This window comes from Rummeliibacillus sp. G93 (assembly GCF_023515935.1).
GTDB classification, from domain to species: domain Bacteria; phylum Bacillota; class Bacilli; order Bacillales_A; family Planococcaceae; genus Rummeliibacillus; species Rummeliibacillus stabekisii.
In genome coordinates this window covers 574,958-632,628 of record NZ_CP097314.1, presented here as the reverse complement: position 1 = coordinate 632,628, position 57,671 = coordinate 574,958, and the positions used below count along the sequence as shown (strand labels likewise).

Sequence of the window (57,671 nt, the reverse complement as noted above, 5' to 3'; positions counted from 1 at the left end):
TTGATCTTCATCAACTTTACCGTCTGAATTTAGCTCAAAACCTACACCTTCATCATCTGAAGAAACAGATGATTTCGCGGCCTGTTCATTCGCTTCTGTATTTTGTTTCGTATCGGAAATACCGTGATTAATCGCGTTATTTTGAGATGTATAATCACTATCTTTGGTCGACCCTGTATTGCTACTCGCTTTTTCATCATTGTTGCCACATGCAGCTAGCATCAACGCACATACACCGACTAGCGCTATCTTTCGTAAAAACATGGATGAGGCCCTCCTACTTTGTATTCAGCAAACATATTGACGTCAAAAGAATTAATATGTTTCATTTCAAACAATATCAGTATAATCCAGTTAAGAAAGCGTGTCATCTTCTTTTAACTCCCTTAACTTCCTCGGTATCCATCTTAACACGGTATAAATAGTAAAAAGCTAGAGTAGCGGGTCGAACTCCGCTATACTCTAGCTTTTTAAATTTCTTATCTTACTTCGACCCAGCCGTTTTTAATTGCTGTAACCACTGCTTGCGTACGGTCGTTTACATTCATTTTTTGAAGAATGCTTGATACATGGTTTTTAACTGTTTTCTCTGAGATGAATAATGTTTCACCAATTGCTCTATTGCTTTGACCATCTGTTAAAAGTTGTAGCACTTCACATTCACGCTTTGTAAGCAAGTGGAATGGACGACGAATTTCTGTTTGATGGAATGAACCTTTGTTTTCGCGTTCGCTTAAACGACGGTATTCCGCTACTAAGTTTCTTGTTACTTTTGGATGCAAGTAGGAGCCGCCAGCAGCTACGATTTTAATCGCATCAACAATTTCATCCGCATCCATTTCTTTAAGCATATAACCTAATGCACCTGATTTTAATGCATGCGATACATATGACTCGTCATCATGGATGGACAAAATCATCACTTTAGCATTAGGGTGTCCTTCAATAAGCTCAGCTGTTGCTTCGACGCCATTTTTTTGTGGCATATTAATATCCATCAAGACAACATCTGGTTGATACTCTTCATATAGTTGGATAAGATCCGTACCATCGTCGCCTTCTGCAACGACTTCAAATGAATCTTCAAAGTCCAATATACGTTTAACCCCTTCGCGGAATAATTGATGATCATCAATAATAATAATTTTTGTCATGAAAACTTCCTCCTAAATTGCACCTAAATTCTCTATTTTGTTTTAATTGGTATTTTAAACATGATGCGCGTTCCTTGTTTTTCTACAGAATCTAAATTCATTTCGCCACCTAGCAAATCGACACGTTCCTTCATTCCAATCAAGCCAAAAGAATTCTGTTTTGTAGTTTGTGGATCAAATCCAATGCCATCATCTTTAATGGAGATATTGATAAAGTCTTTACAACTCTCTAGTTTAACCCACACCTGATGTGATTTTCCATGTTGGATGGCATTATTTACACACTCTTGCACCAAACGGAAAATGGCTACTTCGTATTTTGAATCAAGCCGGGTCTGTTCTCCAATGCTTTGGAAATAAACCTTCGTTCCTTGATGATACTCTTCTACAGAACTTAGGTATTTTCTCAAGGTCGGTACGATTCCTAAGTCATCTAGAGCCATAGGCCGTAAATCATAAATAATACGTCTTACCTCATGCAAGGCATCCCGCACCATACCCTTTAGTTCTACTATTTCCAGCAAAGCTTTTTCAATACCTCGTTCTTGATATGTACGATTAATTATATCAGTGCGTAGCAATACATTAGCAAGCATTTGTGCGGGACCATCATGAATTTCTCTTGAAATCCGTTTTCTTTCTTCTTCAGTGGCTTCAATAATTTTCATGGTGTAGTCTTCACGCATCTTCGCATTTTCTAATGCCGGGCGAATGCTCTTCAAATCAACGGTCAAATAATTTAACACAACGTTGACTTGGCTCACTAAATGATCCGCCCGTTCAATTGTATCGAGTAGAGAGCGCATTCTTCTTTCTAAGTCATCTCTCTTATCACGCAATAACCTTTCTTCCGCTTGAAGAATCGAGTAACGAATCTGAATCTTATTTGCTTGGTCATAGGCTTTTTGAATCTCTGCTTCACTATAAATGTTGAAATTCTTAGAAACTTCCGCTAAACGAACTCTCGACAATCGTGACTTTTTCTCTAGCACATCATTTTCCAGAATTACTTCCTTTATTTTAGAACGAACTTGTTCCAGCTCGAGTTTCATTTCATCAAATGTTTTGCGACTCTGTTCACTGATAGTGAAGATGTCATTCTTTGATTCGTCGATGGTTTTAATCATTCGGTTGAAGATTAAATCCAACGATTCTAAGTCGAATTTATCGTTTAACATTTACATCATCCTTATTTTTTGTGCTACATTTAAATCAATACTTCGCCTGTTTGCTGGCTTATATATCTTTCCTACTGTATTCACATCATTATTATATCACGTGTCAGACTTAAGACTATTAAATTATGATGACAAACAGATGTCTAAGGCTTCACGAAATAGGACCTATATAAAGAGGAGTGTAACATGAGAAAAAATTATTTAACAATAAAAAGCGCTGGTTCCAATGAAATCGTAATATCAAAATCAAGATTTATCTCTAATTGTAAACGGGTGGAAAATGAGGAAGAAGCATTAGACTTTATTCAATCAATTAAAAAAGAGCATCATTCTGCAAATCACAACTGCTCTGCATATATAATCGGTGAGAATAACCAATACCAAAAAGCAAATGATGATGGGGAACCTAGTGGAACTGCCGGTGTACCTATATTAGAAGTTATCAAAAAACAAAACCTGCAGGATACAGTCATTGTCATCACCCGCTACTTCGGTGGCATAAAATTAGGTGCAGGCGGTTTAGTACGAGCGTATGGTAAGGCAGCGTCTGCTGGTATTGAGGCTAGCGGAGTCGTAGAACGAAAGTTACATAATGTTATGAAAGCAGCAATTGACTATACCTGGCTCGGAAAACTAGAAAATGAAATTCGAAATTCTTCTTATTTAATTAAAGAGATTGCTTACGCAGATAATGTAGAATTTTACGTATATGTTCCTGAAGAACAAGAAGCAGAGTTTAGCGAATGGTTAACAAACATGACTAATGGGCAAGTAATGATTACATGTGTTGACAAAGTATTTCGTGAATTCGACAAAATATAATGAAATTTTAATTTTACCTTTACATTTTCACATAGTATAATGAAGTTCGCTATATGTGCTAAAAGAAACTTCTTTCTTTTGAATAGCGTCAAATAATTATCTACACTTAGTATTCCTAAATTTAGAGGAGATTATATATGACAAATTCTAGAATACAGGCAAAAAAAGAGAAAAGAGTGAAAAAGACGCCTAAGAAGAAAAAGTCGCGTCTCGCTTTAAAAGTCTTTTTAATTGTCATTGCATTAATGCTCGTTTCTGGCGGTGCCTATGCATACTATTTATACAAACAAGGCGAGAAGGCTGCCAACAAAGCATATGATAATGAAAACCAACGTGAAAAATCTGATTTGCGTACTGAAAAAGTAGAACCGTTGAAAGACAATATCTCAATCCTATTTGTTGGGATTGATGACAGCGAAAAACGAGAACAAGGCACTGATCATTCCCGCTCAGATGCATTAATGCTTGCCACTTTAAATAACAAAGATAAATCAGTAAAATTACTAAGCATTCCGCGTGACTCTTATGTATATATTCCCTATGTAGGCTACCAAGATAAAATCACGCACGCCCACGCTTATGGCGGTACACAAGCTACAATCGATACTGTTGAAAACTTGTTGAATGTACCAGTGGATTACTATTATCGATTGAACTTTGATGCGTTTATTCAGATTGTAGATGCATTAGGCGGTATCGAAGTGAAAGTACCGTATGCCCTACATGAGTTAGACGAAAATGATAAACGGACAGTTAACTTAAAACCTGGAAAGCAAGTCCTAAATGGTAGTGAAGCATTAGCACTTGCACGTACACGCCATCAGGACAGCGACATACAGCGCGGCGAACGCCAACAAATGATTTTAAAAGCCATAATTAAAAAAGCTTCTTCCGTTTCATCATTCACAAAATATGATAACATCCTTGCAGCAATCGGTAACAATATGAAAACCAATATGACGTTCGGCGAAATGAAGTCCCTTGCGGCCTATGTGAAAAACGGGATGCCAAAAGTTAAGTCGCTTTCATTAAAAGGTAACGATGATATGTCTACAGGTGTTTACTACTATAAACTTGACGAAAATGGTTTAGCTGAAACACGCCAAGTTTTGCAAAAACAACTAGGAATTAGTGACAGTGATTTAAACAAATCAAATCAACAAACTGACAACAACACTAATCAACAAAATACTAATAATCAGCAGAACAATACTAATCAACAAAACACGAATAACCAACAGCAAAACACAAACCAACAAAATAATAATACTGGAAACAACAATGCTGGCTACCAATCTGGATCCACTAACAACTATAGTGGCAGTTACAATTCCGGCGGTAATCAATAAAGTCGCTTCATTGGCTAATAAATAAAAAACACCCCAAACGTTAGAATCAAATCTAGCTTTGGGGTGTTTTTTGGTCTTTCACAATAATTTTTTTAATTCAAATTAGTATTGCGCAATAATTGTTTCGTTTTAAGAAGCACTTTCTGCGCGCTTGGTTCCCTCGCTTTGTCACTACGTTCATGCAGGACTTTCAGATCACGCATATATTAGGAGATATCGTATCTACTACACTAGTTATAATAGTCCATCTATTTTGAGTTTAATAAGAACTGAGTCATCCTTCCTCTCTTATAAAACTTCACTTTGTCGTTCATCTCCTTTATCTATTTATTAACTAAAAAAAGACGTGAAAGATATATATCTTTCACGTCTTTTAATTAGAATTTTAAACAATCACTATTTATTTACGTCTTACTAGATTTAAAAGTGGTCGGTAATTTTGTCCAGCTAGTCCAATCGCTTCAACAAATAATTCAATGGCTATCAAGATCACCGTGATTAACAAAATAGCTCCCCATACTGTAGCCATCGAGAATGTAACTGCTGCTACTCCGAACATCGCTGCAATACCGTAAATTAACAGTACTGTTTGGCGATGAGTAAATCCAAGACTCATCAAACGGTGATGCAAATGGGATTTGTCAGGACTAAATGGCGGTTGTTTATTTAATAAACGGCGCACAATAGCAAAGAACGTATCTGAAATTGGCACGCCTAACATTACGATCGGAATAACCAAAGAGATAAACGTAACATTTTTAAAACCTAGTAATGATAAGACGGCAATCATAAAGCCAAGGAACAGCGCGCCTGTATCACCCATAAAAATTTTAGCTGGATGGAAATTATAAAATAAGAAACCACAAGTACTTGCAGCAAGAATTAAAGCAATCACAAGTACAAAACCATTACTCATAATAAACGCCATACCAGCAAGTGTAACTAAAGCAATCGTAGAAACACCAGCAGCAAGGCCATCCAATCCATCTATTAAGTTAATTGCATTTGTAATAGCTAATATCCAAAGTATCGTTAATGGAATACTAAAGTATCCAAAGTCTAATTTTCCGTTAAAAGGCAAGTTGATAAAATCAATTTGAACGCCGCCAAAGAAGATGACGATTAATGCTGCTGCCAATTGGCCAAGCAGTTTTGCTTTTGGCGTAATTTCAAGCATATCATCAAGAGCCCCAGTTATAACAATCACAAAGCCGCCAAGCAAAATAGCAACTATCGATACAGACTTATCCATAGGATGTGCCACAGCAATCCCTATTAGAAAGGCTATAAAAATGGCTAAACCGCCAAGTCGCGGCATTACACTGCTGTGTACTTTGCGATGGTTTGGTTTATCAACAGCGCCAATGCGGTATGCGAGTTTCTTAACGAACGGAGTCAAGAGTATTGAAGCAACAAAAGCTACAATTAATGCTAGGTAAGTCATATTACCCGTCCTCCTTACGAACTCTACATCATTTTATATGAAATATGCGTCCCAATAACGCAGTGATATACTATTTCTCATTAAGTACAAAGACTATTATAACACGAAATTAGCAAAATAGCAGTCTCTTTCAAGGAATTCATTGGGCAACTCACATTCACAAATGTACTTCTTCCCCAATTCTATTCTTTATACACATAGACAAAATGCAGTCGCTCTACTTATTTCTAATCTTCACTATATATTAATTGGGATACTCTAAAATTACAAGACGTATTTAAGAACAAATTGTTCCAATTATTGTTCTTCATTTTACCAGACTATTGATCTCTTTAAAATAGAACTGTTAATAGTAAATAAATACATTTAAAAAGCCTTAAGATTTTAATGTATTCGACAAATTATAAAAATATTCATCTTTTTATCACAAAATAGTGTTTTTTTCGATATTTTTTTATGTTACTCTAATCAATAGCTTTTGAAATTTTAATTAGAATTTTCAGATATTAAATAAATTCACTCACTATTCTAATTAAAAAATGATATACGGCAAAACACAGGCCAATGAAAAACACTAAAACACTTCTTAGATTTTTCAGTGCCTAAGTACAAAGGAGTTTTTCTATGGAAATTCAAAAACTGTCACTTGGAGAAAAAATTTCGGTAGGTTTTATGCTATTTGCCCTTTTCCTTGGTGCAGGCAACATTATTTTCCCGCCATTGCTAGGACAACAATCAGGCGAACATTTTGTTTTAGCCATTATAGGATTTTTAATCACAGGTGTGGGTTTGCCTTTACTAGGCGTTATTACAGTTGCTAAATCAGGTGGCGAATTACAGGATATGGCTTCTAAAGTAAGTCCATTATTTGGAATCATCTTCACAGCAATTGTTTATCTAGCTATCGGTCCTTTCTTCGCCATGCCGCGTACCGGAACCGTTTCATACGAATTAGGGGTAAAACCTTATTTATCAGAACATACCGCTTCTATGAGCTGGCCACTAATTATTTTTACAATACTCTTCTTCTTAATTACCGTGTTTTTTGCATTGAATCCAAGCAAGCTTATTGACCGAGTAGGAAAAATTCTAACACCAGCACTTCTGATTGTAATCGCGGCTCTTGCCGTAAAAGCTGTTGTAACCCCAATGGATGGAGCTGGAAAAGCGATTGGTAAATATGTCTCAAATCCATTCGGCGAAGGTTTTGTACAGGGCTATTTAACAATGGACTTTCTTGCAGCACTAATTTTCGGTATTGTAATCATCGAAGCATTGAAGGGTAAAAATATTACGCATAAACCAACTGTTGTGAAAACAACTGTTTTTGCAGCCTTTATTGCAGCAGCTGGGCTTGCGCTCGTTTATATAGCTCTTGGTTATATAGGTTCTTCCAGCTACCAATCAATTGGCCAATTTAAAGAAGGTGCAGATATTATTACAAAGTCTGCCTACATTCTATATGGACAATTCGGTAACATTTTATTAACTGCGGTGATTTTGCTGGCATGTCTGACAACTTCGATCGGATTAATGACAGCCTCATCAGAGTTTTTCTATAAATTGTTCCCATCGATTTCATATAAAACATGGGTTTGGATTTTCGCAATCTTCTCTACTGTTGTATCAAACATAGGTCTAGCACAACTAATTGCAGTTTCAACACCAGTTCTATTAGCTATTTATCCGCTAGCAATTGTTTTGATGATATTAACATTGGTATCTAAATGGTTCAATGACGCACGCTCTGTATACATTACTGCACTAATCTTTACTGCCCTCATTAGTATTTACGATGGTCTTAAAGGTGCAAATATTAAATGGCCAGGCTATGAGGCATTTTTGAAAGAAATTCCACTCTATACAACAGGAATTGGTTGGCTCATTCCCGCTTTAATTGGTGCAGTGATTGGCTGGATCATTTCTCTTTTCCTAAAAAGAAAATAATATATTATTATTTAAGCGATTAGAGCGAATCTCTAATCGCTTTTTATTGTGCTTTCATTTAATAGGATAAAACAATATTTTAAACCTTCCCTTTAACCAGTCATAGTCAATCATTTACCTTCTATATAATTATTAATTTTGATTAAATTTACAACTATAAAAAAACGCTTTCAAAAATTTTATAAAAGACTCAACTTTTTAAGAACAAAAGCTTGAATTCATCTCATAGTGTGATATATTTAATACGCTATTGAGATATATTCATAAATTAGACACAAAGGATTGAGGGTGTAACAAAAATGGAGTGGTATGAATTAGTCGCTTCGATTATTTTAATTTTATTGGCAATCTTTGTCGTTGTTCTAGGGATCGCATTATTATTCCTACAAATAATGGACAAAAAACAAAAACAACATGCCATCTTGCGAAATTTCCCGGTTCTTGGCAGGGTCCGCTATATTACAGAAAAAGTCGGTCCTGAGCTTCGACAATATCTATTCGACGGAGACAATGAAGGGAAACCTTTTAGTCGAGAAGACTTCTTACATGTCGTATTACCTGGGAAATACTTGAGTAATGTCATCGGATTTGGTTCAAAAAGAAATTTTGAAGAACCAGGATATTATATTCGTAATGCCACATTTACTAAACAAGTAGAAGAAATGCGCGTAGACCAAACACAAACAGTTGAAACACAAAAATATGTAATTGATTCAGATAGCCTAATTAGCCGTAAAGAGCATACTGAAAAAATTGTCGCTAAACCATGGTTATTGCCTGATGAAGACGCCGTTGTCATCGGACCTAATTGCCGTGAGCCTTTCCATGTGAAGAGCTTGGTTGGCCAATCAGCGATGAGTTATGGTGCTTTAGGGAAAAATGCAATTAGCGCTTTATCAAAAGGGATCGGCTTAGCCAAAGGTTCTTGGATGAACACTGGTGAAGGGGGCGTTTCCGATCACCATTTAGCGGGTGGTTCTGACCTAATCGCACAAATTGGTTCTGGTTTATTTGGCTTCCGTACACTTGAAGGCGACTTCAGTTTTGAATTATTAAAAGAAAAAGCAGCTATACCACAAGTAAAAGCATTTGAACTAAAATTGGCTCAAGGTGCAAAAACACGAGGCGGCCACGTCGAAGGCGATAAAGTAACCGAAGAGATTGCCCGTATCCGTAACGTAGTACCTGGTAAAACAATCAACAGTCCAAACCGTTTCCGCCAATTCGATGATTTCCCATCATTATTCGACTTTATCGAACAAATTCGTGAGGTAGGCGGACTTCCAGTCGGCATTAAAGTGGTTATCGGCAGTCCAGATGATGCAGACAACCTTGCTTCATATATGAAAGAGTCTGGCAAAGGCCCTGACTTCATTACAATCGATGGTGCTGAAGGCGGTACTGGTGCTACTTATCAAGATTTAGCTGATAGTGTGGGGCTTCCATTGCACAGCGGTCTTGTCCTTTTACATGACGCACTTGTAAAACATGGTGTTCGAGACCGTGTCAAAATCATAGCTTCCGGTAAAATTATCACTTCAGATCGTGCAGCAGTCATCCTTGGCCTTGGCGCAGATTTAATCAATGTAGCACGTGGATTTATGATTTCAGTAGGCTGCATTATGGCACAACGTTGTCACACAAATGAATGCCCTGCAGGAGTAGCTACAACAGATCCAAAACTACAAAATGGTTTAATCGTTGATGAGAAGAAGTTCCGTGTTACTAACTATATTTTAACAATGCGGGAAGGCCTTTACCGAGTAGCAGCTGCTGCCGGCTTGGATTCTCCTACTAAATTTAATAGCGAACATATTGTCTATAAAGATGAACATGGCCGTGTATATAAAGTAGAAAACCTTAATCCTAAATTTTAATTTAAATAGAAATAGCTCCCCTGCTCTTTAGCAGGATGGTGAATATATGCGAGTATAAGAGCGATTCCTTCGTTCTTATACTCGTTTTTTTCGTATAAATTCATTCGATTGTTTCAACTGATACAAATCTACCTCACTACCATCTACTAGAGCTTACATGCTTAACCATCTTAATATAAGACAATTTATATATATTTATACCTGACAAACTTAAAATTAAAGTAAAAAGGCAACTTCAGTTGAAAACCCAACAAAAGTTGCCTTTTTTATTTAGAAAGCAAGGTAGGTTATTCTGGTACCCAGCCTATTTTAATCTAACTCTTTTAATGCAATTCGTTCCACTGCTTTCGCAACAGAGCTGTGGACATTCGGATCTAGTGGGTGTGGCACTAAATCGCCATTATGTGTAGCATCCACGATTGCATTCGCTGCAGCCAGCAACATCGGATAAGTAATGCTTTTTGCATTGGCATTTAGAGCACCGCGGAAGATACCTGGGAACCCAAGAACATTGTTTACAAGCCGACCATCAGCCGCATAGGCCGCACCTGCTTGTAATGCTTCCTCTGGTGTGATTTCAGGGTATGGATTGGACAACGCCAATATGATTTGCCCTTTTCTCACCATGCTTGGTTTAATAAGACCTTTGACACCAGTTGTCGCAATCACAATATCACATTTTTGCATGAGCTCTTCTAAAGAATTCATGACTGTACCACCGAAACTGCGTAAGCGGTCACAAGAACTTTCTTGTAAATCACTACCGCATACTTCTTTCACGCCATACTCAATCAACATACGAGAAATGGCAAGTCCTGCAGCTCCAAGACCTACTTGTCCAACAACTGCTTGCTTCAAGTCAACGCCTGCATAACGGCTAGCAGACAAAACTGCAGCTAATGTTACAACCGCAGTACCATGTTGGTCGTCATGCATAACAGGTATATTTAAATCTTTCTTTAAGCGTTCTTCAATTTCAAAGCAATGAGGTGAACCAATATCCTCTAGAAGAATCCCGCCAAACCCTTGTGAAATATGTTTTACTGTTTCAACAACTTCATCAGGATCACTCGTATCAAGTAGTATTGGTATACCGCTAATTCCTGCAAATTGGTCAAACAGCACAGACTTGCCTTCCATGACAGGCATCCCAGCTACAGATCCTATATTACCAAGCCCTAAAATAGCAGTACCATCTGTGACAATCGCTACTGTATTACCAATGCTTGTAAAGTAATTTGCTTTCTCAGGTGAGCGCTCAATTTCTTGGCAGACACTTGCCACGCCAGGTGTATAAATACGTCGAAGATCACTAAGTGAACGAACATCAATCTTCCTGGACATATGTATTTTTCCACCTTCATGAGCCTTCATTACATCGTCGGAAACAGCGCGGACAGTAATATCTTCTAAGCCATTTAACGCACCCACAATGGCATCCAATTGTTCTCCACTATCGCATGTACAAGATACATCACGAATTGTAGATAACGTGCCAATCTTTAGCGTCTTAATATCGCCGATATCGCCACCTTGGTCGCCGATCGCTTTTGCAACTTTAGCGAAATTCCCTGGTTTTGATGGTGTTTCTACTATTAGACTACGTATAATATTTTGTATTGCCATATATTTCCCTCCACCTTACACTATTATGACTATTTTGTGACGATTAGAAATACATTCTACCCCTTTCGTCTTTAAAGGTAAATATACTCCCTATAAACTTACAAGATTTCTGTTCAAAATAAACGGAGTAGAGGTTCTTTCATTTTGCTAAAAGAAAATTAATTCAATTAGAAATTAATTGTATAGAAGTTGTAGTACTTAGTTATACTGGAAATATAATCATCCAACTCCCATAGCATATTTCGATTTGAAATATAAATTCATGTGAAAAAACCTTCCCCCAAGAGAACCGCTTCCCCCTTAGCGGTTCTTTTACTATTTAATCCGACTTATTTCCCGAGGAATAACCTTTATTTTTATTTATTCCCCTTGTATTGATTACTAAATCTTCTCTTTTACACAGTAATTCTATTTTATTTTAAAGTAATCATCTTATTTTTGCACTAAATTATGAAAAATTTGTCGAAAATGCAAACATGCCTATTTTCAGATGGAGCAGTTACATTTATACTAGTAAAAGTATAAGTAAATTCAGTCAAAAGTTACAAAATTCATTGTGAAAATATGAGGTGTGGTAATGAGCATTAAAAAGATGATTCGTCTGACAATCATAATTACAGCTATTTTAGTTATTCTAAACGGATTAAGTTTAGGCTATCTGGCAAAAAGTATATCCAATCAAAACAAAATTGAAAGAATTAACCGAGAAGATAGTTCAATTGCTCTTTCATTGATGAAGAATACTGAAACAAAGTCTTCTAATATTCGTACATACGCAGAATCTGGCTCTAGCCGTTTCTTACAAGCTTATGAGCGTGAGGTCCAATCCTCACTAAACGCTGATGAGACTTTAAAAAAATTAAAGAGCAATCAACTTCCAGAAGATATTATTGCTCTTGCCGAATATGCGATTACACAATCAGAACAACTTAAACCACTAGAAGAAAAAGCAATCTCATTAGCAAAATCCGAGGAATTCGTCCAGGCTAAAGATATACTTTATGGAACTGAATATAGTTTATTAAAAGATAATATCAGCAGCTCTATTGATTCTTTTGACAAATCATTAAAAAAATTAACAGCAAAACAAGTAACAAAAGCTAAAACGCAGGTAAAAGTGAGCATTATCACAATGGCTGGCCTTCTAGCGCTATTTATGATTTATATTGCAGTAGTTCTATCTTATTTTTCTCATAAAATGAAACCTATATACTCACTAAAGAATTTTGTTTTAGAAGTAGCGAATGGCAATTTAACAATTGAACCAATTCACCATGGACAAGAAGATGAAATTGATGAACTTTCGGAAGCATTTAATGGTATGTACCAAAATTTAAGAGACATGATCCATACATTAACTCAAACGAGTGAACATCTAGCAGCTTCTTCCGAAGAATTGTACGCGAGTACTGAGCAAACCAATAATACAACTAAAATTGTAAGCCAAAAAATTGATCAGCTTGCACTTGATTCTGCGATGCAAACTGACTACTTAACAAATGGAACAAATTCAGTGAATGTTGTTGCTAGCCAAATTAGCGCTGTAGCCGAATCAGCTGCTTCCGCTGCTAAATCAGCTGCAAACTCATCAGACAAAACGGTATTTGGCGGAAAGCATCTAAAGAATACGGTCAAACAAATAAAAGAGATCAAAGCAGAAGTGGCAGAAACCCAAACTTCTTTATTAGAGCTCGCGAATAGTTCAAAGAGAATTAACAGCATGCTTTCTACGATTACTGAAATTTCGGAGCAGACGAATCTGTTAGCACTTAACGCAGCAATAGAAGCGGCTCGTGCCGGGGAGCATGGTAAAGGTTTTGCGGTAGTGGCCGGGGAAGTTCGAAAGCTTGCAGAGGAATCGGCACGTTCAGCGAATGAAATACGTGAAACAACCGAAAATATCGAAAAGTATATGCATAAAACAGTACAGCAAATGGAACAAGTCAATTTAAAGGCTGATGATGGTTTCAACAGTATTCAAACAACAGGTAAAGCATTCCAGGAGATTTATACAATGTCTATTAATCTTTCTAATGAAATACAAGAAGTATCGACTATTACCGAAGAAATGGCAGCAGCCTCTCAGGAAACTGCAGCTTCCCTTGAAAATGTAAATGCTATTTCACAAGAAACAAATTCAAAAACTCAAGAGATTGCTAACCTGAGTGAGGAGCAATATGCAATTGTTGAAGAAATTACAGCCTCAGCAGAAGAGTTGAGCCAGTTAGCTGAAACATTAAACAAACAAATACAAGTCTTTCAAATGTAAAGAAAAAGCGCAAATTGCGCTTTTTTTATTTTCACCTACTTATTTAATGGTCCTTTAGTATCTACCTCTCCTACATATATTTTAAAAATATTTCAATCTATCTATCAAAACTCCCTTTTTTCGTCAGTTGATTGTATTAAATCCCATTTTTCTCTACAATACAGTTAATAAAATATACTCATAAGATCCAACCCAAAAGGAGTGACCTATATGAAAAAAGCAATCGTTTCTGCTCTAGCTGTATGTGCTACCACTTTTGTAATACATGACCAAGATGCGAAAGCAAGTACTAATACATACAAGGTAAAAAGTGGTGATTCACTATATGTCATAGCAAAAAAGAAAAATACGACAATCACCAAACTTAAAAAACTGAACCATCTGACTTCAGATCTTATTTATGTAGGACAAACCTTAAAAACCTCAGGCACAACGAGCAACAGTGCGAGCAAGAAAACCTCTGCTCCGAAAAAAAGTACAACAAGTAAAAGTACAACTGTTACCAAAAAGTCTGGTACGTACAAAGTAAAACCAGGCGATTATATCGCAAAAATTGCAGCCAATCATGGTATTACATTATCAGCCTTAATGAAAGCTAATGGCCTAAAAAATGATCTTATTTTTGCTGGCCAAACATTGAAGATACCTGGCTCAAGTACTACAGTCACTCATGTTTCTTCTAACAAGAATAATTCTCCAAAGCCAATGACAAGCAAAAAAGCAACGACCTATACTGTCAAATCAGGTGATTATGTAGGAAAGATTGCTGCAGCTTTTAACGTATCCATTGCGTCAATTGAAAAAAATAATAACATAAAAAACCATGTTATTTATGTTGGTCAAAAGTTAAAAATTAATGGGTCTTCAACAAAACCAACAAGCAATAACACGAAACCAGCGACACCGAGTAAGACTCCAACAGCGCCTTCGAACGCAAAAAAATATACAGTGGTGTCAGGTGATACGCTTTCGGTAATAGCCCACAAATTTGGTATAACAATCACACAGCTAAAATCTTGGAATGGATTAACTTCAGATATGATCCGCGTTGGGCAAGTCCTCGCAGTAAAAAATAGCGGAACAACAGTCCAACAAGATAAAGAGAATACAACAGGTGTGTCTAATCCAACACCTGGACAAGCGTCATCTACAGTATTAAAAAATGCTATTAATATTGGGCTTTCTATGAAAGGAACACCTTATGTATGGGGTGGTTCTTCGCCAAGCGGCTTTGATTGCAGCGGTTTTATTTACTATGTATTTAAACAAGCTGGTTATAATAACATCAGCCGCACAAGCGCTGCTAGCTACGAAGCGCGTTCTTACTATGTTTCCAGTCCGAAACCTGGCGATCTAGTATTCTTTAAAAATACGTACAAGACTGGTATCTCGCATTTAGGTATTTATATTGGGAATGGCCAATTCGTCCATGCCGGCGGTGATTATGTACAGGTATCTTCGGTAAATGAATCTTATTGGAAGAGCCACTTTGATAGCTATAAACGATTTTATGATTTATAAGTTATAAATTTTCCCTATAATACTAACTTTTAAACCTTATCTAATATTTTTGGATAAGGTTTTTTTACATTAAGAAAGCTTGATATATCAACGTTTTTGTCGAACTGTAATCATTATGCTCTACTTTTGTTACAAGACTGTAATATAACTGTAAACGAAATAGCATTGTTAATTTATCAGATTTTTTATAAAGTTATACTTGTAAAAAACGAAATAAAACATAACATTTGAACTATAACGATTGAACTTAAATAACTACGAAATATAAAAAAACTTACTAGAATAGTTGGAGGACCTTTCATGAAAAAGAGAACTTTCTTAACGGCTATCGCATCAGGCGCATTAGCATTAACAATTGGATTTGGCCAAGCAAAAGCAGCAGAACAACATAATACAGCAACTACTACAGAACATACATCTATTACAATGGTTTCAAGCTCACAAGCTGTTAAAATCAGCGGCAAATACCATGTTACTGCAAATTCCTTAACATTACGTAAGTCACCTTCTCTAACTGCAGGAAAGTTAGGTTACTTCAAAAAAAATAAAACTGTAAATGCAAGCTACAAAAAAGTTGTGTCAGGTAGAACATGGTTAAAAGTTAGTGCACAAGGCAAAACAGGCTGGATGTCTGCAGCTTACTTAAAAGCTGGCGCTGGCGTTAAAACAACTTCTTCTAGTACAAATCAAAGTGATATTGTAAATACAGCTAAAAACTACTTGGGTGTTCCTTATGTTTATGGTGGAACCACTCCATCTGGTTTTGACTGCAGTGGTTTTACACGCTACGTTTTAGGCAAACATGGTATTACTTTACCACGTACAAGTCGTCAGCAACGTACTGCCCTACCATATACAAGCAATCCACAACCAGGAGATTTAGTATTCTTTAATGTAGGTGGCGGTGCTATAACACATGTGGCAATTTATGCAGGCAATGGCATGATTGTTCATGCAGCAGGCAGCCATGTACAATACCAAACAATGAGCACTTATTGGAAAAATTACATTCATAGCTACGGTAGCATTCGCTAACTGAATGTTATAAGTAGTGCCCGTTAGAATAATATATCGTACGTTAAAAAAGCTCAGCTAACGTAGCTGAGCTTTTTCATTAGGATGCAGTTTGATAAGTTTCTTCTTCACTTGCAGGTTCAGTTGACTTTGGTTCTACAACTGATTTGTTTTCCTTAACGCTTTTCGTTTGTACGGCTGGTGTTTCTTCATCATCAGTATCTTGCTCTGGTGTCTCCAACTCTTCTGCAGATGCTCCATCGTCTTGAGTACTGTTGATCGTAATTTCTTTAAATTGATAATCCGCATAGTCGTCGATAACAATTTTATAGATTATTTTTTCTTTTAATTGATGCTCTTGCTTATTTTTATCTACATAAGTGAATGTAGAGTCAACTTCGGCAGTCGCATAATCGTCTGTGATTTGAATATTGCCGATTGAATGTTTTAAATCTTTATACTTTCTACCATCAGCTGTGTATGTTTCTAACATCTTAGATGCAGCATTTTGCGCTGTGCTTCCTGGAAGAATATAGGACTCATATGAAGGTCTTTTAACAGGGTCTTTAATAGCAAGTGGTACAAGATCATAGAAGCTATCGATATAATCTTTTATCAAGTCTTTCCCTAGATATGCTTCATCTCTGTGATCATTATCAAAATCTTGATCGTTATCAATATCGATCTCTACATCTTTGTTTGACCACCCTGTAATTAAATTCATTATTTGTTTAATTGGTATAGCGTAACCTATTTCAGGTTGGTCTGTTAAAATAATCGAATTAATACCAATTACGTTACCTGTTTCTGCATTAATCAGCGGGCCACCGCTAGAACCGGGATGCAAACGAGCTGTCATTTCATATAGACCGCTATATGTGTATTCATCCGTAAACTCTGCGCCAATGTTTGTGATTTTTCCTTCAGTTGAAGTGCCGCCCTTATTATTCGGGCTACCAATTGCAATAACAGGCGTGTTAAGTCTTGCTGGTGCTGTATCTAAAACGAGCGGGTCTTTCCCTTCCAGTTCTGGTACACGTATAAGTGCAACGTCTGTCTTTTTTGAAATTCCAATTACCTGACCTTGAAACTCTTGGCCATGCTCATTTGAAACTAAAACATAAGAAGCATCCTTCGCCACATGGGCATTCGTGATAATGTCTCCTTTTTTGTTAAATAGGAACCCAGAACCTTGCTGCAAATCTGTCACGATCGTATAGACTTGCGTTTTAGCGTTTGCAATAATTGCAGAGGTATCATTTTTAGGCATAACAACATTTGTTTCTTCTTTGGTCGTCGTTGGTTGGCCAGTTGCAGGAATATCATTAGTCACACTGCCCTCTTGACGGCTAGCTGTCACCTTATCCTCTTGATCCTTTTTTGGTTCTTCTTTCTTTTTTGTCTCTTCCTTTTTAGGCTTATTGATTTTCTCTACTTTTTTAATATGTTCATTTTCATTAGCTGACTTTTCATTTTTGGTTAGGAGCATAAACGCACCCAAGATAATGGCTGCCATTAAAACAATGGATACAGCTATTCTTTTGATGGATGCTTTCTTTGGCTGATACCGTCGATTTTTAGTCATCACACATCCACTTCCTATCATTATTTAATTGTCAATACTATAGACGAATGAGCCTATATGAAAGTTTCAAAATTTTATCAATTCGGCTTTCTAGATTCAATTTCACAAAGATTATCATAGCATAAATTCCAGAGAATAGAATGAGAAAATAGATTTTTTTCGAAGGTATTTCTACTTATTTGTTTTACCCTATTTTCAGCACTATATGCACTCCTCACTTTCTTTTCCATAGGTCTCCTTTATAATGTCTACTCGGTTTATTTAAAGTTTCCATTCCGTAGTATATAATGAGGGAAAAAGTGTTATGGAAGGTAAGTTGAATGAAAAAGATAAATATATTGGGCATTCCTTTTGTAGATACTACCAAAAAAGAGTTTGTAAGCCATGTTTTGACCTTGGCAACCAGCAACAAGGAACCCATTTCAATCGTAACAGCGAATCCCGAAATTGTTATGCTAACAAAAGAAAATGCACAATATGAACAATACGTACAGCGATCGACCTATGTAGTCGCAGACGGTATAGGCGTTGTCATCGGTTCTAAAATATTAGGTACTCCATTGCGGGAACGGATACCAGGCTATGAATTAGTACACGCATTTATGAAAAATGCTGATATTAATAAAAATCGATTCTTCTTTTATGGCGGCAAGCCTGGTGTAGCAGAAGCAGCGGCTAAAAAGGCAATCGCCCTCTACCCCCATATTAATATTGTGGGGACTGCTGATGGCTATGGTGACAGTGACGCAGTAGCCACTCAGGCAGCGTCCTTAAAGCCTGATTTTATTTTTATTGCTACGGGAGCTCCCAAACAAGAAGAATGGATAGCTAGTCACCGCCATCAATTCGAGCACTGTGTCATGATGGGCGTAGGCGGCAGTTTGGACGTGTTATCAGGCAATGTTCGCCGTGCGCCACAACTCTTTATCAAGCTTAATCTTGAATGGTTCTATCGCCTAATCACACAACCCACCCGTATAAAACGTATGATGAAGATACCTCTTTTTCTGCTTAAGGTGTTGCAATCAAAATAACAATTTGCCGATTCTATTAAATTGAATCGGCTTTTTTATATTCCCAATTTCCATTCAAAAATCCAATAGCAATTTATTAATAATAATTCGCTCTTATAATTTATATTGATTTATTGTATACAATTGTATACAATAATTTTATATTCCGATTGTATACAATTGTATACAGAAAGAGGTGTGATATGAGACCAAATGAGGAAAGAGGCGGCCGACATCGTCATCATGGCGGCGGCCATCATACAAAGGGTCCTAAAACATTTAGGCGCGGCAGAGCAATAGCGTTTTTAGAGATACTTCAGCTAAAACGTATGACTATCAAACAGCAACTAGACGAACCCGAATTTGAAACTATTAAGCCAGTCTTAATCGGTGAGTTAAAGGCACTCGACATGGTTATCAACGAATTTATACAGCTATTTGATTTAGAAGAAAGTGATGAAATGGTAACCACTGAAAATCCTTCTATAGAAGCCTCAGAAACGATAGGAGATCTAGCAGATGAAACTAATCAATGAATACATCGATAGCCTCTTCGCTCCAACAGATACAGATTTAGAGGACGTGCTGACATCAATTGAAGAAAACGGAATGCGTTCTATCTCCGTATCACCCGGCTCTGGTAAGCTTCTTACAATGCTGGTGTCTTTATCACAAGCTAAAGAAGTACTAGAAATTGGAGCACTTGGCGGCTATAGCGGCATATGCTTGGCAAGAGGATTTGGCAGCGAAGGTTATTTAACATCACTCGAATTAGAGGAAAACTATGCTACCCTCGCTCATCAAAATTTAACCAAAGCAGGCTTTGGTAATCAAGTTACCTACTTGACTGGTCCAGCACTAGAAAGCCTCCAAATTCTAAAAGAAAATAATAAACAATATGATTTTTTCTTTATAGATGCAGACAAACTAAATTACATCAACTATTTAAACGCTTGTATCGAACTTGCCAAAGATGGTGCTATTATTGTCACAGACAATGTCTTAGCTGGCGGGAGTGTTGCAGATTCAAACTCACAGCCTAAACGTTATAGTGAGTTCATGAAAGAGTTCAATAAAACAGTCGCAGAACACTCTCAGTTGCAATCTGTATTAATACCGATCGGCGACGGAATGACGGTTTCACGCGTTATAAAGTAGTTATACAACATGCTGACTGCTAGCAAATGCTATATGCTTTGTGAGCAGTTTTTTCAATTTCTAATCCTGCTTATCCGACTACCCCACCCCTCAACCTAGAAATATTTTCCCTTGCATGATACTGTATTCAATGAATAATAACGAGGAGGAATTCTTTCACTTTGATTTCATTTATCCTAACACTAAAACGACTGCTAGAAGCTTTGTATAAATCATCAAAACATCCTTTATTTTTATCGCTTATTACTACCCTATTTTTCATCATTCTGTCAGGCGTGTTATTTTATACACAAAAAGAAGGCTGGGCCGTTCTAGACGCCATCTATTTCTGCGTTGTGAGCATTATTCCAACCGGCATCGATACCAACCTTTCCCCTGAAACAGCGATAGGAAAAGTATTCACTATGTTCTATCTTATCGTTGGAACAGGCACAATGCTCCTAACACTCATACTTTTGGCCAAATCGACCATCAATAATGATGATGATTTTAAGAAAACCTTTAAAAGTGGAAAGTGGAAACGCGAAGGACAAGAGGAAGAAAAATAATTCATTTCTTCCCAGTTGCATTGGAGAAGAATAAGTCAAGATAATGCTAGGGCATTTTTGAATTTCGCCTAAATCATGAAATCTGAATTAAGAAAATAAAAGTGCTATACTATTGGTGTAAATAAATATTGCCGACTTAGTTTAATGGCAAAACGGTGGTCTCGTAATCCACTGATAGGAGTTCGATTCTCTTAGTCGGCATATTAAAAAACCGACAACTAACATAAATCTTAATTTGAATTTGCACTATCTTTCAATTGATAATCCAATAAGACTCTTAGATAGCCTATTACGTCTATTCTGTTTCCATAAAAATAAAAGCCATCCATAATTGGATGGCTTTATTTCTTATTCTATAACGGCAATCATGCCCTCTTCATCATCAATTTCTAATCGGATGCTTGCTGCATAGGGATCTACGTTGGTTTCTTCTTGTAAATAGGCACGGATAGCGGACAACATGTTGGCTACGCGATACGTATCTTGTCGATTATTATAATATGCATCGGCAGAGTAGCCTTCATCGTCATCAAAGCAAAGCTCGATCTCTACATTTTCGGGCATTACATTGATTTGGCGTGCATGGTATACGCATAATGCGTTAATTAATTGGTCCTCTGATAAGACTATTGTTTCCATACATTTCGGTCCTCGTCACGTTTTTTGTTGCCACGGAACATTTGGAAAACTTTCATGATTAACATAATAAGTACCAAGATGGCAATAACATTGATTAATAAACCAAATAAGTTGCCCATTGCACCCATATTGCTAAGCATTCCACCAAATAAAAGTCCTGCAAGTCCTCCGAGCATCATGCCACGCATAAATCCGCCCTTTCGTGGAGTTGAATTAGCAGTTTTTGATTTGTTAGTTTTGTTATTAAAGCTTGAGTTTTTGTTATCTTGTGTATTTCGATTTGTATTGGATTTATTGTTATTGAAAATAGAATTATTGGAATTACCGTTTGAATTAAAACCTCTTTTGCCTGATTTGTATCCTCTTGCATCAGCTGTGATGCTAAAATGGTCTGAAACAACAGGCCCTACAGTTGAGAAAGCAAGAGTAGCTGCAAATAAAGCTGCCGCAAGTTTTTTAAATTTCAATTAAATACCCTCCATTAGTGTGTAATTAATATTACTTACTCTTATCTTATCATTTTCCTTACATTATATGAAATGAAACGCTAAGGCAAAAAAAATCCTCCTGCTTTTATAGCAAGAGGATTTTTATTAGTTTGTTAGTCCACTTTTACATTACGAACTTCTGTTGGCTCATCAATAGTTTGTTTACCTTTTAAGTAGTTGATGAATGCATCAGTATCTACTTCGATTGTTTTATCATTTGTTGCTGTTGTGAATGCTTTGAAGTTATCGCCACCTGTTGCGATAAAGTCGTTAATTACAACAGAATATGTTTTTGCAGGATCGATTTTTTCATCTGTATCTCCTACAAATACATCTACAACTCCTTTTGAATTATACGTATAGTGCAAGCCAGATACTTCTAAGCCATAACCACCTGTGAATTGTTGGTTGATTGCTTCTTTAATATTAGCACCAGTCATGTCTACCACTTTCAAGTAGTTGCCGAATGGTTGGACTGCTTGCGCTTTACCCCATGTAATAACATTTTTGTCTCCGTCTTTAACTGTAGTAAGGTCAGCACGGATACCACCAGAGTTTGTCATAGCAAAGTCAGCATTGTAGCCTGAAGCTTTTGCTTGGCTTAATTGTCCATCAGTTACTAAGTTGCCGACTGGAGAACCGCCTAGTGGATGAGCGACACGGTCTCTTGTAATGGATTCAAATGATGCTGTTGCGATTGGCGCATCAATTTTCTCTTTTACTAAAGATTTCGCTTCATTCACAATGCCATTTACCTTCTTAGATACTTTGTTGCTGTTGATTTGTTCTTCAGTTGGCAAGTAGTTATATTTTACAATACCAGATGGTGTTTTAATAAAGTCTTTTGTCTTTTTGCTAATTTTACCTGTTACAACTGAATAAGCTTTACCAAATGATTTTGCCTCAATAATGCGTGTATTTTTGTAAACGCCATTAGCAAAGTTGTGATCATGGCCGCCGATTACTACGTCTACAGAGTGTTTCGGATCGATTTTTTCAAGCTCTTTCAGCATATCGACTGTTTGGCCTAAAATTTTCTCTTTTCCTTGTGTTTCAATTGATGTGTCTGCATCTGTGTTATAGGCACCTGAGTGTGCAACTACGACGATTGCATTTACACCTTGTTTACGCAAAACTTTTGAATATTTTGCGATTGCTTTTGCTGGATTTACCACTTCGATATTCTCAACGTGTTTAGATAGTACTACTGTTTTAATGTCTGGTGTAACGACACCGATAAATCCAACTTTAACTCCACCATATTTTTTCACTGTATAAGGTTTGAAGCCACTAAGGATTTTCTTAGACTTTTTATCTACAATGTTGGAAGTTAGGATCTCCATATTGCTTTTAGTCAATTTATAATCTTTTACTAATTCATAGTTTTGTGTTGCTTCAGTCGGTGCAAGGCCGTTTAAAATTCGTTTGAATTCATCGATTCCCTCATCAAATTCATGGTTACCTAGTGCTCCAACAGTAAATTTAATTGCATTGGCTGCATTCATTGTTGGCTCGTCTTGAAGTAAGCTTGAATAAGATGGACTTCCGCCTACTAAGTCGCCTGCACTAATTCTGTAAGTATTCGCAGCAGCTGTTTTTAATTTGTACTTCTTAGCAAACGCTGCTTTTTCTTGCTCAAAGTGATACGCAAGAGCTGGTGCTCCTCCGATTGGTGTGCCATCAGTAGCTTTATAACTCTCTCCGATATTACCATGCATATCATTGATAGATAGAAACTGTACTGGCACAGTTGTTGGTGCTTTCGGTTTTGCTGGCGTTGTTTTGGCAAAAGCTGACATAGGCGTCATTAATAATGCAGCAGCCCCTAATGTTGCGACGATTTTTGTTTTAAACACTCTCTACACTCTCCCATTTTATATGTAAGTTTGTTTCTTCTTCATTGTATAGTCTGCTATATAACAATACAATACTCAAAATTAAAAATAATATAATAATAGCATGTAAGACTATTCAGATAATACTATATCATCATTTCAAATAAATGAAAGCGCTTTTTTATTAAAAATTTTGAAGAATTTTGCCTAAATATGATATAATTACGTAGAACTTATAGTTAGATGTGCCTGTTAAAATTTGGGGAGGAATTTATTTTGACAACAATGAAATCTGTTCAACAACGTTTTGAAGAAAGTCCTTTTTGGCAAACACTTGGACTTGAATATATACATGCTGAAGATGGAATTGCCGAAATTGCCTTTGACTATAAAAAAGAACTAAACAATGTGGTGGGTACAATGCACGGCGGTGTCTTCATGTCAGCTCTTGATACTGTGATGGGCATTGCAACACATACACTTGGTTTTAAAGATGTAATTACTATTCAACTAGAAACGCGTTTTTTAAAGCCGGTTACTCACGGACGTGTGAAAGGGCTAGCGCGTATCATTTCACAAACCCGTTCAACAACCATTGTAGAAGGCCGTCTCTATGACGAAGAAGATGAACTCGTTGGATTTGCAACAGGTACATTTAAAGGTAGTAATTAAGGATAGAGATGCCCACTCTTTTAAGAGGTTGGGCATCTTTTTATATGTCTCTATTGTAGGTAAAGAGGATCCGATATACTTTACTATTCTGGCTTTTGAGCTTGTCTATCTCCCTGTTCTGCAAGTTATACTGTACAGTTCATTATGTGTTAAGGTACTAAGTTCGCTTCGCCTTCATCGTCACCTTTAACCTTTTGTTTTGGTTTTCTATTAATTTGATAGTTGATGCTATTCTCTTCTTTAATAATCTCGTATTTTGCATAGTTTCTCTTTTCTTTTGGAGGGATTCGCATATAAAACGTATAGTATTCTATTTGCGCTTTTAATGCGCATGCACGATTCATTCTCCGTTCAAATGTACTTACTGTAATATCCATTATTAATTCGGTTCCACTAGTAAAAGTAATAATCGTACCTAAGCTACCGTATGCACTGTACCTTTTTATATGGTTAAGTGCTAACCATATGCAGCCATCTTTCTTTGGCGAGAAAACGGGAAACCAGACTCTTTCGTTAATAGTGACCGGATGCATCTTAACTTTACCAAGAATATGCTTTGTCCCTTGTCCAGCCCCTGTTAAGCTAGAGCCTGAGAATTTTAAATTGGCGTCCATAATTTCGATTGGATTTAAATCGCTTAGTGTAACTCCCCCTAATTCCATAATTTTAGTTTTTACCTTCCCCGTCGCATTCTCGTAAAATGGGATAAGTGCAAGCGTTTCAATAGATAAAGCGTAAACATGTTTAATCAATTCATTTCCCTCCTCATTAATAAAATAAAAGCGATAAAACAAAATTTCCCGCCATCAAATCAAACATAATTTGTAAATTCGACATAATTCAGGATAATTTTATATTATATTATTACTATTAAAATCCGATGTCAAATAAACATATTTTCCTATTAAATTCACTATAAAATCCCTTTTTTCTCTCAAAAACCTGTTAATTAGCGGTTTTGTTATTTTACACTGTTAAAAGCTGATTAACTTTTTTCATTACTTTCTTAACTTAAACGGCCTAAATCACGTTAATTTTAACCAACCAAAAGGCTAAAATTATTTAAATAGAAAGTGCCAATACACTCACAATCCAACTAATATGCATAAGAAAAACAATACTATAGATAACAAGCGCTGCTCTTAAAAGTAGATTTGTCAATAAAGTAGCCCTCATCTTACTTAGAATAACAATGAGAGCTACAGGTAAAGCTAATTTCATTAAATAAAAGGCTATTTTACTCGAGCTGTATATCCAACTCATTAAAGGATTGGCTTCGCCAATAATATGATTGCGTAAGCCTATGTCTGTTAAAATTGTATCTAACAAGCATAATATGAATAATATATAAACATTAATAAATTGCCGTTTACTTTCGGGCTGTGTTATAGATTGTTCCACTAAAACTCCTCCTAAATTGCCAATGTTGAATAAGTCTAAGGCAAATAGAAAGGTTTTTATTCACATACGAAAAAGGACTGGCCAGAAAAATTCTGTGCCAGCCCTTCTAATTTATATTAAATTACATCCATGGATGGCCTGGGTTCCATTGTTGCCATTGTTGGTGATGGCCATCATGATGCATTGGGTATGTTTGCCAATGCTGTTGTGTTGGACGCCAATGGTGTTGACCGGATTGCCAAGGATAGGATTGATGGTATCCATGATGCATTGGATATCCATGGCCACCATGACCTCCATGGCTTCCATGACCCCCATGGCTTCCATGATGTCCCATATTCCAGTTGCCGTGTTGTTGATGTTGCATATGTCCATAGTTTTGATTCCAATCATGCCCCTGTCCCCATTGATCGCCAGAGTGCCACCCACCATACTGTTGACTCATTTGTGACATCCATGGGTTATACTCCATATTTTCCCTCATGTAATTAACGCCTTGCCCATCAAAAGGTTGAACCATTCTCTAAACACTCCCTTTTCATTATTCCTTGTATCATATGGTCAAATGACTAAGGCAATTGGGCCTTTATACTAATAGATTAACAATGGGTAAAGCGTATCGGAAAAGAACATTTCTTTGACCAACAAAAAAACCAGCATTCGCTGGTTTTTCATCTATAGTTGTGTTGCTGCCTCGTATGTTTCCACGAGATTATGGGCCGTTTTTTTCTGGTCATCTGCTAGCATACTTAGTGTAGCATTGAGCTCTTCTAATGAAGCAGTGCTTCCCTCAATAATTGTTGCAAATTCATTTGTATTCGCTTCAATAGTGCCTGTCTTGTCCTCAACACTTTTAATTTCACTTGCTACTACTATCATTTGCTGATTCAGGTTTTGCATAGCAGTATATAAATGATTAAACGCATTTACTGACTTTTCTACAGTTTCCACTTGTTGCTCGACACGTTTCGCCCCTACTTGTAATTGGCTTAAAGTACTTTCATTGTATGTGTTAACATTACTTAGATTTTCATCAATTTTCACTAATGTATCTGCAGTAGTGGAGGCCAATTTACGGATTTCTTCGGCTACAACAGCGAAGCCCTTCCCATATTCACCGGCACGCGCGGCTTCAATAGAAGCATTGAGGGCCAACAGATTAGTTTGTTCTGTAATCCCTTTAATCGCAACTGTGAATGTATTGGTTTCTTGTATTTTAGAAGTCAGCGTTTCAACGGATTGAGAAAGTTGTTGGAAAAATCCAGAGAAATTATCGATTTCTTCCTTCATTTCTTTCATATTTTTCGCACCCTGTGTTGCTTGTTGACCAGCTTCCTCTGTTTCATTTTTAGCGCCTTCTACCGAGCGTCCAATATCGAGTACCGTTTTGTGCATATATTGGATATCTTGTGCAATATCGTTGATCCGATAATTCTGCTGTTCTGCTCCAGCACTTACCTCACTCACTGCCCCTAGCATCTCTTGATATGAAGTAGTGGTGTTTTCAAAAGTATTTTTAATATCGTTTAAATTAGAAGTTATTGTACCGACTGTTGTATTCAGCTTATTCGAAGTATCTTTTTCCTTTTCTGCCTGCTCATGTACTGTGCGTAAGTAGCCCAACGCTTGGTCGAGCACTCTACCATTTTGCAAAATTTGTAGATACAATCCAATAATCATTAATAAATAAACTAATACGACATTGGCCAATTGACTATGTATATCTTCATCTTGAAAATTGATATAGTTCATATAAATTGTCATAAGGCCGAGGATTACTCCGGTAAAGTAAATCTTTCGATTAGAATGAATACTTGCCACTATAATTAAGAAAAAGCTTAAAGCAATAGTACCTAGTGTTGATTCACCTTGGCCAAAAATCAAAGTCATACTAATTAGAAATATCATGGCAACAACAAAGTATGGGAAAGCAATTTTTAGCGCATTAATTTTTTTCTGTGCAAAATAAGCGATTATAAAAAGTAAAAAAGATATTCCCAAACTAATCCTTACCAAATTTGTTGATGACAATATAAGCTGCGCAATTGTGCCTAACCCAGAGCAAATAAAGACCATTAAAAATAGGTAAAAGTTTTTCTTTTGAAGGTCTTCCCATTTCAGTTCATCCATCGTCAAATTTCTCACTTCCTCAGCGATTAAGTAAAAATTCCTGTTATCTTAAAAGATAATTAGGCCTTTTTTCATCATTATTATAACAGCGTGAGATTCAACTTTTCAATGTAAAATGAAAAAAATTACAGACCTTACCCTTAATTATGTCAAAAAAACCATTTAGCTTTTCAACTAAATGGTTTTGGTTTATATCAAATTATAAATGTCTGTAACCAGCAAAGTGTTTTTTCCAGTAAGATTCATTCACAGAGCTAACTTGAACCTTTGTACCGCTTGCACTAACAAACTTGCTGTTGCCCATATAAATACCGATATGTGAAATTCCTGATTTATATGTATTTTTAAAGAAAACTAAATCGCCAATACGAGGTGATTTGGTTGCAGATGAACGTGCATAAAAACCTTGAGCATTTGTGCGCGATACAGAGTATCCTGCTTTTTTATATGCATAGTAAATAAGTCCGCTACAATCAAAACCGCTTTTTGACGAGCCGCCAAAAACGTATTTTATCCCCTGTTGCTTAAGAGCAATTGCTAGAGCCTTGGAAGCTTTAGACGAGGATGAAACGCCTGCAACACTTTTGCTGACTTTTTTCGTAGCTTTCTTTTTAGCTTTTGTTTTTTTCACTTTTAATTTTTGGCCTACATATATTTTTGTAGACTTCATATGATTTAATTTCATAATTGTTTTGTATGAAATATGATATTTGCTTCCTATTTTAGAAAGAGTGTCGCCTGATTTTACTTTGTATGTAACTGTAGCTGCTGATGCGGTTGTTTCTTCTCCCACGGTTGTAAATAGCAGTGCCGAACTTAGTGCGATTGCTGTTAGTAATGGTTTTCTCATTTAATATTCTCCCTTAGTTGAATCAATCTCATAAGTCTTTTTAATAGCATATAGACGAACAGTAATCTGTTCTCCAGACAGAACTTTCAGCGATATTAGCTTACTCTCTATATTGCTTCATTTCGCTAGGCTTCCAGCTCGATCGCATCCCTTAGAAGATGCCGTATCCGTAATACTATCAATACTCTTTTTTTAGTGAAATTTTATTATGAAATTAACTCAGTTATTATCTTTATTAGTTATATTTATTTTTTGTAGTTATTTATTGAACATGTTCATTATAAGGGGTGAATATGACAAGAATGTGATAAGGAGAACAAATTTATATTACAAAAAGGCTCGCATCTTATTTAAGAAGCGAGCCACTCACTATGAATAAAAATGATTTCCGTCGATCATTTCTTTCGCTTTTTTTGATTTATCTATTCTATGATACTCTGAAATTTGGATAACTCGTACATGCCCCGTAAAGAGTTCATGATAAATACCTCTAGAATCTGTAAAGTGGATGTATTGATCTCTTTCACTTTGGATTAATGCTTCTGCTTCTGCTTGCGACTCAACAAAAATAAAACGTCGCACATAATGTTCTTGGTCAAAAAAGTAAGTCACTTTAAATTCCTTCATCAACAAACCTCCTTTTTTCTCTTATGTGTAAGCATATCCATCCTAGGCCATACTAAAACTTTAATCGCTCGGTTCCTCTTTAGAAATTTTTCCACTATTAGTCGTAATGGTTGTCTCCGCTGAATAGGATGTAAGACACCACAAAACGGAGGAAACCACAATGCACTCTTTTTTCCCTTATTTCTTTTTAGGCATATCTTTGGCCGCGCCGATTGGACCAGTTAAGGCAACACTGCTAAACCTTGGGATAAAAAATGGTTTTTTTCATGCCTGGTTTTTTAGCCTTGGCGCCATCGCAACTGACATGTTGTATATGTTATTGGTTTACTTTGGTATTGGGCATTTTATTGAATTTCAAGTCGTCAAAACCATTCTTTGGTCTTTTGGCTGCTTCGTCTTATTGTATACAGGGATTGAAAACTTATTAACCCTCCATAAAGTTAAACTTAATACCAACTTTAAAAAGGTCACAAGATTAAGACATTCATTTCTATCTGGTTTCTTCATCGCCCTTTTAAATCCTTTGACCATCCTTTTTTGGCTTGGCATTTATGGTTCTGTATTAGTAGGCGGTTCTGGGAAACTTGAGAAATGGGAAATTATTTTATATAGCTTAGTGATATTGCTTGGCATTGTATTGGTAGACCTTTTTATGTCAAGTATTTCAAGTGGCTCTCGAAAAGTCCTTTCTACGAAGTTTTTAAATGGCATCTCAATCGTTTCCTCTTTGTCTATGATTGGCTTTGGTATTCACTTTGGCTACCAAGCATATCAAGCCCTGTTTGCATAAAAAAGTACAATACGGAAAACCTACCTCTAACAAATAAAATTGAGGTGTTTTCATGGGGAATACGGAAAAAGATGATGTGAAGGTAGGTTTTTGGGCGATATTCAGCTTAGCTTCCATCCCTCTAGTCATGACGCTCGGCAATTCGATGTTAATTCCTGTATTGCCGATTTTAGAAAAGAAAGTTGATATTTCTTCCTTCCAATCAAGTATGATTATTACCAGCTACTCTATTGCAGCCATTCTGTTTATCCCAGTAGCTGGTTATTTATCGGATCGATTTGGACGAAAAATCGTTATTTTGCCATGTTTAATTTTAGCTCTGATCGGCGGATTAATATCAGCCATCGCCTCATGGAAGCTGGATAGCCCCTACACCATGATTATTATTGGACGAGTCCTTCAAGGTATAGGCGCAGCGGGGGCCATGCCTATCGTTATTCCTCTTGTTGGGGATCTTTTTAATGGCGATGAAGAAAAGGCTACATCCAGCCTTGGCATTATTGAAACATCTAATACATTCGGTAAAGTGCTAAGTCCTATATTGGGTTCCATTTTTGCTGCTTTTCTGTGGTTTTTACCCTTCTTCTCGATTTCTTTCTTCAGTTTAATTTCCATCATTTTAATATTCTTCTTCATTAAAGTCCCCAAGGAAGAGGACGAGCCTGTCGCCTTCAAAGAATTTGTATCCAACGTTAAAGAAACATTTTCAAGAGAAGGTAAGTGGCTGTCTGTTGTCTTTTTAAGCGGTATATATGTCATGCTTGTGCTATTTGGCATGTTATTTTTCCTGTCTGAGGTTCTGGAAAGCACTCATGATATCAAAGGTGTGAAAAAAGGATTTATCTTGGCCATTCCGTTATTGATGCTATGTATCGCCTCCTTTATTACGGGTAAAAAAGCAAAGGGCGAAATTAAAGCATTGAAAAAGCTGATTTTGATTTCATTAATCATCACCTCTGCGAGTATTGCTTTTATTGGTTTTTTAGAGGATCATTTAATTTTCCTTTTGATCGTTGCAAGTATTGCCAGCATTGCTCTTGGCTGCTTGCTACCTGTACTAGATGCTATAATTACTCAGAATATTAAAAAGGAAGAACGCGGTACAGTTACCTCCTTTTACAGTGCTGCTCGCTTTATTGGCGTTGCTGCTGGCCCACCCGTCATGTCGCTTGTAATGAAAAACTATTTGAATCATAGTTATATCACCGCTAGCATATTAGGATTGATCTTAGTATGGCTTGTCGTTAAATTGATTAAAGCAGAAGAGATTGGTTCAAAAAATAAAAACTTGGAACCAAAGACAGAATAAAAAAGGACCAGATTCTCTTGAATCGGTCCTTCTTTTATCATTCATTTGGCATTCATACTGATAAGAATTAGCGTAACGCCAGCAAATAGGCAGATCATGCGCGTCATAGAAATCTTATCTGCTAGCCCAAACATGGCAACGGCCGTAGTAATAATCAGTACAGTAGGTCCCACTAACGCTAGCATTGTATTGATATAAAACGCCTTCTCTAGATTGTTGAACCTAAACATAAATAATGCGGCCATAATTTCAAGACTTCCTGAAAACAGGCGCATCACAACCATAATTAATACGGATTTATCTATAATTCATCATCCAATCTTCCATTTCGTTTCTATATTTCACTATATGTCTGATGTGGACAATTTATATTTACTTTTTAAAAAGCATATGAAAAAGCCTCCGTTAATGTTCGGAGGCTTTAACCTATCTGTTGCTGTACTTTTCATCTAACATGTCAAAGATTTCTTTATAGCTAGGACCAGAAGCGGCATTTAACCTTTTGACTTCCTCAATATCCGTTCCAGTCCATGTATACTTTTTTGGCGTTTCCGAGTCAATCATATTGCCATTCGATTGTGTATCTGTCCATTCATGATTTGCTACTATTTCTTTTATTTCATTGTAAGATGGTCCAGACATCGCATTTTGCCTTTTTACTTCCTCAATGTCTGTGCCCACTTCAGTATATTTTTTATTCATCTGTTGTCTCTCCTTTCATCTTTGTTTATTCACACATCTGTGGATTGAGGTTGATCAGGTTCTCCTTTAGCTTGATGTTGACTAACACCACCGGATGAAAATAAGGGGGGATTCTCATAATCGACTGGATGACTATAGGCAGATGTCATCGTTCCGCCATACTGTCCTACAATCGTTTTGATTGCATCACTTGTGGCTTCAACCTGCGAATTTTGATCGTATACTTTCTTAAAATCCAATGATTTTTTTGAATGATTGTCTAAACTCAAAAGATCACCTCCTATTTTTTTAGGTTTCCTCAAAAAGTGCATTTTATCCGGTTTTAGAGAGCTGTCGATTTCTATCCTGTTGATTGATTAAATTTGTATAATTTTGTCCATAATGATCCTAACGATTGTTTATAAAGGTGGAATTATGTATGTTGAAAAAACTAATCAGTATAGCACTTATTTGCGCCATATCTTTTGGAGCAGGCATTTATTATACATTGAATACATCATCAACTAAGTTTCTAGATTGGAACAAAAATAGTGTTGAATTATTTGCCGCTGCCCCAGCCACACTTTCTTCTGTATTCGATGACGTCAAACTTGTGTTATCCACATCAATGAATTTTATTGATAATCAATTAGACAATCTCTTCCATGAAGATAAGGAGAAAGAGACAAAACTGATAAAGTATATAGAAAAAAATCATGATAATCCTATAAAACCTGTGGATGACTCTCAAAAAATTGATGTCGACAATGAAGAAATCGATCCAATGCCTGCAGATGGCGGAATGGGTATATAAAAAAAGCTCCTATTGTTTGGCTACAAACAGAAGGAGCTTTTTTGTGAATAAATCAAACTTCTAACCGATAATTAAACTATAATTTATCAAAAAGGAGTTCAATCATGATGAAAAATCTGAGATTATTACTACTTTTAGTAGTTGCTCTTTTAGCTATGCAAGTATCAGCTACAGCCAAATCTAATCCAGTTCATACATTACAGCTAAGTAAGCAATTAAAAGCGAAGACACTTTTTTATCCCTACAGAGACCCAGCAGGTGTAACGGGCTCAAAATCAAAGGGATTACAAGGCATCACAGTCGATGAGCATCAACAATATTATCTCACCTACTCAACAGGTGATAAAACGCGGTACGGGTATATTTATAAATATAGCTCTAAAGGGAAACTGATGAAAAAAAGTGAACGTCTCACGATTGGACATGGCCAAGCTATTGCCTATAAAGATGGCTACTTATATCAATTAGCAGATATACGCGGACAAAGCCGGTATACATTGCAAAAAATCAATGTAAAAACATTTAAAGTGGAACGCAAATGGCTGGTTCCGTCGACAATCCATCCCAATGTTATTGCTATGTTGGATAAAAATACAGCAGTTGGCGTTTCTAAATCCGGCAATGGTTATGACCTCAACAAGATTCATTTAGGAAAAGGAAAAGAAGCTGATCGTGATTGGCGAGAAAAGGTACACATTAATGGTCTTGTCGGAACAACCCCAGGTAAGGAAGTACAAGGCTTTGCATATGGCAAGGGGAAATATTATATCCTTTCAAATGGCGAATATATGATAGTGAATCCTGATGGAAGCCAAAGCCAGAAACTACGGTTGAACACCGATAGAGAACCTGAAGGTATCAGTATTACGAATAGCGGAAGAATTGTGATGGGCTTTAATAAATTGAATGAAATATTTATTGAGATGTAAAAAAACATCCAAGTTCTATTACGGAACTTGGATGTTTTTTATATTATGATGGCATACCGATAATCGATTTAATTTCTAAGTATTCTTCGATTCCGTATGCGCCCCATTCTCGGCCGATACCTGATTGCTTATAGCCGCCAAATGGAGCAGCAAAATCAGCTGGTACTTGGTTTATCGTGATGCGGCCTGCTCTGATAGAAGAAGCCACTTTTAATAATGTGTCTTTATCTTCACCGACAACATAACCTGCTAATCCAAAAATGGTATCGTTCGCAATCTCAATGGCTTCATCAAGAGTTTCATAGGTTAGGATAGACATTACTGGACCAAAGATCTCCTCTTGAGCTATGGTCATATCATTTTTCACATTCGCGAAAACAGTTGGCTTTACATAATAGCCTTTGTCTAATCCTTCAGGTTTGCCCGTACCACCGACAACAAGTGTGGCACCTTCAGATTGCCCTTTTTTAATATAATCCTGTACTCGATTATATTGTTTTTCAGATACGAGTGGCCCTAAGTATGTGTTGCGGTCAAACGGATCTCCAACTGGGAATTCTGGAAGAACCTCTTTAACTGCCTCAATGAACTCATCTTTCATTGATTGTGGAATTAACGTACGTGTCGCAGCTGCACAGACTTGGCCTGAGTTGGATAGAATATTGCCAACTGCAATTTTTGCAGCTTTTTTCACATCATAATCATCAAGAATAATGAGAGGAGATTTCCCACCAAGTTCTAATGCCACTTTTTTTATCGTTTTTGCGCCATTTTCAGTAATTTTTTGGCCGACAGCCCCTGAACCTGTAAATGAAACAAAGTCGATATCAGGGTGAGAGCTAATGCCATTTCCGACAACTTCACCTGTACCGTTTACAAGGTTAAATACTCCTTTTGGTACATTTGCTGCTTCAAAGATTTCTGCCAATATAATTGCAGCAAAAGGTGTTAGCTCAGAAGGTTTTAAAACAACTGTACTTCCTGCCGCAAAGGCACTTGCAAGCTTTGTAGAAGTTTGGTTAGTTGGGAAATTCCAAGGTGTGATCAGCCCAGACACCCCGATCGCCTCTTTTGTAATAAGAGTGGAGCCTCTTTTTTCAGTGAACTCTAAAGCTTCAAGCTCTTTAGCTGCTTGTCTAAAGTGAGAAAGCCCCATATTGTAGTGTACTTTTTCACTCATTTTTATCGGAGCACCAAGTTCTTGTGTGATTGTTTCTATAATATCGTCTTTGCGTTTTTCATATTCATCCGCAATTCGGTTCAGTAAATCAATGCGTTCTTGCTTTGAAGTTTGTGAAAAAGAAGGGAAAGCCTCCCGTGCAGCAGCAACAGCTTTATCTAGGTCTTCCTCTGTTCCACTGCTGATTTGGCCAATTACTTCCTCCGTTGCAGGATTAATGACATCAATTGTTTCGCTTCCTGTAGATGCAATCCATTCGCCATTAATAAAATGCTCTAATCGAGATTTCATATTTATCGCTCCTTTTTCAAATAGTAAAGGGGAAATGAGATGTTTCACTACCTCCATTTATTCCCTTTCTTCGAATATAGCATAAATAAGATAGATCTATAAAGGATGAGGTCCTGCATAGCAAATAGTATCCATATTTGTCTTATGATCTTCTCGCTTATTTAAAATGAAAAGCCATTATACGACAAAATAGTCACCTAGCATCAATCGACAAAAGATGCATAAACAAAAAAACTGTAGACGAGGTTTGACTCGCCTACAGTTTACTATTATTCAAAAAGACCGATAAGGATATATTTTGCCTTTTGAATAGAAGGCAACGCTTTGATATCCTTTTTATTCAAATTCTCTGATTTACTTGGTGTAATAAACGGAGATGGATCAGAAACTTTGACGTTTTGTTCATTTGTTACGATTGTATCCTTTGTTAGAATGCCTTCGATAACCTGATTTTTTTTCTTATATGATACACCTATTTGAATCGGTTGTTTTCGGACCATGCCATTTTTCGTCATTTGGTATACATAATACTTTTTATTTTCTTTTTCAATAGACTTTGATGCAATCACAGGCACTTGAAGAGCTTCAGCTAACGTTACCTGCATATCCATTTTTGTACCAAGTAACAACGGTTTTTCTTTTTCAGTTACCGTCGACGCCTCGTTATTTAGGTTTACCTTTGATTGTTTGTCTGGATTTTTCGCAGCATCCGTGTTGCCACTTGTTTCTGTGGTATTTTCTTCAGCTTCACTTGTGATTCCTGTTGGCTCATCAGTTGAAGTATCTTCCATTGCACTGTTGTCACTTTCTTTTCCTAATTTAACCAAAAAAGAATACATAGGTTCTTTTTTTGCTGTTTTATAGTCAGGAATAGCGATAACTTGCGATACTTCACCTGTATAATACTGATCCAACAGTGGTGAATACAATTTAACCGCTTGTCCTTCTTGAACTTCGTGCACCCGCGTTGCAGGCAAGTTACCCTTTACCGCTGAACTAGCAGAGGCAATTGTAATCATAGGATCCTGCAGTTCTGGGTTAATATTTGTTACTTGCCCATCAACTGGACTCACTACATTTAAATCTTGTAATTGCTCATCAATCCTAGATAGTTTCGCATCGTTTTCAGTTAGAGTTGCTTCTAGCTTGCTCTTTTCCGTTTGAGCTGCGGCTATTTTTTGTTGTACATTGCTATCAATAATTGGAGAGGTATCTATATTTACATCTACTTTTACTTTTTTGTTTTCTGTTTCGGTTTTTGCTGTATCCGCTGGAGCTTGTTGTTTAATTTGCTGCAATTCTGTAATTTCATTTTCCACACTGCTCATCTCGCTTTGCAGCCGTTCTTTCCGGTCTTCTAATACTGCTTTTTTATCCTCCAATTTTTGCGCATCATACACAAATAACGGGGTTCCAGCAGTCACCGTTTCGCCCTCTTTTACAAGGATTTTATCTAATGAACCCTTGCGTTTATCAAAATATACATGCGTTTCAGACTCTGGCTCTGTCACACCTTTTGTATAAAATAATTTTTTTACATTATCTTTTTCTACTCTTGTCCAGTCTCGAACATTAATTGTTCTTTCAGCTTTGCTATTTTCTTTTAAAAGAAGATACACATTGCATAGAACAAACACAATGGCCAATACGGCAATAATCGACTTGCTCCACTTCTTCAATTTTTCCAATCTCCTTTAGAAAAAGAATTCTATCTTCATATAAGATATGAAACCTGCAAAGATCCAATAAATCACATATAGTATCACATTTAGTACGAATAGCGTTTGCTTACGTCCTTCAATTAACTTCGTTAGATAGAAATATGATAAGAAGAACATCGCTAACCGGAATAAAGTGAGTTCACTTAAAAAGTCTATAGCAATCACATTCGAAGTGATATATTGTGCGATGACGCCAAATGAAAAAACATTTGATGCAGACCCAATATTTAGCCCCAAAAATAATGGAATAAGGAGGAGTTTCTCAATAAGGAAAAGTCCCAATACATTCATTTGCATAATCATCATTTTGCGGAACTGTCCATTGGCAAAAGCCACATAATATAAGCTGCTTAAATACAAGAAGATGGTTGGAATGATAAGGGCTTGCAGCAGCTTTCCTATTAAGAAAAGTTGCTTTCTCGCTTCAAAGGCGGAATCTGTGAGCGTTGGTAGTTCCTTCGAGATGGATTCACTCCCAATGCCAAGCGAGCTACCCACCATGTAGATTAAAATACTTGCCAGATATAATAAAATAATAGAAAGACGATAACGTTTATAATGCTCTGCTTCCGCTAACATTCCTCTATAAACAGCGGGCGTAAAAATCCCTCTAAACGGGTTTATCCTCAGTATCATATTTTTTTCTCCTTTAATCGCATCCTTCTTCAAGATTCATAGAATGAAAATGAAGAAAGCCCTGTACGAGAGTCTCAAACAGAGCAAGAAAATCTGCGAATATACTGCACATTCTTTCTTTTATTTTAGATAGGAATGTAAAAGATTGCAACTTTATTTGGGGGATTTTTCAAGTAATTTGTTGAAATGAGGCTGATTGTATCGATAGATGTATTTTCTCGACCGGTTATTCCCGTTTTGTAGGAGACTTGTCCTACTAATCAATCTTGTAATAGATTTTTGTGAACACTCTTGAAGGTATTTTTTACATTCCTCGTGAGTGATAGAAGATTTGAAAAGTAAAAACCAATCGAGCACTGCATTTTCTGTTGCCTGTGGTATTGTTTGTTCACACACATTACAAAGCCACGTCCTCTGGGTTTGGCGTATACCTTTACCGCCGCATTGACACATGACACCAGTTTGCAAATGACTAAGGGGGATATGGTATTTTTCTGAAAGAGGAAAATGGTTATACGGTTGCTGCTCTTCTTTCAATTTAGATATGATGGCATATAAATGTTGGACAGAGATGAAGTGGGGTTGTTGTTCTAAGGATTGAAGATATAAAGGGATTTCTCTTAGACCGAGCAGTTTCTCTTGTGTTGGGGGCGTCTCGAGTAACACATGCTCGTTTGGCAAAATGATTGCCTTGTGGATGGGAAGGTCCAGGTTAAAATGTTGTTTTAGCCAGTAATTTAAACTATCCCCAGCTCTCTTCACTTGCATCTGTGGGCATGGGTAGCTAAAAACTTTTCCATTTAAATTTTGATGTAGCGAATAAGGATTTTCATTAAACTTTAGATGACCTTTTAAGTTCTTAACTTCCAAAATACATATAAAATTACGCGTTATAATGAGTGTATCAATCTCTATTTGCCTATTCTGCGATACCCTTAACTCTACATTCGGCAAAATATAGTGAATGTCGGAAAAGTGTGTCTCTAATACGGCCCGATCAACTCTCTTTTCACCGCTAAAGCCAATCTTGATATTCTCAAAATCTCGAACAATTTCAGCTCGTTTCGAAGAATGTTGACTGAGGCGAATCAATAACCGTCGATATGCAGTAAAGAGTAATGATTTTGTTCTACCTTCTATAATGTTTATCATCTCCTAACTTATTCATTATATTACCACTCCTTAAATATACTTCAAGTTATTTTAAAAGTAGTTTGATAATGGGATGTTTATAAATTGGTTACACTTGGTTTTTAGGTTGGCTTTATTAGGGTCACTCGAGGACTTATTCGGGTCACTCATTCTCTTTTTAAGGACACTTGTCCACTGATTGTGGTCACTCGTAGACTCATTGGGATCACTCACCTTGATTCCGGTCACTCATGTTCTTATTCGGGTCACTTACTCCCTTTTTAAGGACACTCGTCCACTTATTCGGGTCACTCGGGAGCCTATTTGGGTCTCTCACCCTGATTGTGGTCACTCGTAGACTCATTCGGGTCACTCACTACCTTTTTAAGGACACTCGTCCACTTATTCCGGACACTCTCCCTGATTGAGGTCACTCATAGTCTCATTCGGGTCACTCACTCCCTTTTTGAGGTCACTCGTCCACTTATTCCGGACACTCGCGAGCCTATTTGGGACACTCGCTCTGATTGTGGTCACTCATAGTCTCATTCGGGTCACTCACTCCCTTTTTGAGGACACTCGTCCACTTATTCGGTACACTCGGAAGCCTATTTGGGACACTCGCCCTGATTGAGGCCAGTCATAGTCTCATTCGGGTCACTCACTCTCTTTTTGAGGTCACTCGTCCACTTATTCCGGACACTCGCTTGCCTCTTTCATACACTTATCCTAATCCCCTCCCCAATAAAAAAATCACACTTCAAATGAAGTGTGATTTTCTATGCCGCTCTTATTTCTTAATTAGTTCTAAGTCGACTGGAATATTTTTCTCTACTTTTTCACCTTTTAGGGATTTAACAGCTGTTTCTACAGCAATTTCGCCAATTTCTGTTGGTTGTTGTGCGATTGTTGCTGCTAACTTGCCTGATTTTACAGCTTTTACAGCATCATCAGTAGCGTCAAAGCCGACTACTTTGATTTTTTTGCCGGAAGCTTCAATTGCTTCTAGTGCGCCTAAAGCCATTTCATCATTATGAGCGAATACACCTTTAATATCTGGGTTAGATTGAAGGATATTTTCCATAACTGTTAGACCTTCAGAGCGGTTAAAGTTAGCTGTTTGCTTTTTGACTACATCTAAGCCTTTATCTGCTACTTTATGGAAACCTTCTCCTCTATCGCGCGCTGCTGATGAACCTGCTACACCTTCAAGCTCAGCTACTTTCGCTCCATCGCCAATCAATGATTTCAAATAGTCGCCTGCCATTTCTCCACCTTTAACGTTATCGGAAGCGATATGAGCTACAACTTTACCGCCGTCTGATGAACGGTCAACTGTGATAACTGGAATTTTTGCATCGTTTGCTGATTCGACTGCAGATGCTACTGCTTCTGAGTCAGTTGGATTGATGATGATCAGGTCTACATCTTGTTGAATTAAATCTTCCACGTCCGAAGCTTGTTTCGATGCATTATCTTGTGCATCTACTACTGTTAAATTTACATGTTCTTTCTTCGCTTCTTTTTTCGCGCCATCTGATAATGTAACGAAGAATGGGTTATTTAGAGTTGAGACAGACAAACCGATTTTCATATCGTCATTTGATTTTTTCGAGTCTTTTGAAGCTGAATCATCACCATTTGGTGACATAGAGCAAGCTCCTAGTAATAATGATGCTGATAACGCTAGAGTCCATGATAATTTTTTCATTTTTATCTCTCCTATGCTGTTTTTTTACGATCAAGTAGTACTGCGATTAGAATGACAATCCCCTTCACGACTTGTTGGAAGAAGGATGAAACGCCAATTAAGTTTAAGCCATTATTTAATACGCCGATAATTAATGCACCGACTAATGTGCCGAAGATCCAGCCACGTCCGCCTGTTAAAGAAGTACCGCCTAATACAACTGCCGCAATGGCATCTAATTCATAAGATTGGCCTGCTGTTGGCTGTGCTGAATTTAAACGAGAAGTAAGAATTAAAGCAGACAATGCAGCAAGCATACCTGTCAGTGCATATACCGCGATAGTGATGCGATCTACATTAATGCCAGACAAACGGGAAGCTTCCTCGTTACCGCCAATTGCGTACACTCTGCGGCCGAATGTTGTTTGTTTTAAAATAAAGTAAAGAACAATGAAAGCCACGATCATAGTCACTACTGGCACAGGGATTCCAAATAAATACCCTTTCCCGAATAGTTGGAATGCCTGTGAATCACCTAGACCTGAGACCGGTTTACCATCTGTATAAACAAGTGTTAGACCTCGGAAAATAGTCATAGTGGCAAGTGTTGCGATAAATGGTGCTACTTTACCTTTTGCGATAATAACTCCATTGATAGCTCCAAGCAATGCACCTAATAGTAAACCAATAAGCATAGCTAAAAGTGGATTCATACCACCTGCAAGTAAGCCTGCACTAATAGCTCCTGTCAGCGCTAATGTCGAGCCGACCGATAAATCGATCCCGCCTGTTAAAATGACAAACGTCATCCCAAATGCGATTAAGGCACTGATGGATACTTGGCGCAGAACATTAAAAATATTTGTAGCTGTTAAAAAACTAGGGCTCATAAATGAAATAATAATGATGATTAAAAGAAGTCCTAGCAATGGTCCGAGTTTTTGAATTAAATCTTTAGATTTGGACAACTTTGTCACCTCCAGTGGCATAATACATAATTTTTTCTTGCGTCATATTTTCCTTTGTTACTTCTCCTGTAACTTTTCCTTCATGCATAACGAGCACGCGATCTGCCATGCCGATTACTTCTGGTAATTCAGAGGAAATCATTAAGATTGCGACACCTTGCTCAGCAAGGTTATTAATAATTTGATAGATTTCTTTTTTAGCCCCAATATCGACTCCGCGTGTCGGCTCATCCAGGATCAAGATTTTCGGTTCATCGCCTAGCCATTTAGCAATGACTACTTTTTGCTGGTTCCCACCACTCAAAGACTTGGCTGTTTGCATAGGGCCTGATGTACGAACCCCCAGCTTTTTGATTAAATCGCTTACAAAACTCTTTTCTTTTGCTCGATTGATGATACCCATGTTTGAAGCTTTGTCTAGGTTGGTCAGCAACACATTGTCTTTTATTGAGAAATCAACGACTAAACCTTCCGATTTGCGGTCCTCTGTCACATATCCAATACCATGTTTTTTAGCGTGAAGCGGATTCGTGATTTTTACTTTCTTGCCGTCAATGAAGATTTCGCCTTTTGCCATTTTGCGATATCCGAAGATGGCCTGTGCTACCTCTGTACGCCCAGCTCCCATTAATCCTGCGATGGCAAGGACTTCACCCTTACGTAGCTTGAAATTAATATCCTCACAATGACCATCTCTTGTAAGACCCTTCACCTCAAGCTTGACGTCGCCTATTTCAGCATGGCGTTCTGGAAAACGTTCACCTAGCTCACGTCCAACCATCATTTTGACAATCTCATCGAAAGTAGTTTCTTTAATCACTCGAACACCGACATATTGTCCATCACGTAGGATCGTAATACGATTGCAAATCGCAAAGATTTCTTCCATACGATGTGAAATATAAACAAATGAAACGCCTTGTTCTTGTAGCTTGTGAATGGTCTTAAATAGTGTTTGAATTTCACGATCTGTTAAAGCTGCCGTCGGCTCATCCATAATAATGACCTTTGCCTTCGTTTCAATTGCTTTAGCAATTTCAATAATCTGCTGTTTCCCAACAGAAAGTTGTCCAGCTGGCGTTTTGACATCTATATCGAGCCCTAATTGGCTTAAAATACGTGAAGCTTCTTTGTTCATTTCTTTCGTTTTTAAAATGCCTGTTCTGCCAAGGGTCTGCTCATTCCCTAAAAATAGGTTTTCTGCAACCGATAAATCTGGCAAAATATTAAGCTCTTGATGGATGACGGCGATGCCTAGTGCTTCTGCTTCTTTGGGAGATTTAAAGTCGACTTCTTGTCCATTCACTTTGATTACGCCTGCATCCCGTTCATAAATGCCTGTCAAAATTTTCATTAGCGTTGATTTACCTGCTCCGTTTTCACCCATCAACGCATGGATTTCTCCGTCCTCGAGAGAAAAATTGACGCCTTTTAACACGACATTACCGTTAAAGGCTTTATCAATGCCTGTCATTTCAATCATTTTGTAACACCGCCCTTTTAAAAAATCACACCTGATTGCAAAAGTATATTAGCGTATGGTGTTGCCTCTCCTGTGCGGATAATAACTTTGGCATCCACCGACTTTTGTTTTAATTGTTCATGGCTGACCTTTTCTATTGGACATGGAAAAGGCGTCAGCTGACTATAAAGCTCAGCATTTTCTGCGTCCATTTCTGTTGCTATCCAAGCTTTTTCTGCTTTGAAATCACCAAGCACAGTTTCGAGTATGTCTATGAAACTAGGTTTTCCCATTTTATAGGCAAGGTCTATGCATGTGACTCCGTCCGGAATGGGCAGACCGCAATCAGCAATCATGATGGTATCTGTATGACCGATCTTTGCGAAAATACCTGCCAGCTCCCGATTTAAAATTCCTTGTTTTTTCAAACTGCTCATCCTTTCAAGCGGGCTTCCACCATTTGAAGTGTTGGCATACCACCTTGCGCTCCGAATTTCTCTACAGATAAGGATGCTGCAATGTTTGCAAATCGTACTGCTTCTTTTAACGGCTGTCCTGATGTTATGGCGTATGCAAGTGCACCATTGAATGTATCGCCGGCCCCTGTTGTATCTACCGCTTTTGTTTTAAAGCCTTCAATGAATACATGTTCTTTGCCGTTATAATAGCGAGCTCCAGCTGCACCCAAAGTGACGATTAATTGGTTTGGATACTTCTCAAGAGCTTCTTCTATTTCACTATGAAAGATCTCTTCGCACTCTGTTTCATTTGGAGTTAAGTAAGCAATGCTACTCATCCATTCTTCCTTAAAGTTTTTCGCAGGTGCTGGATTTAGTAGAACAGGAATGTCTGCTTCTTTACAAACACGAAGTGCATAATCAACGGTTTCTTGCGGAATCTCCAATTGCATGATGACTAGTTCACTGCGCTCGATTAATTCTCTCGCTTCGTCAATTTCAGCTTCTGTTACAAGTCCATTTGCACCGGGCACAACGATAATCCGGTTGTCATTTTCATATAAAAGGATATTGGCAATGCCCGTTGCTGTTTCTTGAGCAGTGGCAACAAAACGTGTGTGAATGCCTTCTGTTGATAAATTTACTGTGAGTTCTTGGCCAAATCCGTCTTGTCCTACAGCGCCTACCATATGAATGTCTCCACCAAGTCTCGCTGCTGCGACCGCTTGATTTGCGCCTTTTCCGCCAGGCACTGTTTCAAAACGATTGCCTAGCACGGTTTCTCCTTGTTTAGGAAAAATCGTTGTATCTACTACTAAGTCCATATTGATACTGCCAATGACTGTAATCATTTGACCCCTCCTTATTTTGTCGAGCGCCGAACAACTAACTCTGTCGGCAATTCGATGAGATGATTATCTATAGGTTCTTCTTTAATTTTCTTTAACAATAATTCTGTCGCTACTTTACCAAGATGATAAATATCTTGAGCAACTGTGGTTAGTTCTGGTGTGACAAGCGCTCCAAGGTTAATTCCATCAAACCCTACAATTTGGATATCATCTGGAATTTTTCTACCCAGCGATTGCGCTGCTTTCATAGCACCAATCGCAGAAGCATCACTTGCTGCGAACACTCCATCAATTGTTGGAAAAGCATTGAGTATGTTGAAAGCTTTTTGTTCAGCTTCTGTAAATTCAAATGGCGATGTGATGGTTTCGACTTGAATATCCTGCGCATTATTGACTACTTCCAGAAAACCCTTCATCCGATCTTCGGCTACTCCGATTCCTTGAGGCCCTCTTATGCAAAGAATATGTTTGCATCCTTGGTCAAGTAAATAGTTGGTCGCCGTTTTAGCGCCTTCTACATTGTTTGTCGTAACAGTCGGTATGGTAGGATCTAATCGCCTGTCGAGCGCAACTATCGGCAATTTGATATGTCGGTAATATTCCGCTTCCGTATAATTAGTCGTTACAATCAGCCCTGCTGCATAATTTTGCTGCAATGATTGTATATAATGCTTTTCTTTCTCCTGTTGTTCAGAAGAGTTGCAAAGGACAACCGTATAGCCATTCGAAAAAGCTGTTTCCTCTACGGCTTTCGCCAATTCCGGGAAGAAAGGATTAGTAATATCAGGAACAAGCAATCCTATAATATTTGTCTTTTTTGTACTGAGTGAACGTGCCATCTGATTTGGTTTATATCCCAATTCTTGAATCGATTTCTTGAGTACATTTTTTGTTTCCTCGCTTACATAGCCCTTGTCATTTAAATAACGCGAAACGGTCGCAACCGAAACGCCTGCATGTTTCCCCACATCCCTAATTGTTACCATTAATTTCTCCTTATTTTACGTGTAACCGGTTACATGTGTAATCGTTTACACATAATATACTTAAAAACTTTAATTATGTCAACATAATAATTAATTTATGTCATACTAAATCTGAATTTCCCCCATAAATCTTGATTAGTATGTCACTTTAACAGTATTCAAAGAATGGTTGATCCTTAATTCTCCTGAAAAAAAACCCTTTTCTTATAGAAAAGGGTTTAAATCGTTTATTTTTCATTGTTGGTCGTATTCTTTTTCTTTCTCCGTATGGCCATGTAAAGAATAAGAGCAATAGCCGCGATGAGAATAACAAAACCTACTATATAAGGTACAGCTTGTTTCTTTGTATCGTTTTTGGAGACATTATTTGTTTCAGTAACTTTTTTAGTAGAAACAATAAAGCGACCGTCTTTTGTTTCAACTGCTGCTGATTTGTTAGCGTTTGAGTTTTTCAACTGACGATAAAAATCATCATCCTGGAGAGATTGCTCGCGGTTTCCAAGCACGAGCAACGGTTCGCTAGACTGCCAGAAATTTTGTGTGATGTAAGCAGTTAATGCGACTGCCTGCGGCAAGAAGCCTTCTTCCATCATTTTTTCATCTGATAATGGGAGTTGGTCTCTTTTATCTTTTAATAAATTAAAATCGTTCGCTTCCCCTGTAAAGATTAGCGCATATTTTTGCAGTTCGGCCTGCGAAACCTCTTTTTCTTTTTTTAATTTAATAGGCGGAAGCTCACCGTTAATAAATAATGTTTTGTATAGAGCGAGCATTTGACTATCGCTCACTTGCTTTTGATTAGGCATGATGATCAGTGTTTGATGATCAAAAGCATTTGGATAATCACGCAATGAAAATACCGTATTGTTTGCTTTTTCAGCAAGATTCAACGTGCTGTCTCCATCAATATACAACTCAAAACGTTCACCTGTATGCTCACATGGATCTTCTAATTGGAATCCAGTGACCTCGAATCTCAAATCAACGAGCGAATGCTTGTTTAATAAATTCGTTTGAATGGGTACATTCGCTTCATATATACCTGATTGTGTTTTCTTTAGTTTGCTAAGATCAATGGAATGAGGAACATCATTGACATAAAGGATTAGCTCTGTTTTTCGGCCATTCGCTTCATCTTTTACAGGCATGGTTGCTGATTTTTTCAAATACAAATGAAGGTTTGCTTGATGGTCTTCTTCCATGCGAGGCAGTGAAACATAATAATCTTTTGATGTTGTGTTACCGCCAGATAAGGTTTCACTCTTAAAGCCTAATTCGTTGAGTTTTATATGAGTGCCGTCCTTCTTCTTTGACTGCGGCAATTGGTCTACCGTCATCTGTTGCCCCGACAGTTGCTTTGTTAAATCTTCTTTTAATAAAAGATCAATTCTTTGTTCAATGGTACTGCTGTTGTCTGCAGTTACAAAAAGTACAGGAACCTCATTCTTGTTGCCTTGATTGTGCAATGTTCCGCTTTTGAGGGAGATTCCATCTTTGTAGCTGACATTTGCCTTAGACATAATGCGTTGTATTTCCGTTGTTTTAAACTCATCTTTAGCTCCGACAAAAATCACTGGTCCTTTTACTGTGCGAAGATGAGTTTCTCGTGATACTGTAGCCTCGCTGTCCTCCTCTTCTGATAAAAATGCCGCTAGCTGATAGGCGCTATTTAAAGTAGCTGTTGATGGATTGTCTGGTAATACTATCTGGGTGTTCCCTGTTTTAAAAGTAGATGGATAATCGCTTAATGCTATTTCTTTTTTTTCTTTTGCAAACGAAGAGATGGATGAAAGTACATCAATCTTAAGCCAGTTACCTTGATCTCCCGGCGCAACACATACGCCTTCTTTTACCACTCCATAAAAACTCGCTGTTATCGTATGATCTCCTTTTGTTAAAGCTCTTTTTGGTAAATCAATCGTCACGCTATTGTTTGTTTTCTTGCCTGCAAGAGAAATTGACTTAACGGGCAGTCCATCCACTTTCACTGTAAACGATGAAGGGGATTTCAGTAATTCCGAATGCTCCAAGTGAAAAGTAGCACTATGCTTTTTATTTCTTTCACTTTCTTCTAGTGAATAATAAAAGTCAGTGGAAGATGATGGCCCCTGCAATTCGATTACTTTATTGGTAAGCGGTTTTTCTTCGTTACTTGTGCCTTCTATTGTAATAGGGTGCTTCACCGTAATGTTCGTTGCTGCCTTTCCAGGCAAAGAAAATAGAAACAGGCTGAAGAACAATGCTGCAAGATATATAAAGTTTCTCATGTTTCTCCTCCTTACTTTGGCTTCTTCGCAAAGCGCTCTGTTTTATACCATTTGACTTCTTGGCCTGTAATCAAACGTTTGATTTCTAAATATAAAGAACGAACCACTAACACAATCCACATCTGTGAATATGTAAAATACATGGCGATGACATATATGAAATTCTTCCAATTCATCTCTGTTTTTTCAATACTTAATGTGACCATCACTTCTCCTAGGAAGAGTAAAAATGCAAGTCCCCAGAGAATTAAAGAGATATTGCCAATGCTAAGACCGATATCATAGAACAAATTGATGATAAATAAAGCATTCGACAGAATTACTCCAAAGAAAAATAGGAAATAAGTGAAAAAGAAATAAAACAAATCAAAGATAATACTCTTTCTCTTCAGTGTTAAAAATTGGCGAAGAAACTTTAGCACAACATATTGATTGCCACGCGCCCACCGTGTTCTTTGTTTCCACCATACACTCAAGGTTTCCGGTTCTTGTTCCCATGTAATAGCTTTTGGGAAAAAGCGGATATGGTAGCCTAGATTATAAACACGAATGGTCAGCTCTGTATCCTCTGCTAATGCCTTAACATCCCAACCGCCTAGCCTCTCTAAAATACTGCGGCGAATAGCAAAGTTAGTACCAGGGATGGTGGCAACACGGAACCATTTCCAACGTCCGCCTTGTGCCATCCATTGAAAACAAATCGTTTCAATATTGATAAAACGAGTCAGCCAGGTTTCTTCCGCATTGATGACACGGAATTTACCGACAGTTGCTGCGGCTTTGGGATCATTTTGAAGTCCCATCACCAAGTACCAAACCGCCATTCGCTCCGGCGTATTGTCTGCATCATATACGATAACAATCTCGCTGGACGAGTCAGCAAGCGCAGAATTTAATGCAGAGGATTTGCCTTTTCCCTTATTCGGTTCCACTGTTTCAAGGACTCGGATAAATGGGTATTTTTCCGCAAACCTACTTGCAATCAAGCCCGTATCATCGGACGAATTATCGTTAATAACAATGACTTCAAGCTTATCCTTGGGATAATACAACCGAGACATCGCTCGTAAAGTCTGTTCGATAACGAGTTCTTCATTATGGGCTGGTATAAAGACACTAACAGTTGGCAGCTCCTCCATATTTCTGGACCATTTAGGAATGGGCTTTTCAAAACTGCGGAAATGGAGATAGCCCCCTTCCATTAGAAACATATGATATAACAGCATTACCCATATAAGAAATAGTGCTATATAAAATAAAAGATCAGCCATGCTCATTCCTCTCCTCAAACAATCGCTTGCGCAATGTGATACGCAAACGAAGCGTATTTATGAAAAAAATCCCTATAAATACTGTCACAACCACTAGAATAGCCCACAAAATAACTTCAAAAGGCCTTTCCTGGAAATACATTTGTAGCCGATCCTTTATAGTAAATGACTTCTTCACGTGCAGGGCTCCGCTTTTTTCTTGTTTGATATCTACTTTCTTTGTCTTGACTTGAAGCTGACTCTTCCGAAAATCAATCCATTCAATTGGCATTTGAGTATCTTCCAATGTGCTGATGATTTTTTCCATCAAGGGAGCTCCTAGATAGACTGGATAAGGCATGCCTATCGCTGAACCTGGCACATTTCTTAATCGAGCAAGCGATGCCTGAAACTGATTAATGGACGTCTCCGTTGATTCTTGTATCTGATTTACATTTATCGGATATATTATATGACCATCCTGTTTTGCCATATAAAAGTGGTGGCTATGTTCATGCAGGGCAGCCGTAAAGCCTTTAGTTGGATTGCTGATGATTGTAGGATAGAGCTTATTTAAAACCATATATTCCAAACTATTATCTACTTCATTGCCAGAAGGAGATAGAATAAGCGATGCCCCTCTTTGTTGAAGAGAACGCAGGTACTTAACCAGCTTTTTGTTATCCTGAATATAATAGGATGAGCCATCTTTCTCTTTGTAAATCGGCGTAATTGCTAGATGAAGTGGAATGTGACGAGAAGAAAGCTCGTTGATTGTTTCTTTTAGCTTTGTTAAGTTGGTTTTCATATTTATATTCGTTAGGACGATATAGGCTGGATGTGTATTTTGAAACTGTATGCCCAGCACTTGGCTAAAGAGATGCGACCAGCTGTAGACAAAGTCTGTTGACGACATCAAATCGCCCATATAAGACCAGTTTGAATGAAGAGAACGCGATACGAATGGCACTTTTTGCGTTAACGTAGAGGCATGTACAAGGACTTTCCATTGTTCTTTCGGGGGTATCATAGCATGCCACCTAATTGGTTCTGTCAACGAATAGTTGCCAATTTTGCGTAGTTTTATATTTTCACGGTCTTTCCACTTTCCAAAAGGTTCTAATTGCGTGGCATTTTCGCCAATAGCAAGTGCCAGCTCTTTGAAATGTTCCATTGCTCTTTTTGCTTTAAGGGGAACTTTCTCCTTATAGGTGCTAATAAACACTAACCTGCGATATTGCTTCAAGTTGTTATCAGTTAATGATTCTACGGGGATTGTATCGACAGACACTACAGATTCCAACATCTCCTGCAATGCTACGATTTCTTCATTGACTCGCCCGTCGCTTGTCATATAGACGATTGCAGTGTCCTTTTCTTTGGCAGAAGCATATGTATTTCCTGCATAAATAACACTTCCTAAAAGAACAAGAGTAAACAGCCAAAACTTCTTATAGCTCACTTGTTCTCATCTCCCTTTCCATCTCTCCTAGCAATTCATCAAGGGTACGCTCGCTATTAGGTGTATAGGTAATGTAGCTTGTTTTGTATTGGAGTGTTATCCATTTGCCATTGAGTAGTTGATGATTTTTGAGTATGTCATCCAATTTTTGATAAATAATATCAATCGAAGCGTCTGATGTTTCTGTCAACAGCAAACCGATTTCATTCTGCTGATACCGAAACTTTTTATCAATATGACGGAGCTTGCCTGTAATTCTTAAAGCTAACTGCTTCCAAAGATTATTTGCTTCTTTCATGCCATATAGTTTTTTAAATTGACTATAATTCTCAAGCTTTAAGAGAATGAAGGTAAATGTATGATGATAGCGATCAGCTCTTCGCATTTCTTCATTTAATGTCAAACGCATACGCATCTCATTGTCAAAACCCGTCTCCGGATCCACCGCTACAAAATTCTTGATATCTTGTTGAAGCCTTTTGTTATACTCCTGCTGCGTCACAAGTATTCCTTGTATCTTCCCTGCGGCGAGGACGCCAAGCAAAAGTACAATCCCGTATCCTAAAAATAACTGTAATGGCATACGAGTCGCTGATACAGCTTCACCTGAAAACTCCGTATAAATCAGGGCTGTACCTGTTATAAACAGATAAATTAAACTGCTAATTAATCCTGCTACCAACCCACGCCACAGCGTAAAGAAAAAGATAAGAAGCAATAGGATATATAATAGCAGCCGTGTATTCTCACCATTCAACAAAAAATAAGGGGGCAATTGACTCAGTATAATAAACAAAGCCCCAAAGCCAAATAATTCTCTTAGCCATTTACTTTTTAGTTGCATGCGCCATCTCCCTTTCTGCTAATAATGGGGATAGATTATCAAATGCGTGAGTTTCTTTTGTTTGTGCATCATAGTAACCAGATTTTTTATTAATTTTCATTTCATTCATTTTCCCATAAAATTCTTGGGCCATTTTGAAGTCTCCTGCTTTAAGCATATAGCGTGTAGCAAGTGCGTAAACTGCGGGTGATTCATACTGCACAGAGGGTTTTTCAGTACTTGCTGTATACCTGCCATAAAGTTTATGTTCCCTTCTATATATCTTAATAAGCCATTTTTTGAAAGTTTGGGTATTTTGACCAACAGATGCTTGGTGATATGCGACATAAAGCTGATCAACTAAATGCAAATCATCGTCATAAACGTACGTTTGATTATCAATCTGATAGGCCTTTGGATAGGTATCATTTTTTGATAGTGGCGCCTTACTTAAAATCGATAGCTGCTTTTGATATTGTTCCTCTGTAAGAACATCATGTTTTTTCATTTCCTTTAAAGATTGTGGCATTATATAGCTCAGCGTTAATACATTTGCTTTTTTATATGAATCTACATCTACATAATCAACAAAAGTGCCATCCTGCATTCCGTCTTTTACTAGCGATTGGCTGATTGTCTTCCCTAACTTGGTATATGCTGCACTATGCCATTTGTCCCCTGCTTTTAGTAAAATACCTGCAATTCTTTCATCATCAATCAATGCATTGACAGTTGCCTGTTTTTCTCCGTCAATTTTCCATGCAAGCAATCCGTTCTTTAAAAAATGGTCTTTAATCACTTTTACTTGTTGATGAAAACGTTCCTGGTCACCTTTTTCATATAAATAAGCTAACCATAAACCGGCAGATTCAGATAAATAGACATTTTTTTGATCAGTTAAATTCGTGCGCAAAAGCCCATCCTCATTGATTAAATGATTAATCACAAATTTTTCGGTAGATGAAAGAGGCTTTACTTCCTGGGATTGAATACTTTTCTTCATGCAGCTCGTTAATACAAACAAACAACATATGAGCAACAGACATATACTGATACCTCGGCGATTCAAATGGCTTCCCTCCAATAAAAAATACATATATTAATATACCTTATTAGTGTCGAATTTTGTTGAATTTATATGAAATAAGAACCTATTTCACTCACAAAAAGATTTATCTATTTTTAATATGTTTATAGGCTGATTGAATAGGGAATCAGAACATGGTGGACATTATGGGTTGTTAAATTTAGTTTCTTCTATTATAATAGTATACCTATTCATCATTAGGAAATGCGTTTATCTTTTTTCACATCTAACAACTTCATAGTTTCATCTCTTTTCACTCATTACTTTGCAACAATACAACTGAATATGGTCTCTTAAAAGGTACGGAGATTGTTTTTAAGTTTCCGCTATTTCTTTTAAACATAGGTATCTTTTTGGAGCTTCTCGAAAATAGCAAAAACTAAATAGAGGAGCTGTTTTAGAAATATGGTACAAAAAAATCTTGATATTGAGCCTTCGGATATTAATATCGTAAGCTCAAAGAAAGCAAAGAAAGCTGTATTTGCAACAGGTGTAGGTAATATGATGGAATGGTTTGATTTTGGACTTTACGCATACCTAGCTGTTGTAATCAGTGAATTATTCTTTGCAGGAGTAAGTAACCCCAGTCTTCAACTCGTCTTTACATTCGCCACTTTTGCGGTTGCTTTCTTAATTCGTCCACTCGGCGGCATATTCTTTGGCCGGATCGGGGACAAATATGGACGAAAGATCGTCTTAAGTACGACCATTATTATGATGGCAATCTCTACCCTCTTAATCGGTATTTTACCCACTTATGAACAAATCGGTGTTTGGGCACCTATTTTACTGCTTGTAGCACGCATGATTCAAGGCTTTTCAACAGGCGGCGAATACTCAGGCGCAATGGTCTATATTGCAGAATCTTCTCCTGATAAAAAACGTGGGACTCTTGGCAGCGGCCTAGAAATTGGTACGCTCGTTGGCTATATCTTTGCCTCTGGGGTTGTCACACTACTTACTTTTATGCTGTCGCATGAACAAATGCTATCATGGGGATGGCGTTTACCGTTCATTATTGCAGCGCCAATTGGTTTAGTCGGCCTATACTTACGCCGTCATTTAGATGAATCTCCTGTATTTGAAGAAATGGAAGAAGCACGTGAAAGCGAAGAACACATTCCATTTAGAGATATCATTAAGTACTATAAAAAAGATTTACTACTAAGTATTGTGATTGTGGCTTTCTTTAACATTACAAACTATATGATACTGTCGTACATTCCTTCTTATATGACAGAGGTATTGCATATTCACAATACAGTAAGCTTAGTCATTTTGTTAGTTGTGATGATGATTATGATTCCACTTGCACTCTTCTTTGGTCGCTGGAGTGATAAGATTGGTAATAAACGTATTGTTCAAATTGGTTTACTTGGAACGCTTATTTTAGCTGTCCCTGCATTTTCAATGATGGGTTATGGCCATATCGGCTGGATTTTCGCCGGCGTCTTTTTGCTGGGCTTTTTCCTAAGCTGTTATGAAGGTACTATGCCGTCGCTATTACCAACACTTTTCTTCTCAGATGTCAGATACCGTGCATTAGCTGTATCGTTTAACATCTCTGTTTCAATTTTTGGCGGTACTACACCACTTGTAGCATCTTATCTTGTACATGCTACAAAAAATCCGTTGTCACCTGCCATCTATCTAATGGTGATTAGTATTATTGGCTTCGTAATCTTTACATGGCTATTCCGCGATACATCTGGACGTCCACTAAAAGGCTCGTTCCCAGCTGTGGATTCACGTAAAGAGTTTAAAGAAGTCCTAGATCAAGACCCAGATGATGTCCTTTGGTGGCAATCTGAAACTATGGAAGCAAAAGAAGCAGAACTTCAGGCAAAAATGGCTGACTAATGTGCTTATGTTGTTAGATGTAGCAACCCCCTCGAATTTAATCGAGGGGGTTTTTATTATTATGATTAGTTTCTCTAGAAGACGTAATCTGTAAAGTTTCGGGAGTAAATTTTAGATTAGCGTTAGTAAATCATCGAAGTGCGGTAGTATTTTTCCTCGGGACGGGGGTAAATTGCTTTTAAACGGCAGTAAAAATTTATCCGTTAAGATTCATCAGGTATTGTTTGGATTATTACTACAAGGGAAAGATGATAGTCAGGAGGTGTATTTTCTATGGAACTATTGAAAGTTAATGGAAAGATGGATACAAAGAGCTTGGCTAAGCATGTCCTCGTCCCTATTATTGGAGGTTCCGTTACTGGGTGGCTTGCCAATCGACATGCTCAAGAGAAATATAAGAAGCTGAAAAAGCCTTCGTTTTCTCCGCCTTCCGCTGTTTTCCCCATTGCCTGGACTACATTATACGGATTAATGGGACTCGCAAAATATAGAGTATCCAAACAGCAAGAAGGTAAAAGAAAAAAGGAAATTTCCATCTATGAACTACAGCTTGGTCTTAATTTCTTATGGTCATTTTTGTTCTTCCGTTGGGAGCTTCGTGGCACGGCATTAGTGGAAATGACCGTATTGCTAGGCGCGATTGCACTCACTGCCTATGACTTCTTCCAAGTTGATCGAACAGCAGGCACGTTGATGATTCCTTATATCGGATGGGTTATCTTCGCGCTCAGTCTAAATTATGCTACATGGAAATTGAATGAATAAAATATATTACCTTGCAATGTTAAAAACAAGGAAGTGCATTAAAACTACTTAAAATTAGCTAATAATATAAAAATGTACATTACTATAATCAATTTAGTAGTGTACGTTTTTTATATTGCTTACATGTCTCCTAAACGTTATTTTGCTAATAGCTGTGGTGCAATATATAGTAGAGAATCAAAGACGAGGGATGCTAATCATTTTAAGCAGTTTAAATAGCTAATTTCAAAAAAATAGCCTTGTTAAATTAGTTTTAACAAGGCTAGCTTAACTTTCTTCTTTAACCAACGTTCCCAAAATTGCTTTCACACGATTAACGAATTCTAGCCTTGCGATATCCATCATATACATTGATTGCAGCACCTACTATAAAGAAGAAAATGCCACCCCCAATAATCCATGATTTCAATTGGTTAGCCGTTATCTCGAATAAATCAGTCATATACATAATAAAATTCTGTGTAATTAAATCTGGATTTATTAAAATCACAATGAAAACAATGGTGGAAATCAACTGGAATGCCGCATTAAAAATAGCCATTCCTTTAGTCCATTTACTTTTAATTAATTTATAAATAGCCAATGCGATTTCCAAACAAATTACAATTAGAACGATAAACCAATACTGGAGCAAGACCTCTTGATTAGCGACTGGAGTGATGAATTCAAATCTATTTCCCTCTCCTCTATAAATACCAACAAGATGGTCTGCATAAAAATAAATGGTTGCCCAAATGGCCGTCCACATTAAACTACCAAATACCTCAAGCTTTGTAATGATTTTTTTCTTAGGAATATAAGCGACATTTTTCAAATCAGCAGGTGACCATTTTTTAAGGTTTGTAGTTAAGGGTTGTTCATCTTTTCCGTTATCTACCCTTTCTATAATAGCGAAAACAAGTGTTAGCCAAAAGAATACTTGAATCCCAACTTCCAGAGTTTTCAATATACCATATGCAATCACATCAAATATTACATTTAATATCGCTTCTTCTCCATCATATCCAATAAAATATTCTGCAATCATGGAGATCAGCGAAATAACAACGGCAATCGGTAATATCATTTTTAGCAGCGACACATACACATCAAAATAGCGTGGGCCTATCAGATGCATCGGTCGATCCCGATAACCAACAGCTAACGTGACAGGACTTCCTAATTTTTCAAGAACAGTCTTTACTTCTTCCTCGCTGTAATCGTTGGGCAGCATATCCTCTATGGTTGACCGTAACTCAAGTGCAATATCCCCACGACTCTTTTCAGGCAGCCTTCGAGTAACTTCCTGAATATAAACTTCAATTAAATTCATCAACTTCCCCTCCCTTTAATAAGCTATAAAGTTCCTTAGAATTTTCTATCCATTCCTTCTTTAACTGCAAAAATATCTCAAAACCATATTCACTTAAAACATAGTACTTACGGGGTCTACTCTCAGATGTATCCCAACTACTCGTCACCAACTCCTGTTTTTCTAATCGGCGAAGTAAAGGATATAAGGTACTTTGCTCAATGGAAATACCTGCTCCTTCCAATAACTGAACTAGTGAATAACCGTACTGGGGGGTTCGTAATTGGCTTAAAACGGCTAATGTTAACGTTCCTCTCCTAAGTTCTGTCGATAATGAATTCAATAAATTACCCATTCACCCACCTCATTTTGCTTTACTAGATGTGATACAGTATTTGATTTATACTATGCATCGTACACTATTGTTGATACCAAGATAATTTAAATTAAATAATTTTTCTGAAATTTAAAGATAGTGTAATAAAAAAACCACCAATTAGATTTAATCTAAAAGGTGGTTCCCAATTTAATTTGTTTCTTCTACAAAACTACTTCTTTAATTTAGATGTTCCTTTACAATTTTACTCTAATATAACCGCAAACAAACGGTTTTATTTGGCAGGCTTATTCAATTAATCATTCTGTGGAATATAAGTTATAGCCTTCAAAACAAATAAAAGCTGAACTAATAGAAAAATTAGTTCAGCTTTAAAATGAGATATCCTTTTTTCTTTTCTTATTTTGTTAGGAAATGTTGCGTCCAATAGAAACGTTTGTTACTCTTATCGTAATAAACGCCAACACCCATTTCCTTAAAGTTTTTGTTTAAAATATTTTCGCGGTGCCCTTTTGAATTCATCCATGCAATCATTACTTCTTTCGTGGATGGATAACCATAGGCAATATTTTCGCCCATTCCCGTAATATTTATGCCAATATGGCTAGTAATTAGGTTAGACCATGTTTTATACTTTCCGCCATCGTGGCCGAAATAATTTTTTTGTGCCATTTCTTTACTCTTGTAATAAGCTGTATAGTTCATCACTTTATTTTCTTTAAGAGGTTTTAAGCCTGCTTTTTTTCGTTCTTTATTAACAAGGGTAATAATCTTTGATTCTCTTTCACTGCTACTCTTTCTTTTTAAATCCTTAAAGTCAGCTAGTTTTACATAGCCCTTTAAGCCTTTTTCGCTAAAGTAAGCCCAAGATTTACCTTTTGTAATCTTCAGCTTTACACGTACTTTCTTGTCAATATATCCAACAGCCGTATTTTTTGTGCTTGCACCCTTACGTACATAAGTTTTCTTCGTACTCAGCATGTAAGTTTGCGTTGTCTTTGTAGCCGCAGATGCTGTTTTAGGACCTGCATCTAAAACGCTTGGGGTTGCTGGGACAACAGCAAGGGTAGCTGCTAACACAATCGATAAACCTGTAACTAACCACTTTTTCATTTTATTTCCTCCCTTTGAAATAAAAATGCACATTGTCTAACATATGTATACACATGCTAAGATAACACCTTATACCCTTTTTTGCACTACATAAACAAAAAAACCCAACTTTATTCGTTGGATTTTTTTAAAAATTTAGTTCGAAATATCCTTAACCATTACTTTCTCTCCTTTGGTATCTAGTTCACCGGTGAAGAAGAACCCATATTGCTGATACAAATGGATAGCATGCTTGTTGTTATCATATACGCTTAAATAGATTTTCCTACACTGATACTTCGCAATCAAATGCTGGATTAATTGCTCAAGAAAAAGACGACCATAACCCTTTCCTTGGTAATGCGAATCAATCAAAAACCGATCTAGCCACAC

At 37.2% G+C, this 57,671-nt stretch carries 55 protein-coding genes and 1 tRNA gene (2 of these 56 running past the window's edge); 19 read left to right on the top strand and 37 right to left on the bottom strand.

Annotation, left to right across the window (positions count from 1 at the left end; all coding sequences use genetic code 11):
- The 3 genes from M2M59_RS03035 to M2M59_RS03025 form a co-directional block, all read right to left on the bottom strand.
- On the bottom strand, positions 1 to 264 hold the beginning of the coding sequence (locus M2M59_RS03035; protein WP_249775475.1) for a nuclear transport factor 2 family protein. Its footprint begins 366 nt before the window's first position; the window shows 264 of its 630 coding nt (coding positions 1–264); it begins with the start codon at positions 262 to 264; its stop codon lies off the left edge, out of view.
- Between the two features lie 215 nt (positions 265 to 479).
- Complete coding sequence (locus M2M59_RS03030; protein WP_066784550.1) at positions 480 to 1,154, bottom strand: response regulator transcription factor; 675 nt, start codon at positions 1,152 to 1,154, stop codon at positions 480 to 482.
- A gap of 32 nt (positions 1,155 to 1,186) precedes the next feature.
- Positions 1,187 to 2,332, bottom strand: a complete 1,146-nt coding sequence (locus tag M2M59_RS03025; protein ID WP_249775474.1) for a sensor histidine kinase — start codon at positions 2,330 to 2,332, stop codon at positions 1,187 to 1,189.
- Positions 2,333 to 2,518: 186 nt separating this feature from the next.
- Between M2M59_RS03025 and M2M59_RS03020 the strand changes: the two genes are divergently transcribed.
- Positions 2,519 to 3,154: a YigZ family protein gene (locus M2M59_RS03020; protein WP_249775473.1), complete on the top strand. Its 636-nt coding sequence runs from the start codon at positions 2,519 to 2,521 to the stop codon at positions 3,152 to 3,154.
- Between the two features lie 137 nt (positions 3,155 to 3,291).
- Positions 3,292 to 4,503: an LCP family protein gene (locus M2M59_RS03015; RefSeq protein WP_249775472.1), complete on the top strand. Its 1,212-nt coding sequence runs from the start codon at positions 3,292 to 3,294 to the stop codon at positions 4,501 to 4,503.
- Positions 4,504 to 4,903: 400 nt separating this feature from the next.
- Here M2M59_RS03015 and M2M59_RS03010 read toward each other — a convergent pair whose 3' ends face one another.
- Positions 4,904 to 5,947, bottom strand: coding sequence for a glycosyltransferase family 4 protein (locus M2M59_RS03010; protein ID WP_066784542.1), 1,044 nt, complete (start codon positions 5,945 to 5,947; stop codon positions 4,904 to 4,906).
- 624 nt (positions 5,948 to 6,571) lie between these two features.
- Between M2M59_RS03010 and brnQ the strand changes: the two genes are divergently transcribed.
- A complete protein-coding gene (brnQ, locus tag M2M59_RS03005; RefSeq protein WP_249775471.1) occupies positions 6,572 to 7,894 on the top strand; it encodes a branched-chain amino acid transport system II carrier protein in 1,323 nt (440 codons plus the stop codon).
- A 299-nt stretch (positions 7,895 to 8,193) separates the two neighbouring features.
- On the top strand, positions 8,194 to 9,771 hold the full coding sequence (locus M2M59_RS03000; RefSeq protein ID WP_147194834.1) for an FMN-binding glutamate synthase family protein: 1,578 nt from the start codon (positions 8,194 to 8,196) through the stop codon (positions 9,769 to 9,771).
- A gap of 309 nt (positions 9,772 to 10,080) precedes the next feature.
- Here the strand turns inward: M2M59_RS03000 and M2M59_RS02995 are convergent, their stop codons facing one another.
- Positions 10,081 to 11,397: an NAD-dependent malic enzyme gene (locus tag M2M59_RS02995; protein ID WP_249775470.1), complete on the bottom strand. Its 1,317-nt coding sequence runs from the start codon at positions 11,395 to 11,397 to the stop codon at positions 10,081 to 10,083.
- Between the two features lie 577 nt (positions 11,398 to 11,974).
- Between M2M59_RS02995 and M2M59_RS02990 the strand changes: the two genes are divergently transcribed.
- From M2M59_RS02990 to M2M59_RS02980, 3 genes are all read left to right on the top strand, one after another.
- A complete protein-coding gene (locus M2M59_RS02990; protein WP_249775469.1) occupies positions 11,975 to 13,666 on the top strand; it encodes a methyl-accepting chemotaxis protein in 1,692 nt (563 codons plus the stop codon).
- 210 nt (positions 13,667 to 13,876) lie between these two features.
- A complete protein-coding gene (locus M2M59_RS02985; RefSeq protein ID WP_249775468.1) occupies positions 13,877 to 15,187 on the top strand; it encodes a C40 family peptidase in 1,311 nt (436 codons plus the stop codon).
- A 300-nt stretch (positions 15,188 to 15,487) separates the two neighbouring features.
- Positions 15,488 to 16,222 carry a C40 family peptidase gene (locus M2M59_RS02980; RefSeq protein ID WP_249775467.1) on the top strand — a complete coding sequence of 245 codons (735 nt, stop codon included), beginning with the start codon at positions 15,488 to 15,490 and terminating at the stop codon, positions 16,220 to 16,222.
- A 79-nt stretch (positions 16,223 to 16,301) separates the two neighbouring features.
- Here the strand turns inward: M2M59_RS02980 and M2M59_RS02975 are convergent, their stop codons facing one another.
- Positions 16,302 to 17,786, bottom strand: coding sequence for a S1C family serine protease (locus M2M59_RS02975; protein ID WP_249775466.1), 1,485 nt, complete (start codon positions 17,784 to 17,786; stop codon positions 16,302 to 16,304).
- Positions 17,787 to 18,106: 320 nt separating this feature from the next.
- Between M2M59_RS02975 and M2M59_RS02970 the strand changes: the two genes are divergently transcribed.
- From M2M59_RS02970 to M2M59_RS02950, 5 genes are all read left to right on the top strand, one after another.
- Positions 18,107 to 18,820 (top strand): WecB/TagA/CpsF family glycosyltransferase, encoded by a 714-nt coding sequence (locus M2M59_RS02970; protein WP_249775465.1) that lies wholly within the window; start codon positions 18,107 to 18,109, stop codon positions 18,818 to 18,820.
- 182 nt (positions 18,821 to 19,002) lie between these two features.
- Positions 19,003 to 19,335: a hypothetical protein gene (locus tag M2M59_RS02965; RefSeq protein WP_249775464.1), complete on the top strand. Its 333-nt coding sequence runs from the start codon at positions 19,003 to 19,005 to the stop codon at positions 19,333 to 19,335.
- The gene (locus M2M59_RS02960; RefSeq protein WP_249775463.1) at positions 19,319 to 19,957 is read left to right on the top strand and encodes an O-methyltransferase; all 639 of its coding nucleotides are present in this window, start codon (positions 19,319 to 19,321) and stop codon (positions 19,955 to 19,957) included. Before M2M59_RS02965 ends, M2M59_RS02960 begins: the two co-directional genes overlap by 17 nt.
- 161 nt (positions 19,958 to 20,118) lie before the next feature.
- The gene (locus M2M59_RS02955) at positions 20,119 to 20,505 is read left to right on the top strand and encodes a potassium channel family protein (RefSeq protein ID WP_066784496.1); all 387 of its coding nucleotides are present in this window, start codon (positions 20,119 to 20,121) and stop codon (positions 20,503 to 20,505) included.
- A gap of 130 nt (positions 20,506 to 20,635) precedes the next feature.
- A tRNA-Thr gene (locus M2M59_RS02950) sits at positions 20,636 to 20,706 on the top strand.
- Between the two features lie 147 nt (positions 20,707 to 20,853).
- On the opposite strand, the gene M2M59_RS02945 is transcribed toward M2M59_RS02950, so the two are convergent.
- From M2M59_RS02945 to M2M59_RS02935, 3 genes are all read right to left on the bottom strand, one after another.
- Positions 20,854 to 21,144, bottom strand: a complete 291-nt coding sequence (locus tag M2M59_RS02945) for a DUF2653 family protein (RefSeq protein ID WP_066784491.1) — start codon at positions 21,142 to 21,144, stop codon at positions 20,854 to 20,856.
- Positions 21,132 to 21,611, bottom strand: coding sequence for a hypothetical protein (locus M2M59_RS02940; protein ID WP_066784490.1), 480 nt, complete (start codon positions 21,609 to 21,611; stop codon positions 21,132 to 21,134). Before M2M59_RS02940 ends, M2M59_RS02945 begins: the two co-directional genes overlap by 13 nt.
- Positions 21,612 to 21,745: 134 nt before the next feature.
- The gene (locus tag M2M59_RS02935; RefSeq protein ID WP_249775462.1) at positions 21,746 to 23,488 is read right to left on the bottom strand and encodes a bifunctional metallophosphatase/5'-nucleotidase; all 1,743 of its coding nucleotides are present in this window, start codon (positions 23,486 to 23,488) and stop codon (positions 21,746 to 21,748) included.
- Between the two features lie 264 nt (positions 23,489 to 23,752).
- On the opposite strand from M2M59_RS02935, the gene M2M59_RS02930 reads away from it, so the two are divergent.
- Complete coding sequence (locus M2M59_RS02930) at positions 23,753 to 24,139, top strand: PaaI family thioesterase (RefSeq protein ID WP_236717725.1); 387 nt, start codon at positions 23,753 to 23,755, stop codon at positions 24,137 to 24,139.
- A 149-nt stretch (positions 24,140 to 24,288) separates the two neighbouring features.
- On the opposite strand, the gene M2M59_RS02925 is transcribed toward M2M59_RS02930, so the two are convergent.
- From M2M59_RS02925 to M2M59_RS02900, 6 genes are all read right to left on the bottom strand, one after another.
- A complete protein-coding gene (locus M2M59_RS02925; RefSeq protein WP_184117518.1) occupies positions 24,289 to 24,891 on the bottom strand; it encodes a competence protein ComK in 603 nt (200 codons plus the stop codon).
- Positions 24,892 to 25,201: 310 nt separating this feature from the next.
- A complete protein-coding gene (locus M2M59_RS02920) occupies positions 25,202 to 25,540 on the bottom strand; it encodes a DUF5658 family protein (protein WP_249775461.1) in 339 nt (112 codons plus the stop codon).
- 121 nt (positions 25,541 to 25,661) lie between these two features.
- Entirely contained in the window at positions 25,662 to 26,060 is a 399-nt protein-coding gene (locus M2M59_RS02915; protein ID WP_249775460.1) for a hypothetical protein, read from the bottom strand.
- A gap of 155 nt (positions 26,061 to 26,215) precedes the next feature.
- A complete protein-coding gene (locus M2M59_RS02910) occupies positions 26,216 to 27,670 on the bottom strand; it encodes a methyl-accepting chemotaxis protein (RefSeq protein WP_249775971.1) in 1,455 nt (484 codons plus the stop codon).
- A gap of 199 nt (positions 27,671 to 27,869) precedes the next feature.
- On the bottom strand, positions 27,870 to 28,520 hold the full coding sequence (locus tag M2M59_RS02905) for a C40 family peptidase (RefSeq protein ID WP_147194883.1): 651 nt from the start codon (positions 28,518 to 28,520) through the stop codon (positions 27,870 to 27,872).
- Between the two features lie 369 nt (positions 28,521 to 28,889).
- Positions 28,890 to 29,147 (bottom strand): hypothetical protein, encoded by a 258-nt coding sequence (locus tag M2M59_RS02900; RefSeq protein ID WP_147194886.1) that lies wholly within the window; start codon positions 29,145 to 29,147, stop codon positions 28,890 to 28,892.
- A 160-nt stretch (positions 29,148 to 29,307) separates the two neighbouring features.
- Here M2M59_RS02900 and M2M59_RS02895 point away from each other — a divergent pair, with 160 nt between their 5' ends.
- On the top strand, positions 29,308 to 29,937 hold the full coding sequence (locus tag M2M59_RS02895; RefSeq protein ID WP_066784462.1) for a LysE family transporter: 630 nt from the start codon (positions 29,308 to 29,310) through the stop codon (positions 29,935 to 29,937).
- Between the two features lie 52 nt (positions 29,938 to 29,989).
- Positions 29,990 to 31,246: an MFS transporter gene (locus M2M59_RS02890; RefSeq protein ID WP_249775459.1), complete on the top strand. Its 1,257-nt coding sequence runs from the start codon at positions 29,990 to 29,992 to the stop codon at positions 31,244 to 31,246.
- A 41-nt stretch (positions 31,247 to 31,287) separates the two neighbouring features.
- Here M2M59_RS02890 and M2M59_RS02885 read toward each other — a convergent pair whose 3' ends face one another.
- From M2M59_RS02885 to M2M59_RS02875, 3 genes are all read right to left on the bottom strand, one after another.
- Positions 31,288 to 31,554 (bottom strand): YqhV family protein, encoded by a 267-nt coding sequence (locus tag M2M59_RS02885; RefSeq protein WP_371859438.1) that lies wholly within the window; start codon positions 31,552 to 31,554, stop codon positions 31,288 to 31,290.
- A gap of 118 nt (positions 31,555 to 31,672) precedes the next feature.
- The gene (locus M2M59_RS02880) at positions 31,673 to 31,948 is read right to left on the bottom strand and encodes a hypothetical protein (protein ID WP_249776042.1); all 276 of its coding nucleotides are present in this window, start codon (positions 31,946 to 31,948) and stop codon (positions 31,673 to 31,675) included.
- A 29-nt stretch (positions 31,949 to 31,977) separates the two neighbouring features.
- Positions 31,978 to 32,217, bottom strand: a complete 240-nt coding sequence (locus M2M59_RS02875; protein WP_147194898.1) for a hypothetical protein — start codon at positions 32,215 to 32,217, stop codon at positions 31,978 to 31,980.
- Positions 32,218 to 32,366: 149 nt separating this feature from the next.
- Between M2M59_RS02875 and M2M59_RS02870 the strand changes: the two genes are divergently transcribed.
- Complete coding sequence (locus tag M2M59_RS02870; RefSeq protein WP_249775458.1) at positions 32,367 to 32,741, top strand: hypothetical protein; 375 nt, start codon at positions 32,367 to 32,369, stop codon at positions 32,739 to 32,741.
- A 104-nt stretch (positions 32,742 to 32,845) separates the two neighbouring features.
- Positions 32,846 to 33,670: a hypothetical protein gene (locus M2M59_RS02865; RefSeq protein ID WP_249775457.1), complete on the top strand. Its 825-nt coding sequence runs from the start codon at positions 32,846 to 32,848 to the stop codon at positions 33,668 to 33,670.
- A gap of 43 nt (positions 33,671 to 33,713) precedes the next feature.
- Here the strand turns inward: M2M59_RS02865 and M2M59_RS02860 are convergent, their stop codons facing one another.
- From M2M59_RS02860 to M2M59_RS02790, 15 genes are all read right to left on the bottom strand, one after another.
- Positions 33,714 to 35,141 (bottom strand): aldehyde dehydrogenase family protein, encoded by a 1,428-nt coding sequence (locus M2M59_RS02860; RefSeq protein WP_249775456.1) that lies wholly within the window; start codon positions 35,139 to 35,141, stop codon positions 33,714 to 33,716.
- A 269-nt stretch (positions 35,142 to 35,410) separates the two neighbouring features.
- Entirely contained in the window at positions 35,411 to 36,820 is a 1,410-nt protein-coding gene (locus M2M59_RS02855) for an efflux RND transporter periplasmic adaptor subunit (RefSeq protein WP_249775455.1), read from the bottom strand.
- A gap of 15 nt (positions 36,821 to 36,835) precedes the next feature.
- Positions 36,836 to 37,498, bottom strand: a complete 663-nt coding sequence (locus tag M2M59_RS02850) for a hypothetical protein (protein ID WP_249775454.1) — start codon at positions 37,496 to 37,498, stop codon at positions 36,836 to 36,838.
- A 153-nt stretch (positions 37,499 to 37,651) separates the two neighbouring features.
- Positions 37,652 to 38,650 (bottom strand): nuclease-related domain-containing protein, encoded by a 999-nt coding sequence (locus M2M59_RS02845; protein ID WP_249775453.1) that lies wholly within the window; start codon positions 38,648 to 38,650, stop codon positions 37,652 to 37,654.
- A gap of 769 nt (positions 38,651 to 39,419) precedes the next feature.
- Positions 39,420 to 40,340, bottom strand: coding sequence for a ribose ABC transporter substrate-binding protein RbsB (gene rbsB / locus M2M59_RS02840; RefSeq protein ID WP_147194918.1), 921 nt, complete (start codon positions 40,338 to 40,340; stop codon positions 39,420 to 39,422).
- A gap of 11 nt (positions 40,341 to 40,351) precedes the next feature.
- Entirely contained in the window at positions 40,352 to 41,308 is a 957-nt protein-coding gene (rbsC, locus tag M2M59_RS02835) for a ribose ABC transporter permease (RefSeq protein WP_221297946.1), read from the bottom strand.
- Positions 41,274 to 42,770, bottom strand: coding sequence for a sugar ABC transporter ATP-binding protein (locus M2M59_RS02830; protein ID WP_249775452.1), 1,497 nt, complete (start codon positions 42,768 to 42,770; stop codon positions 41,274 to 41,276). Before M2M59_RS02830 ends, rbsC begins: the two co-directional genes overlap by 35 nt.
- 17 nt (positions 42,771 to 42,787) lie before the next feature.
- Entirely contained in the window at positions 42,788 to 43,177 is a 390-nt protein-coding gene (gene rbsD, locus M2M59_RS02825; RefSeq protein ID WP_249775451.1) for a D-ribose pyranase, read from the bottom strand.
- Positions 43,178 to 43,182: 5 nt separating this feature from the next.
- Positions 43,183 to 44,058, bottom strand: coding sequence for a ribokinase (gene rbsK / locus M2M59_RS02820; RefSeq protein ID WP_249775450.1), 876 nt, complete (start codon positions 44,056 to 44,058; stop codon positions 43,183 to 43,185).
- Positions 44,059 to 44,069: 11 nt separating this feature from the next.
- Complete coding sequence (locus M2M59_RS02815; RefSeq protein WP_249775449.1) at positions 44,070 to 45,044, bottom strand: LacI family DNA-binding transcriptional regulator; 975 nt, start codon at positions 45,042 to 45,044, stop codon at positions 44,070 to 44,072.
- Between the two features lie 227 nt (positions 45,045 to 45,271).
- Complete coding sequence (locus M2M59_RS02810) at positions 45,272 to 47,311, bottom strand: cellulose biosynthesis cyclic di-GMP-binding regulatory protein BcsB (RefSeq protein WP_249775448.1); 2,040 nt, start codon at positions 47,309 to 47,311, stop codon at positions 45,272 to 45,274.
- 11 nt (positions 47,312 to 47,322) lie between these two features.
- Complete coding sequence (locus M2M59_RS02805; protein WP_249775447.1) at positions 47,323 to 48,582, bottom strand: glycosyltransferase family 2 protein; 1,260 nt, start codon at positions 48,580 to 48,582, stop codon at positions 47,323 to 47,325.
- Positions 48,575 to 50,023, bottom strand: a complete 1,449-nt coding sequence (locus tag M2M59_RS02800; RefSeq protein ID WP_249775446.1) for a DUF2334 domain-containing protein — start codon at positions 50,021 to 50,023, stop codon at positions 48,575 to 48,577. Before M2M59_RS02800 ends, M2M59_RS02805 begins: the two co-directional genes overlap by 8 nt.
- Positions 50,013 to 50,867, bottom strand: coding sequence for a diguanylate cyclase domain-containing protein (locus M2M59_RS02795; RefSeq protein ID WP_249775445.1), 855 nt, complete (start codon positions 50,865 to 50,867; stop codon positions 50,013 to 50,015). Before M2M59_RS02795 ends, M2M59_RS02800 begins: the two co-directional genes overlap by 11 nt.
- The gene (locus M2M59_RS02790) at positions 50,851 to 51,915 is read right to left on the bottom strand and encodes a glycosyl hydrolase family 8 (protein WP_249775444.1); all 1,065 of its coding nucleotides are present in this window, start codon (positions 51,913 to 51,915) and stop codon (positions 50,851 to 50,853) included. Before M2M59_RS02790 ends, M2M59_RS02795 begins: the two co-directional genes overlap by 17 nt.
- A gap of 423 nt (positions 51,916 to 52,338) precedes the next feature.
- Between M2M59_RS02790 and M2M59_RS02785 the strand changes: the two genes are divergently transcribed.
- Both M2M59_RS02785 and M2M59_RS02780 read left to right on the top strand, forming a co-directional pair.
- Entirely contained in the window at positions 52,339 to 53,793 is a 1,455-nt protein-coding gene (locus M2M59_RS02785; protein WP_147194947.1) for an MFS transporter, read from the top strand.
- A 273-nt stretch (positions 53,794 to 54,066) separates the two neighbouring features.
- Entirely contained in the window at positions 54,067 to 54,558 is a 492-nt protein-coding gene (locus M2M59_RS02780) for a TspO/MBR family protein (RefSeq protein WP_249775443.1), read from the top strand.
- A 313-nt stretch (positions 54,559 to 54,871) separates the two neighbouring features.
- Here the strand turns inward: M2M59_RS02780 and M2M59_RS02775 are convergent, their stop codons facing one another.
- From M2M59_RS02775 to M2M59_RS02760, 4 genes are all read right to left on the bottom strand, one after another.
- On the bottom strand, positions 54,872 to 55,870 hold the full coding sequence (locus M2M59_RS02775; protein WP_249775442.1) for an HAAS signaling domain-containing protein: 999 nt from the start codon (positions 55,868 to 55,870) through the stop codon (positions 54,872 to 54,874).
- Positions 55,857 to 56,204, bottom strand: coding sequence for a PadR family transcriptional regulator (locus tag M2M59_RS02770; RefSeq protein ID WP_147194956.1), 348 nt, complete (start codon positions 56,202 to 56,204; stop codon positions 55,857 to 55,859). Before M2M59_RS02770 ends, M2M59_RS02775 begins: the two co-directional genes overlap by 14 nt.
- A 381-nt stretch (positions 56,205 to 56,585) precedes the next feature.
- Positions 56,586 to 57,299, bottom strand: coding sequence for a CAP domain-containing protein (locus tag M2M59_RS02765; RefSeq protein ID WP_066784393.1), 714 nt, complete (start codon positions 57,297 to 57,299; stop codon positions 56,586 to 56,588).
- A 135-nt stretch (positions 57,300 to 57,434) separates the two neighbouring features.
- A protein-coding gene (locus M2M59_RS02760; RefSeq protein WP_147194962.1) for a GNAT family N-acetyltransferase crosses the window boundary here: on the bottom strand, positions 57,435 to 57,671 show its 3' portion. The gene runs 219 nt beyond the window's last position; only the last 237 of its 456 coding nucleotides appear in the window; its start codon lies off the right edge, out of view; it ends in the stop codon at positions 57,435 to 57,437.

Excerpts from the sequence above, each read along its gene's own strand:
- M2M59_RS03020 (WP_249775473.1), top strand. The coding sequence starts at position 2,519 with ATGAGAAAAAATTATTTAACAATAAAAAGCGCTGGTTCCAATGAAATC.
- M2M59_RS02890 (WP_249775459.1), top strand. The coding sequence starts at position 29,990 with ATGGGGAATACGGAAAAAGATGATGTGAAGGTAGGTTTTTGGGCGATA.
- M2M59_RS03030 (WP_066784550.1), bottom strand. The coding sequence starts at position 1,154 with ATGACAAAAATTATTATTATTGATGATCATCAATTATTCCGCGAAGGG.
- M2M59_RS03000 (WP_147194834.1), top strand. The coding sequence starts at position 8,194 with ATGGAGTGGTATGAATTAGTCGCTTCGATTATTTTAATTTTATTGGCA.
- M2M59_RS02910 (WP_249775971.1), bottom strand. The coding sequence starts at position 27,670 with ATGGATGAACTGAAATGGGAAGACCTTCAAAAGAAAAACTTTTACCTA.
- M2M59_RS02770 (WP_147194956.1), bottom strand. The coding sequence starts at position 56,204 with ATGGGTAATTTATTGAATTCATTATCGACAGAACTTAGGAGAGGAACG.
- M2M59_RS02965 (WP_249775464.1), top strand. The coding sequence starts at position 19,003 with ATGAGACCAAATGAGGAAAGAGGCGGCCGACATCGTCATCATGGCGGC.
- M2M59_RS02775 (WP_249775442.1), bottom strand. The coding sequence starts at position 55,870 with ATGAATTTAATTGAAGTTTATATTCAGGAAGTTACTCGAAGGCTGCCT.
- M2M59_RS02930 (WP_236717725.1), top strand. The coding sequence starts at position 23,753 with ATGAAATCTGTTCAACAACGTTTTGAAGAAAGTCCTTTTTGGCAAACA.
- M2M59_RS02900 (WP_147194886.1), bottom strand. The coding sequence starts at position 29,147 with ATGAAGGAATTTAAAGTGACTTACTTTTTTGACCAAGAACATTATGTG.
- M2M59_RS02995 (WP_249775470.1), bottom strand. The coding sequence starts at position 11,397 with ATGGCAATACAAAATATTATACGTAGTCTAATAGTAGAAACACCATCA.
- M2M59_RS02865 (WP_249775457.1), top strand. The coding sequence starts at position 32,846 with ATGATGAAAAATCTGAGATTATTACTACTTTTAGTAGTTGCTCTTTTA.
- M2M59_RS02975 (WP_249775466.1), bottom strand. The coding sequence starts at position 17,786 with ATGACTAAAAATCGACGGTATCAGCCAAAGAAAGCATCCATCAAAAGA.
- M2M59_RS02810 (WP_249775448.1), bottom strand. The coding sequence starts at position 47,311 with ATGAGAAACTTTATATATCTTGCAGCATTGTTCTTCAGCCTGTTTCTA.
- M2M59_RS02960 (WP_249775463.1), top strand. The coding sequence starts at position 19,319 with ATGAAACTAATCAATGAATACATCGATAGCCTCTTCGCTCCAACAGAT.
- M2M59_RS02980 (WP_249775467.1), top strand. The coding sequence starts at position 15,488 with ATGAAAAAGAGAACTTTCTTAACGGCTATCGCATCAGGCGCATTAGCA.
- rbsC (WP_221297946.1), bottom strand. The coding sequence starts at position 41,308 with ATGCCACTGGAGGTGACAAAGTTGTCCAAATCTAAAGATTTAATTCAA.
- M2M59_RS02915 (WP_249775460.1), bottom strand. The coding sequence starts at position 26,060 with ATGGTTCAACCTTTTGATGGGCAAGGCGTTAATTACATGAGGGAAAAT.
- M2M59_RS02990 (WP_249775469.1), top strand. The coding sequence starts at position 11,975 with ATGAGCATTAAAAAGATGATTCGTCTGACAATCATAATTACAGCTATT.
- M2M59_RS03025 (WP_249775474.1), bottom strand. The coding sequence starts at position 2,332 with ATGTTAAACGATAAATTCGACTTAGAATCGTTGGATTTAATCTTCAAC.
- M2M59_RS02805 (WP_249775447.1), bottom strand. The coding sequence starts at position 48,582 with ATGGCTGATCTTTTATTTTATATAGCACTATTTCTTATATGGGTAATG.
- M2M59_RS02765 (WP_066784393.1), bottom strand. The coding sequence starts at position 57,299 with ATGAAAAAGTGGTTAGTTACAGGTTTATCGATTGTGTTAGCAGCTACC.
- M2M59_RS03015 (WP_249775472.1), top strand. The coding sequence starts at position 3,292 with ATGACAAATTCTAGAATACAGGCAAAAAAAGAGAAAAGAGTGAAAAAG.
- brnQ (WP_249775471.1), top strand. The coding sequence starts at position 6,572 with ATGGAAATTCAAAAACTGTCACTTGGAGAAAAAATTTCGGTAGGTTTT.
- M2M59_RS02785 (WP_147194947.1), top strand. The coding sequence starts at position 52,339 with ATGGTACAAAAAAATCTTGATATTGAGCCTTCGGATATTAATATCGTA.
- M2M59_RS02985 (WP_249775468.1), top strand. The coding sequence starts at position 13,877 with ATGAAAAAAGCAATCGTTTCTGCTCTAGCTGTATGTGCTACCACTTTT.
- M2M59_RS02830 (WP_249775452.1), bottom strand. The coding sequence starts at position 42,770 with ATGATTGAAATGACAGGCATTGATAAAGCCTTTAACGGTAATGTCGTG.
- M2M59_RS02815 (WP_249775449.1), bottom strand. The coding sequence starts at position 45,044 with ATGGTAACAATTAGGGATGTGGGGAAACATGCAGGCGTTTCGGTTGCG.
- rbsB (WP_147194918.1), bottom strand. The coding sequence starts at position 40,340 with ATGAAAAAATTATCATGGACTCTAGCGTTATCAGCATCATTATTACTA.
- M2M59_RS02945 (WP_066784491.1), bottom strand. The coding sequence starts at position 21,144 with ATGGAAACAATAGTCTTATCAGAGGACCAATTAATTAACGCATTATGC.
- M2M59_RS02850 (WP_249775454.1), bottom strand. The coding sequence starts at position 37,498 with ATGATACTGAGGATAAACCCGTTTAGAGGGATTTTTACGCCCGCTGTT.
- M2M59_RS02780 (WP_249775443.1), top strand. The coding sequence starts at position 54,067 with ATGGAACTATTGAAAGTTAATGGAAAGATGGATACAAAGAGCTTGGCT.
- M2M59_RS02845 (WP_249775453.1), bottom strand. The coding sequence starts at position 38,650 with ATGATAAACATTATAGAAGGTAGAACAAAATCATTACTCTTTACTGCA.
- M2M59_RS02905 (WP_147194883.1), bottom strand. The coding sequence starts at position 28,520 with ATGAGAAAACCATTACTAACAGCAATCGCACTAAGTTCGGCACTGCTA.
- M2M59_RS02795 (WP_249775445.1), bottom strand. The coding sequence starts at position 50,867 with ATGCAACTAAAAAGTAAATGGCTAAGAGAATTATTTGGCTTTGGGGCT.
- M2M59_RS02895 (WP_066784462.1), top strand. The coding sequence starts at position 29,308 with ATGCACTCTTTTTTCCCTTATTTCTTTTTAGGCATATCTTTGGCCGCG.
- M2M59_RS02860 (WP_249775456.1), bottom strand. The coding sequence starts at position 35,141 with ATGAAATCTCGATTAGAGCATTTTATTAATGGCGAATGGATTGCATCT.
- M2M59_RS02880 (WP_249776042.1), bottom strand. The coding sequence starts at position 31,948 with ATGAATAAAAAATATACTGAAGTGGGCACAGACATTGAGGAAGTAAAA.
- M2M59_RS02970 (WP_249775465.1), top strand. The coding sequence starts at position 18,107 with ATGAAAAAGATAAATATATTGGGCATTCCTTTTGTAGATACTACCAAA.
- M2M59_RS02870 (WP_249775458.1), top strand. The coding sequence starts at position 32,367 with ATGTTGAAAAAACTAATCAGTATAGCACTTATTTGCGCCATATCTTTT.
- M2M59_RS03010 (WP_066784542.1), bottom strand. The coding sequence starts at position 5,947 with ATGACTTACCTAGCATTAATTGTAGCTTTTGTTGCTTCAATACTCTTG.
- rbsK (WP_249775450.1), bottom strand. The coding sequence starts at position 44,058 with ATGATTACAGTCATTGGCAGTATCAATATGGACTTAGTAGTAGATACA.